Source organism: Salmonirosea aquatica, from assembly GCF_009296315.1.
Classification (GTDB): domain Bacteria; phylum Bacteroidota; class Bacteroidia; order Cytophagales; family Spirosomataceae; genus Salmonirosea; species Salmonirosea aquatica.
Genome location: NZ_WHLY01000002.1, coordinates 6,299,353 through 6,357,023, shown reverse-complemented (window position 1 = coordinate 6,357,023; position 57,671 = coordinate 6,299,353). Strand labels below are relative to the sequence as shown.

At 48.7% G+C, this 57,671-nt stretch carries 46 protein-coding genes (2 of these 46 only partly in view); 22 read left to right on the top strand and 24 right to left on the bottom strand.

What is annotated here, in order from left to right; translation table 11 throughout:
• From GBK04_RS31250 to rbp, 12 genes are all read right to left on the bottom strand, one after another.
• A protein-coding gene (locus GBK04_RS31250; protein ID WP_373331410.1) for a CehA/McbA family metallohydrolase domain-containing protein crosses the window boundary here: on the bottom strand, window positions 1-431 show its beginning. 742 nt of this gene lie to the left of the window's left edge; the window shows 431 of its 1,173 coding nt (coding positions 1-431); its start codon is at window positions 429-431; its stop codon lies off the left edge, out of view.
• Entirely contained in the window at window positions 428-1,366 is a 939-nt protein-coding gene (locus GBK04_RS31245; RefSeq protein ID WP_373331409.1) for a hypothetical protein, read from the bottom strand. The genes GBK04_RS31250 and GBK04_RS31245 overlap by 4 nt, the downstream gene beginning before the upstream one ends.
• Before the next feature lie 2 nt (window positions 1,367-1,368).
• Window positions 1,369-2,217 (bottom strand): sugar phosphate isomerase/epimerase family protein, encoded by an 849-nt coding sequence (locus tag GBK04_RS27645; RefSeq protein WP_152765409.1) that lies wholly within the window; start codon window positions 2,215-2,217, stop codon window positions 1,369-1,371.
• Window positions 2,218-2,527: 310 nt separating this feature from the next.
• Window positions 2,528-3,643, bottom strand: a complete 1,116-nt coding sequence (locus GBK04_RS27640) for a Gfo/Idh/MocA family protein (protein ID WP_152765407.1) — start codon at window positions 3,641-3,643, stop codon at window positions 2,528-2,530.
• Window positions 3,644-3,784: 141 nt separating this feature from the next.
• Window positions 3,785-4,528: a ThuA domain-containing protein gene (locus GBK04_RS27635; protein ID WP_152765404.1), complete on the bottom strand. Its 744-nt coding sequence runs from the start codon at window positions 4,526-4,528 to the stop codon at window positions 3,785-3,787.
• A gap of 80 nt (window positions 4,529-4,608) precedes the next feature.
• Window positions 4,609-8,166 carry a PVC-type heme-binding CxxCH protein gene (locus GBK04_RS27630; protein WP_152765401.1) on the bottom strand — a complete coding sequence of 1,186 codons (3,558 nt, stop codon included), beginning with the start codon at window positions 8,164-8,166 and terminating at the stop codon, window positions 4,609-4,611.
• 139 nt (window positions 8,167-8,305) lie between these two features.
• Entirely contained in the window at window positions 8,306-9,013 is a 708-nt protein-coding gene (locus tag GBK04_RS27625) for a DUF3823 domain-containing protein (RefSeq protein WP_373331408.1), read from the bottom strand.
• Between the two features lie 27 nt (window positions 9,014-9,040).
• Entirely contained in the window at window positions 9,041-10,957 is a 1,917-nt protein-coding gene (locus GBK04_RS27620; RefSeq protein WP_152765399.1) for a RagB/SusD family nutrient uptake outer membrane protein, read from the bottom strand.
• A gap of 63 nt (window positions 10,958-11,020) precedes the next feature.
• Window positions 11,021-14,230 (bottom strand): SusC/RagA family TonB-linked outer membrane protein, encoded by a 3,210-nt coding sequence (locus GBK04_RS27615; RefSeq protein ID WP_152765396.1) that lies wholly within the window; start codon window positions 14,228-14,230, stop codon window positions 11,021-11,023.
• 316 nt (window positions 14,231-14,546) lie between these two features.
• Window positions 14,547-14,948, bottom strand: coding sequence for a hypothetical protein (locus GBK04_RS27610; protein ID WP_152765393.1), 402 nt, complete (start codon window positions 14,946-14,948; stop codon window positions 14,547-14,549).
• A 173-nt stretch (window positions 14,949-15,121) separates the two neighbouring features.
• Window positions 15,122-15,694 (bottom strand): RNA polymerase sigma factor, encoded by a 573-nt coding sequence (locus tag GBK04_RS27605; protein ID WP_152765390.1) that lies wholly within the window; start codon window positions 15,692-15,694, stop codon window positions 15,122-15,124.
• A 232-nt stretch (window positions 15,695-15,926) separates the two neighbouring features.
• Complete coding sequence (rbp, locus tag GBK04_RS27600; protein ID WP_152765387.1) at window positions 15,927-16,394, bottom strand: RNA-binding regulator; 468 nt, start codon at window positions 16,392-16,394, stop codon at window positions 15,927-15,929.
• A gap of 176 nt (window positions 16,395-16,570) precedes the next feature.
• Between rbp and GBK04_RS27595 the strand changes: the two genes are divergently transcribed.
• Complete coding sequence (locus GBK04_RS27595; RefSeq protein WP_152765384.1) at window positions 16,571-19,783, top strand: WD40/YVTN/BNR-like repeat-containing protein; 3,213 nt, start codon at window positions 16,571-16,573, stop codon at window positions 19,781-19,783.
• Between the two features lie 145 nt (window positions 19,784-19,928).
• On the opposite strand, the gene GBK04_RS27590 is transcribed toward GBK04_RS27595, so the two are convergent.
• Window positions 19,929-20,441 carry a metallophosphoesterase family protein gene (locus GBK04_RS27590; protein WP_152765381.1) on the bottom strand — a complete coding sequence of 171 codons (513 nt, stop codon included), beginning with the start codon at window positions 20,439-20,441 and terminating at the stop codon, window positions 19,929-19,931.
• Between the two features lie 35 nt (window positions 20,442-20,476).
• Here GBK04_RS27590 and GBK04_RS27585 point away from each other — a divergent pair, with 35 nt between their 5' ends.
• From GBK04_RS27585 to GBK04_RS27570, 4 genes are all read left to right on the top strand, one after another.
• Window positions 20,477-21,535, top strand: a complete 1,059-nt coding sequence (locus GBK04_RS27585; RefSeq protein WP_152765378.1) for a 3-oxoacyl-ACP synthase III family protein — start codon at window positions 20,477-20,479, stop codon at window positions 21,533-21,535.
• A 278-nt stretch (window positions 21,536-21,813) separates the two neighbouring features.
• Window positions 21,814-24,657, top strand: a complete 2,844-nt coding sequence (locus GBK04_RS27580) for a TonB-dependent receptor family protein (protein WP_152765375.1) — start codon at window positions 21,814-21,816, stop codon at window positions 24,655-24,657.
• Between the two features lie 98 nt (window positions 24,658-24,755).
• Entirely contained in the window at window positions 24,756-25,505 is a 750-nt protein-coding gene (locus GBK04_RS27575) for a GLPGLI family protein (RefSeq protein ID WP_152765372.1), read from the top strand.
• A gap of 280 nt (window positions 25,506-25,785) precedes the next feature.
• Window positions 25,786-26,673, top strand: a complete 888-nt coding sequence (locus GBK04_RS27570) for an OmpA family protein (RefSeq protein WP_152765369.1) — start codon at window positions 25,786-25,788, stop codon at window positions 26,671-26,673.
• 93 nt (window positions 26,674-26,766) lie between these two features.
• On the opposite strand, the gene GBK04_RS27565 is transcribed toward GBK04_RS27570, so the two are convergent.
• Both GBK04_RS27565 and GBK04_RS27560 read right to left on the bottom strand, forming a co-directional pair.
• Window positions 26,767-27,774: a phosphotriesterase family protein gene (locus GBK04_RS27565; RefSeq protein ID WP_152765367.1), complete on the bottom strand. Its 1,008-nt coding sequence runs from the start codon at window positions 27,772-27,774 to the stop codon at window positions 26,767-26,769.
• The gene (locus GBK04_RS27560) at window positions 27,771-29,459 is read right to left on the bottom strand and encodes a fatty acid--CoA ligase (RefSeq protein ID WP_152765364.1); all 1,689 of its coding nucleotides are present in this window, start codon (window positions 29,457-29,459) and stop codon (window positions 27,771-27,773) included. The genes GBK04_RS27565 and GBK04_RS27560 overlap by 4 nt, the downstream gene beginning before the upstream one ends.
• A 128-nt stretch (window positions 29,460-29,587) precedes the next feature.
• Between GBK04_RS27560 and GBK04_RS27555 the strand changes: the two genes are divergently transcribed.
• Together GBK04_RS27555 and GBK04_RS31240 are read left to right on the top strand one after the other, a co-directional pair.
• Complete coding sequence (locus tag GBK04_RS27555) at window positions 29,588-30,562, top strand: threonine ammonia-lyase (protein WP_152765361.1); 975 nt, start codon at window positions 29,588-29,590, stop codon at window positions 30,560-30,562.
• A gap of 65 nt (window positions 30,563-30,627) precedes the next feature.
• Window positions 30,628-30,795 (top strand): hypothetical protein, encoded by a 168-nt coding sequence (locus GBK04_RS31240; protein WP_373331407.1) that lies wholly within the window; start codon window positions 30,628-30,630, stop codon window positions 30,793-30,795.
• Window positions 30,796-30,858: 63 nt separating this feature from the next.
• Here GBK04_RS31240 and GBK04_RS27550 read toward each other — a convergent pair whose 3' ends face one another.
• Window positions 30,859-31,095: a hypothetical protein gene (locus GBK04_RS27550; protein ID WP_152765359.1), complete on the bottom strand. Its 237-nt coding sequence runs from the start codon at window positions 31,093-31,095 to the stop codon at window positions 30,859-30,861.
• Between the two features lie 2,546 nt (window positions 31,096-33,641).
• Between GBK04_RS27550 and GBK04_RS27545 the strand changes: the two genes are divergently transcribed.
• Window positions 33,642-34,427, top strand: coding sequence for an alpha/beta fold hydrolase (locus GBK04_RS27545; RefSeq protein ID WP_152765356.1), 786 nt, complete (start codon window positions 33,642-33,644; stop codon window positions 34,425-34,427).
• A gap of 169 nt (window positions 34,428-34,596) precedes the next feature.
• Here GBK04_RS27545 and GBK04_RS27540 read toward each other — a convergent pair whose 3' ends face one another.
• The 7 genes from GBK04_RS27540 to GBK04_RS27510 all read right to left on the bottom strand — a co-directional run bounded on the left by GBK04_RS27540 (window position 34,597) and on the right by GBK04_RS27510 (window position 39,717).
• A complete protein-coding gene (locus GBK04_RS27540; RefSeq protein WP_152765354.1) occupies window positions 34,597-34,845 on the bottom strand; it encodes a hypothetical protein in 249 nt (82 codons plus the stop codon).
• Between the two features lie 81 nt (window positions 34,846-34,926).
• The gene (locus tag GBK04_RS27535) at window positions 34,927-35,169 is read right to left on the bottom strand and encodes a hypothetical protein (RefSeq protein WP_152765351.1); all 243 of its coding nucleotides are present in this window, start codon (window positions 35,167-35,169) and stop codon (window positions 34,927-34,929) included.
• Between the two features lie 607 nt (window positions 35,170-35,776).
• Window positions 35,777-36,790 (bottom strand): ScyD/ScyE family protein, encoded by a 1,014-nt coding sequence (locus GBK04_RS27530; RefSeq protein WP_152765348.1) that lies wholly within the window; start codon window positions 36,788-36,790, stop codon window positions 35,777-35,779.
• 58 nt (window positions 36,791-36,848) lie between these two features.
• Entirely contained in the window at window positions 36,849-37,445 is a 597-nt protein-coding gene (locus tag GBK04_RS27525; protein WP_152765347.1) for a c-type cytochrome, read from the bottom strand.
• Window positions 37,446-37,556: 111 nt separating this feature from the next.
• The gene (locus tag GBK04_RS27520; RefSeq protein ID WP_152765346.1) at window positions 37,557-38,402 is read right to left on the bottom strand and encodes a DUF6597 domain-containing transcriptional factor; all 846 of its coding nucleotides are present in this window, start codon (window positions 38,400-38,402) and stop codon (window positions 37,557-37,559) included.
• Between the two features lie 107 nt (window positions 38,403-38,509).
• Window positions 38,510-39,181 (bottom strand): hemerythrin domain-containing protein, encoded by a 672-nt coding sequence (locus GBK04_RS27515; RefSeq protein ID WP_152765345.1) that lies wholly within the window; start codon window positions 39,179-39,181, stop codon window positions 38,510-38,512.
• A 143-nt stretch (window positions 39,182-39,324) separates the two neighbouring features.
• Window positions 39,325-39,717, bottom strand: a complete 393-nt coding sequence (locus GBK04_RS27510; protein WP_152765344.1) for a RidA family protein — start codon at window positions 39,715-39,717, stop codon at window positions 39,325-39,327.
• Window positions 39,718-40,335: 618 nt separating this feature from the next.
• Here GBK04_RS27510 and GBK04_RS27505 point away from each other — a divergent pair.
• The 13 genes from GBK04_RS27505 to GBK04_RS27450 all read left to right on the top strand — a co-directional run bounded on the left by GBK04_RS27505 (window position 40,336) and on the right by GBK04_RS27450 (window position 55,236).
• Window positions 40,336-42,126, top strand: a complete 1,791-nt coding sequence (locus GBK04_RS27505) for a tetratricopeptide repeat protein (RefSeq protein WP_505952491.1) — start codon at window positions 40,336-40,338, stop codon at window positions 42,124-42,126.
• Between the two features lie 121 nt (window positions 42,127-42,247).
• Window positions 42,248-42,829 (top strand): hypothetical protein, encoded by a 582-nt coding sequence (locus GBK04_RS27500; protein ID WP_152765342.1) that lies wholly within the window; start codon window positions 42,248-42,250, stop codon window positions 42,827-42,829.
• The gene (locus GBK04_RS27495; RefSeq protein WP_152765340.1) at window positions 42,826-43,854 is read left to right on the top strand and encodes an alpha/beta fold hydrolase; all 1,029 of its coding nucleotides are present in this window, start codon (window positions 42,826-42,828) and stop codon (window positions 43,852-43,854) included. The genes GBK04_RS27500 and GBK04_RS27495 overlap by 4 nt, the downstream gene beginning before the upstream one ends.
• A gap of 62 nt (window positions 43,855-43,916) precedes the next feature.
• Window positions 43,917-44,870 carry an NAD(P)-dependent alcohol dehydrogenase gene (locus tag GBK04_RS27490; RefSeq protein WP_152765338.1) on the top strand — a complete coding sequence of 318 codons (954 nt, stop codon included), beginning with the start codon at window positions 43,917-43,919 and terminating at the stop codon, window positions 44,868-44,870.
• Between the two features lie 381 nt (window positions 44,871-45,251).
• Window positions 45,252-47,045 (top strand): helix-turn-helix domain-containing protein, encoded by a 1,794-nt coding sequence (locus GBK04_RS27485; protein WP_505952490.1) that lies wholly within the window; start codon window positions 45,252-45,254, stop codon window positions 47,043-47,045.
• Window positions 47,046-47,151: 106 nt separating this feature from the next.
• Window positions 47,152-48,141 (top strand): NAD(P)-dependent alcohol dehydrogenase, encoded by a 990-nt coding sequence (locus tag GBK04_RS27480; RefSeq protein WP_152765336.1) that lies wholly within the window; start codon window positions 47,152-47,154, stop codon window positions 48,139-48,141.
• A 33-nt stretch (window positions 48,142-48,174) separates the two neighbouring features.
• Entirely contained in the window at window positions 48,175-48,861 is a 687-nt protein-coding gene (locus GBK04_RS27475) for a DUF4386 domain-containing protein (protein WP_152765335.1), read from the top strand.
• 1 nt (window position 48,862) lies between these two features.
• On the top strand, window positions 48,863-50,296 hold the full coding sequence (locus GBK04_RS27470) for an amidohydrolase family protein (protein WP_152765333.1): 1,434 nt from the start codon (window positions 48,863-48,865) through the stop codon (window positions 50,294-50,296).
• A 21-nt stretch (window positions 50,297-50,317) separates the two neighbouring features.
• Window positions 50,318-51,364, top strand: a complete 1,047-nt coding sequence (locus GBK04_RS27465) for a serine hydrolase domain-containing protein (RefSeq protein ID WP_152765331.1) — start codon at window positions 50,318-50,320, stop codon at window positions 51,362-51,364.
• A gap of 154 nt (window positions 51,365-51,518) precedes the next feature.
• On the top strand, window positions 51,519-52,628 hold the full coding sequence (locus GBK04_RS27460; RefSeq protein WP_373331405.1) for a serine hydrolase domain-containing protein: 1,110 nt from the start codon (window positions 51,519-51,521) through the stop codon (window positions 52,626-52,628).
• A complete protein-coding gene (locus tag GBK04_RS31235; protein WP_373331404.1) occupies window positions 52,625-53,110 on the top strand; it encodes a hypothetical protein in 486 nt (161 codons plus the stop codon). The genes GBK04_RS27460 and GBK04_RS31235 overlap by 4 nt, the downstream gene beginning before the upstream one ends.
• A 67-nt stretch (window positions 53,111-53,177) precedes the next feature.
• Complete coding sequence (locus tag GBK04_RS27455; RefSeq protein WP_152765329.1) at window positions 53,178-53,630, top strand: hypothetical protein; 453 nt, start codon at window positions 53,178-53,180, stop codon at window positions 53,628-53,630.
• Between the two features lie 418 nt (window positions 53,631-54,048).
• Window positions 54,049-55,236 carry a PQQ-dependent sugar dehydrogenase gene (locus tag GBK04_RS27450; protein ID WP_152765327.1) on the top strand — a complete coding sequence of 396 codons (1,188 nt, stop codon included), beginning with the start codon at window positions 54,049-54,051 and terminating at the stop codon, window positions 55,234-55,236.
• Between the two features lie 174 nt (window positions 55,237-55,410).
• Here the strand turns inward: GBK04_RS27450 and GBK04_RS27445 are convergent, their stop codons facing one another.
• Window positions 55,411-55,983 (bottom strand): hypothetical protein, encoded by a 573-nt coding sequence (locus GBK04_RS27445; RefSeq protein ID WP_152765325.1) that lies wholly within the window; start codon window positions 55,981-55,983, stop codon window positions 55,411-55,413.
• Between the two features lie 536 nt (window positions 55,984-56,519).
• On the opposite strand from GBK04_RS27445, the gene GBK04_RS27440 reads away from it, so the two are divergent.
• Window positions 56,520-57,671 carry the 5' portion of a sensor histidine kinase gene (locus GBK04_RS27440; RefSeq protein ID WP_152765323.1) on the top strand. It continues 486 nt past the right edge of the window, so the window shows 1,152 of its 1,638 coding nt (coding positions 1-1,152); the start codon lies at window positions 56,520-56,522; the stop codon falls past the right edge of the window.

The window sequence follows — 57,671 nt, the reverse complement described above, 5'->3', positions numbered from 1 at the left end:
TGATTTTCTACAAAAGGCTGATCTTTTTCCCGGGACATGAGCCAGTAAACGGGTTTTGGGAAAATATTCATCCAGTGTCCACCGAAGAAGTTATTGGGTTCTTCGCCTGGCAGCAACAGAAAATTCCCACCCGACAGCCTAGCGCATTCTTCAAAAAGCGTCTTCTGTTCCGGCCAGCGCTTAGCTTCCGGCCCGCGCGGACTACCGGGGCCGTGAAATTCGCCAAGGTGGACGATATTGACACCCGTGTCGCGGAAGGCTTTCACAAAGCCCGGCATATCTGGCATCGGCTTGCGGGTCAGTACGTCGTCTACGTGTTCTTGGTGAAAATGGCTAGCCAGGGTGTAGTACCCTGGCAGGGGTACGTACTGGTCGCTGTGGGTGAAGGCTTTTACTTTTTCCAACACCTTGCCATCACGCTCGGTACTCAACAGGCAAAAGAAATTGAAGCGTTGCTGCGTGTTGGGGGAGCATTGAACCAGGGTACCCAGCGACGGTCGCCCAGGGGATCGTGGCGGAGTCCGATGCCGTAGCCGGGAATCAGTCCGCGGTAATTGGCTCCATGCCAAATAAATTCCAGGTTATAGGCGTTGTCGAGTGGATAAAAAAACTGGTGGGGAGCCGGGAAAATGGCCAGACTGCCTTCCTGGCCCTGACCGATGATGGTCCGGTACTTTACGGCTCTATTCTGGGCGGTATCTGAGCTTTTCACGTCGGCATCACGCATAAAATTTTCGGTATCCGACCAGTACAGTTTTTCCCAGGGTGATGTTTTGCTTACCAGTCCGGCATCATACAGTACCGCCGTGGAATCTACGGTCGTGCTCATCACCGCCGCTACATTCATCAGCGGACTTCCGTTGTAAAGTATCAGATTGTAGCTACCGCTGAACGGACCAGCCGAAGCACCGGACACGATGATTTCGGTTTGGCCCCCCGCCGTCACGACTTTTACGTCCTTTTTATCCATTGCCACCACAAAACTTTCATGGGGTAGGTAGGCCGTTTTGTCGAAAAATATGTTCCAGCCGTTCTGTGAAATCAAATCTCTTTTACCGACAGTCAGAATAACGGCCGGATCCAGGTCACGCGCTATGGTTTTGAGGTTGTTTTTGTCCCCAACTTGTAAGGTACTGATGAGGGGCTGGGCTTTCCGCACATCTACGGCTACCTTGCCAATCTCGCCTTCTCCGGTCGGCCACTCCACTTCCAAAAGGGTACCCTTAACTACCGCCGATACCCCGCTTTTTCTATCAAATTTTGACAGGTCAACGGGAGTTTGGGCTTGTACAAAGGCACAGAGGCACAGCATAGCAAAGGCACAAAGCAGGAAGCGCATTCGGACTTGGGGAACAAATTTTCTCATATCTACAAAAACATTTTTTTATAAAAAGCCAGCCCTTCACTGGCCAGTTCATCGGCACTATTGGCCAAAGGGCGCCAGATGCAGGCCGCACGGGCCAGTTCCTTGGATGGTTGTCCGAAGGTTTCGATAACCATCGCTCCCTCGTAACCGATTTCGTTAAGGGCATCGCGGATACCTTCCCATTCGAGGTGGGCGGTGCCGGGGGTACCCCGGTCGCTTTCGTTGCCCTGTACGTGGCAGAGTAGGTCTTTGCCAATTTTCCGGATCGCGTCCGGGATGTCTTTTTCTTCAATGTTGGCATGAAAGGTATCCAGCACGATCTGCAGACTGGGGGTACCTACCTCTTGCACCAGCGAAAGCGCCTGCTCCACGGTATTGACCATGTCGGTTTCGAAGCGGTTGAGGGGTTCCAGTCCCAGCACCACACCCTGGTCGGCAGCAATTTTGCTTACCTCGGCCAGGGTTTCCACGCACCAGGCGCGCTCCTGCTTTTTCTGTTCGTCCGAAACAAGCCGGGTTTTTCCCACGGCCGAATACAACGGCCCCCCAAATAGGGGACTGCCCACCTTGGCGGCGATTTTGATACAATCCACAATATATTCTTTACCCAGTTGGCGGTAGTGTGGCTCGGTGCTGGAAATATCCCGTTCCGTACCGAAAGCCCCGCTGATGGTAATTTTCAAGTCCAGGTCATGGGCCACGGATTTAATTTCAGGCCAGTCAATAATACTCCTATCTTCCACGGCGATTTCAATGATATCGTAGCCCATGGTTTTGACTTTGGTCAGTAAATCAATATTCTGAGTCGAAAAGGGCGAGGCCCAGATGAAGGTTGAAGCGCCGAATAACATAATGATGATTGATGAATTATGAATGATGACAGGGCGCCTCGAGACGGCTGGCGCTCTAGTGCTGAATAACTTCTAACGAAGCATACAGGAATTCTTTGAAATAGTAGCCTTCAAATTGGCTTTTCTCGTTAAAGGGATGCTTTTGATAGTTTTCAGAAGTTCAATGTAGTCTTTTGAAAAAAATCATAAATGGATACAGGACTTAAAAGAACCGCCACGAGCGGATTTCTCCCGTGGCGGTTGAATTAGATGAAGAGTAGAAAAGGAATGAAAATCATTCACCACTCATCCTTCATCATATCTAAGAAACCTACTCAAACGAAGGTACCTGAATCCGTTCCCCGCCTTTCATGGCTGATTCGTGGGCGCAGATGCCCGCGCAGGTGTAGTTGGCGGCCAGGGCGGCGTCTACGGCCGAATCGCGGCCTTCGACGATGGCGGCGACGAACTCCTGCACCAGGTGCGGATGCGAACCGCCGTGGCCGGCCCCCTGCAGAAATGACACATGGTTGGGGTCGTCGATCACCTTGCGTTTGGTGAAATGCTTGATGGGCTCGATCAGGAGTTCGTCGGTGTCGGGTACGTCAATGCGTTCGGCGTCCTCGCCGCCCGTGAAAATCACGTGACTTTCGTCTTCCAACTGTTCCCATTCGAACGACATCTTGGTACCGTACACATCGTAGCTTTCACGGTATTGCCGTACCACATCGAACAACGAACGCGTTGCCTCAGCAATAACGTCCGAATCTTTCAGGGTGAACGTAGCCGTTTCGACGGCGAAGGGCGAATTGTATCGGCTCGCCAGATCATCCGACAGGCGGCCCGATCCGTGGCAGACGACGGTTTCGGCGATGGTATTGTTGATGCGCAAGAGAGGCGATATGGCGTGGGTACCGTTCAGCATCGGGGGGTACCCCTTCCAGTATTCGTCCCAACCGGGCATGCTCATGTCCTGAATATGCGAGCCGCGCACAAACTGAATCCGGCCCAGTTCGCCAGATTCGGCTTTTTTGAGGCCGTACAGGAATTCACGGGTATAAAGGGCCGTTTCCATCATCATATACACTTTGCCCGATTTGCGCTTGGCCTCCACGATGGCGGCGCAGTCTTCCTTGGTCATGGCCATCGGAATGGTGCAGGCGGTGTGTTTGTTGGCATTCAATGAAGCCAGCGTCATGCGGGCGTGATCGGGTACGGGCGTCACGATGTGAATGGCGTCCACGTCCTCACGACCCGGGATATCTTCGAAATGTTCGAATACCAAATTAGGATCAAGGTTGAATTTGGCGGTCAGTTCGTCGCGGACATGCTTGCGGCGGGTACAGATACCCACGGCTTTGATGTTGGGGTGTGCCTGGTAGATGGGAATGAATTCTTTCCCAAAACCCATTCCGACGATAACGACTGTGATTTGTTGGTTGCTCATTAGGGGATAACGTTTTACTTTTTTATGGATAATTTTTTTGGGTCAAACGGTCAATGGTTAAAAGGTCAAGGGTATAATTGGTCTTCTGGAACTGCCTTTTTACAAAAATAAAATCCCATTAACCCTTCACCCTTTGTTTTTTTACCTAATTCTTTTTTTTGCTGCCCACTTGACGGAATTCCGCAGGATGGTCTGATAGGCATCCAGGGTGTGGGAGGCCGCATCATGACCAAGGGCGATACCGACGACGCGGCCTTTGGGGTACTTCACTGTAAAAATACTGGGAAACACTTCGGGACCAGTAGAGGCTTTGGAAGTAGCTAGCACCTCGATAGGTGTTCCGGCAGGATCGATCTTGTAGTAGTACAGTTCGTCGTCAAGATGGAACGTGGCGGGTACCCCTTTCATGATCGGGCTGTTTTTGGCCGTCACCGTGACATCAAAAGGCCCGTACTTGTTATGGCCCCGGGATCCGCCCCCGACGAGTTTCTGATTGTATTCCGGCCAGTCCTTCCAGTTGTACCACAAGGCCGGATGCGCCAGCACCAGTCCTTTCCCGGCATCCACGAGTCCGAAGATGGCTTTCCGGGTGGCCTCGTCCTGAATGGGCTGGTTATTGGCAAGGTACAGGACATCGATACCCGGCAGTTTGGAAAGAATCGTGGTCGGATCGTCGGTGTATTCCACCGTTGCCAGGCCATCCCTTTCCAGGGTCTGGGAGTCTTCCTGCTTGTACCAACGGTTGAAATCGTGGGAAGAACCCCCGCCCACCATCAGGACTTTAATGGGCTTTTTTCCCGAAGAAGTACTTTTTTTCGAGCAGGCCATGCCCAATAGCAGAAGGAACGGGAGGACCAGGCTGAGTCTAAAAATTGATTTGGTCATAGAAAGGTAGGAGTTATGTATTTTGAATTAGGGTAGGTGGGCTGATCAGGAATCAAACATCCAAAATCAAATAACCAGGATTATTTAGTTACCCGCAGGATTCCATTCATACCCCGCCAGTGACCGGGGAAGGTACATACGAACGGATAATCGCCGGGGGTGCTGGGTACCGTGAATTCCAGCGTCACGGTTTCGCCGGGATTGACCAGTTTGGTATGGTGCAGCACCTCGGGTACCTTGGGAACGTACTGCATCTCGGCGGCCTTGGGGTTGGAAAGCATTTCATCGGCGGCATTGCCCACCTTTTGCAGGCTACCTATTTTGATAATCAGGAGGTTGTGTTGCATTCCGTCGGGGTTCTCCAGGTTGATAATTACTTTCTCACCCGCTTTAGCGGTTAACAATGCCTTGTCAAATTGCAACATCTCGGGTACTACCTTCAGCTCGATCACCCGGGCGTTGGATGAGGTAGTGGCCGTTGAGGTTTTGGTGTTGACTGCATTGGCCGCGTTCATATCCGTGGTGCTTGGACTTTGCAGCTCCAGGGTAGCTTTCTGAAAATTGCCCTGAAACCCAAAGCGCCCTTCGTACGGACCAATCTTCTCGGTACCTTCGCCATCCTCACCCGTGCGGAAGGTGTTGGGTAGGGTCTCCATAAACAGCATGTGCGTGTTACCTTCCGCCGCTACTTTTCCATCAATCTCGATCGTGATCTTTCCACCTCGGGTGAGGCTTGCCATCAGGTCAAACTTATCAGGAAGCGGCTCACTGGTTATTACCCGTGTATTCGTGCCATGTTGGTTCACATCCATCACTACTCTTCCATTCTGGATATACAGCGCATAGCCCGCTTTGCTGCTGCCCTGTCCGGCGATAAAGCCTTGCAGCGGCTTGTCTTCAGCTTTGGTCACGCTGGCGCGGAGTATTATCTCCTTGCCTTTCACTTCGGGACCGAACAGCATGGCGTTCCGGCGACCCAACGTATATACTTCCTTGGCTAGCATACCCACGACCTGTTCACTAAGCTCCGACTTGCGGTTGTTTTTCTCAGCGGCAGCCAGGTACCCCTTCTGGTGAGTAATCGCTGCGGCCATCAGGGATTTCGACAGCCAGCGGTCTTTGGCAAATTCATCATCCAGGGAAGCCAGGAAAAGGGTCTCGCCGATCTTGTCCGAAGCAGGTACTTCCACCAGCTCTACCAGGGTAGCCAGGCGGGTGTTCAGGCTTGGGTCTTTCAGCATTTGGGTTAAGGAGCCAAAACTTTGCTCCGTTTTGGGGAGTACCTGGGCGGCCGCTTTGCGGACTCCGGCGGCAGGGTGGGAGAGGGCCTTTTGCGCGGCAGCCAGCGCCTCGGCGTTGGATCCGTCCAGTAAGCCTAGCCCATTCAAGGTCCACAGGGCATGTACCGCCGGGCTGTTCAGGCCGATTTCGTCCACCTTGGGATTGGCGATGATTTTGTAGAGCGCCGGGGCTACCGACTTATCCTGTAATTCTACCAACAATCGCTGGGCGGTCATACGCCAGAACATATTGTCGTTTTCCAGGGCTGCTACTAAGCCAGGAACATCTTTCTTCGACAACTTCATAGTGGGCTTGCCAGCCGCGTTTTTGTAAATGACGCGATAAATGCGGCCGTGGTTCGTGTCACGAAGTGGGCTGATGAAGGCGTTGCCTTGGCCGTGAGGCTGTTCGGTAAAGGGCAGTACGAATTCAGAGGGGGCCTGGCGGGGCACGAATACGTTGTGCTGGATGATGAAATTGTACCAGTCGGCTATCCAGACTGCTCCATCGGGACCTACCTGAGCCTGTACCGGACCGTACCATTCGTCCGAGCTGGCCGTCAGGTTCCAGCCATCATTTTCCTTGAATCCTGCGCCGTCCGGTTCAATGATGGCATTGTGCACCAGACGCATGGTGGGTTCGTTTACAAAAGCGATCCGGTTCCAGTATTTTTTTGGATAATCGCGGGCAGTATAGAAATGGTGACCGGCCGCCGCAGTAAAACCTCCTACCACATCCACCTGCCTGATGTTTGGTGTCATGGTGTGGGCATCGTAGTGGCCATCGATTTTCTGTACGGAATTTACCGGCTCCTTGTCGCCCGGAACGGCGCGAATCAGGTAGTTTTCGGGCATTGAATAAAAAGCACTATGAGTATTATTAGCGGTGGAAAGGAAAATGTTGTTGTCTTCCGTTACGCCCAACCCCCAGGTGTTATTGCTGCTTTTACCCAGGTAGCCAAATTCTTTTCCATCGGGCCGGAAGCGGAACAAACCCATCGGAAAGCGGATTTCTTTTCCGTTTACAGTTCCGTTAAAACCGGAGTACCCTACCGATCCCCAGATCCTGTTGTCGAAGCCATAAATCAGATTGGAAGGCCCAGAATGGGTGTCGCCTTTGCCCCATCCGTGACTCAGTACCTCGGTTATGTCGGCTTTGTCGTCGCCATTGGTATCCTTCATGAATACAATATCGGGTGCCATGGTCACGATAATACCGTCGTTGGCAAATATCATACTGGTGGGGATATTGAGTCCGTCGGCAAAGACCGTGAATTTATCGGCTTTGCCGTCGCCGTTGGTATCCTCGCAGATCTTGATGCGGTCGTTGGCCTGCCCGTCCGTTTCCTTGAAGGTGTTGGGGTAATCTACCGATTCCACCACCCAGAGCCTGCCGCGCTCGTCCCAGGCCATCGCGATGGGGTTAATCACATCGGGCTCCATAGCGAATAATTCCACTTTGAATTCGGGAAGTACCTGGGTGAGTTTCTCAGATTCAGTGGGAGAAAGTGCCTCCTGCATTTTGGGCACGAGGTGGCGCTTGGTATACTGGGCGATGGTGTCGGCATTATAAATATCCACATCGGGAATATTCAGGGCCGCAATCTGGCTCTGAACCTGATCGCCCAAAGCCCAAAGTACCCCGTTACGCACCAGATTCAGAAACCCAATGTTGGACCAGGTGCGGTCCTCATGGCCGTAGGCTGTATAGAATACCCGCCCTTTGCCCTGATTTCTCACCCAGGTGTAGGGGTAATGCTGGCCGTCCTCAACCCGCTCGGTCAGGACGGTCATGTCAGGGTTCAGGTTTTTAAGTACGTAGGTTTCATCCCAGGTGGTGAAAGGAGTAATGCCTTTCATGACGGGATGATCGGGTTTTACGATCACACTTTGAAAATCGCCGGTTTTGTGCGAGGCAAACTGTCCGCCGATGGTCTTGAGGTACCATTCGGAGTTGAGGAAACAGCCCGAGGCCGAATGTAAAGGTACCAAGCCTTTGCCGCCCTCGACGAATCCCTTCAACGCAGCTTCCTGTGCGGGAGAAATCACGTCATGATTGGCGTAAATGATCAGGGCGTCGTACTTGGCGAGATTTTCGGGATTCAGATCGTTGAGATCTACAGTATAGGACGTATTGATGCCGCTCTCAAAAAGTTTGATCGCCAGCCAGGGGGCATATTTGCCCGAGTCGTGGTGCTTGCTGGTGTTGCCCAGGAAAAGTACCTCGGCGCGGCGCCCTTCGGATTTGGACGATTTCGAGGTACTGCTGCCCGAAGTACTCATCTTATTCTGCGCACAACCCAGCACCAGTAAACCGGCCAGGGCGACGGCGAAGTACTTTTTTACTATTCCTTTCATGTAAATGTATTTTGGACTAAAACGTACTTGTTGACAAAGCGGATTATTAAAGTAGGCTACTCTTGTAAAAGCAATAGGCTGTAGGCAACAGGCTTTCCAAACCCATTGCTTATAGCCTACAACCTATTGCTTGTTTGAATTATAACTGAATTTTTTCGACTTTGGAGAAAACCATGTCTTCAACGTCTTTAACCTTTACCCCCACGCGGGCGAAAACAAAGTCCTGTGCCGGACTGATGGTCGGCACGTCTACCGAGAGGCTAAAATTGGTTTTACCCGTAACATCGTCTCCTTCCTTGTTCGTAATGGCGACATTGTTGGCGCGGGAGACGAACTGGGTCCGGCTGATGAGCAGCGATACACGCTCCACATCTTTGGCATCAGCTCCAGTGATGATTTTCTCAATGTCGAAGGTAGAGCTCACCTTGTTCACCTCTTTGGAAAACTTGGCGTTACGGATCATGTAGTAAGGCATCACCTCGATATCTACCTCTTGGTTACCATTGAGGGAAACGAAGGTGGTGTCCTTGGCAGTCGCATCTTTTACGAGCGTTTTCCAGGGACCATCGTTGTTGGTAAATACCAGTTTGTAATTCCCATCGAAGAGTAGTGCCGAGTAGGAACCATCCTGGTCGATGGGCGCGTCGATGGGGGCCAACTTACCAAAGCCGGGTTGCCACAGTTGCAGTCGTACCTGGCCGTATTCCACCCCCACGGGTTCACCCTTATAGACAATTTGGCCCGTAAGCTGGGTTTTGGGTTCAGCGTAGTTGTCCTTTTCGCAGGAGGCGGAGATGACTCCGAGAGCCAACACCGCCAAAATCAACTTATATCTTCTGATATTCATGGTACAGTTTGGTTTGAAAGTGAAGGACTATTGGTTGGGATTACGAATCAATTTTGGGTTGTTGTTGATAGCATCGTCAGGGATATTGAAATAGTACATTCCCAAGCCCCAGCGACTGGAACCCGTTATACGGCTGAGTTTTCTCTCTTGAAAAATCCATTTGCCATCGTTGGGGGTACCTGGTGCATAAATCTTGTAGGGCCAAAGCGACCAGGGCTGTGTACGGCGCTTGGTCGCTTTGCCGATATCAGATGTCAGTTCACTTATGGAGGCAATTGGGTTGCCATCGAAAATGTCCTGCCCAAGCCGCCACCTCTTGATGTCATAGAATTCCAATCCTTCGTAGGCAAACTCGACCCGACGCTCGTGGACAATACGGTCAAAGGTAATCTGGCCGGTTGTAAGTGGAGTAACAAGTCCCGCACGCTCCCGCACCTGATTCATGTACATAGCAGCATCGGCATTGTTGCCCAATTCAAACGAAGCTTCAGCGGCATTGAGTAAGACTTCGGCGTAACGATAGCGGATGAACCACACCTCACTTTGAGTACCACGACGGCCTGATCCTACGATGGGGTCTTGGTACTTGCGAATGTAGAAGCCCGTCTGGGCCGTAAACTCAAAACCGTCGATCGGGCCATCGAAACCTACCACCTGGCGGGGCACGGTTGTGCCAGGGAGGGTCTTTTGTGCGCCCCGGTCGTCACCGCTAATGATCGTACCGTCAGGAATTTTGACCCCCGCGAAAATATCGACTGTCCGGCCTTTGAACTGAGAACCTGGTAGCATCACCGTACCGGCCAGTCGTGCATCGCGGCCTGCAAAAATATCCAGTTGGTTGTTGTAAACGGTGGGTGTACCAGACCCTGACGAAGTTCCCGTAGGAATGGGAGCAAAGGTATTGTCAAGTTTCTCAAACGACTGTACCAAATTCAGGGAAGGATTGATACGTCCGCCCTCTTCTTCTTCGGCTCCAAAGCGAGGCTGATTGGAAATCGTGAAACCCAGGGTTTTGTATTTTAACTGGAAATCTTCCACAAAAATCACTTCTGGGTTATTTGCTTTGTCGTAAAACAGACTGGCAAAATTCTCGGACAAATCAGGCTTCTTCTTGTAGAGGGCATACGCGCCGGCCGTACCGCTGATGATTTCCTTGGCCGCCCGTAAAGCTATGGTATAGTAGCCAGCTGCCTTAGAAGCCTCAATGCCTACCTCCCCGCCGGAAAGTGATACCGCTGGGGTTTTCGCACCATACTTGGCAAGCGAACCAGCGTAAAGAGCAGCCCGAGATTCCATCGCCAGGGCCGCACCGCGGGTAGCGCGGGATTTCTCAACCGCCGAAGCAGGTAGTTTGCCCTTGATCTCCTCGGCCTCCTTGATGACGAAGTCATAAATCTCGGACTCTTTGGCGCGGGGATACCGTAGATAGGTTGGATCGCCACTAAAATCGTACGTCAGAGTTTCCAGAATCAGGGGTACCCCACCGAAACGTTTTACTAATTCGAAATAAAATGAAGCGCGTAGAAAACGACCTTCCGCCAGAAAACGGTCTTTTGAAGCTTGAGTGATCTTATCGGCGGCCGTAACCTTTTCAATGAATTGATTGATATCCCGGATATAACCATAGTTCCAGAAATTATTATAATTTCCAAGGTCTACGGCAATGGTTAGGGGGACACCACTATTTTGGAAGGAGCCATACGAACCGGCATTGGACCAATAAGCCTCATTGAGGCCGGAGATGGACGCCCAGTTCTTTGTGGTGGCTATTTCTTCGTACCGGTTGTAGAGGTCGCCCAATACCGACAGGATTACGTCGTCGTTGGCATATACCTGGTCTTCCGTCAACAGAGCGGTGGGTGGTCGGTTCAGGAACTTCTCATCGTTACAGCTCCAGCTCACGGCGAGAAGAACCGTCATGATTATATAGGTTGTCTTTTTCATGTTGATTTGATTATTCGGTTTTATTGGGTTTCAAACTTTCAACCGTCTACTATCCACGGTCCATTAAATAGAAAGGTTGACTCCCACGTTGATGTATTTGTTCTGTGGATACTGCAGCCCATTGTCGTCGGCTATCTCGGGGTCGGTACCGAACTTCTTCACGTTGTCGATCGAGAACAGGTTATAGCCATTGATGTAGAACCGGGCCCGGGACATCTTCAATTTGTCCAATACGGCCTTGGGCAGCGAATAGCTCAACTCAATCGTACGAGCGCGCAGGTATTTGACATTGTGCAGCCAAAAGTCCGAATCCGGGCCGTAGTTGCTGTGACCGCCATCGTTATAGCGCAGGGCCGGGTAGGTGCCGGGAATCCAGGCGCTATTCCTATCGAAGGGATCTGTACGTCGCCAGCTGTCAAGAAAGAGCGCGTTCAGTGCACCGTCGTTTTGGTAAGCCCAACGCTGTTCCCATTTTTGATTCCATGAATACAATCCACCGCCGGAGAAGTCGGCGTTGAAGGTGAATTGCTTCCAGGTCACAGCAAAATTCAGGCCGACGTTGATATTGGGAGCCCCCGACGTTTTGTACCCAATAGGACGCTGATCGAGTCCATTGATGACATTATCCCCATTGATATCCTTATAAATCAGGTCGCCGGGCAGTAGGGTACGGTTGCCCTGGCCGTCGATGTTGACGGGGTACTCCGCAATTTCCTGTTGGGTTTGGAATTGTCCCACCGTTTCGTAACCCCAGAAAATGTCCTTATACCGTTGTTCGCCGGAATTACGGTAACGATCCCAGGAATTATTGAAAATCGGTTTGTAAGAATTCTCGAAGCGGCTGCGTGAAAAGGAGAAGTTACCCCCGATCTGATAGCCAAAATCACCGGCTTTATTGTTGTAGACCAAAGCGGCTTCCCAGCCCCGTTGCCGGTCGCTGTTTACGTTCTCGTCGGGTAAGGCGTATCCTAGTTCATTGGGTACCTGCACATCGTACTTACGTCCACGCAAACCAGTCCGTAGGCGATCGAAGTAATCGAACGATCCCGTAACCTTTGTACCGAAGAGCGAAAAATCAGCTCCTATGTCAAATATCTTGCTTTTGAACCAGGTGATGTTGTCAATGATTTGACCCTTATTACGGGAGGTCACGATGGAAGAGCCGCTCAAGATCGCATTTCCCTGATTGTAGTTATAGCCCGGTAGGTAATCATAGGGGCCGATGCCGATATCATCATCACCTAAAACGCCGTATGAGGCCCGTATTTTCAAGTCATCGAGGTAAGAGCGTTCTCCAATCATATTTTTAATGAACTGCTCATCGGAGATTCTCCAGCCTACTGAGGCCGACGGGAAGAAACCAACGCGACGATCAGGTGCAAATTTCCAGGAAGCATCGCGGCGGAAAGAGCCTTCAAAGTAGTAGCGATTGGCGTAGTTGTAGGTAGCACGTCCAACGTAGCCGATCCGGGCAATCTGATTGTCGACGTCGGTAAAATCCACCACGTTGGCGAAGTAAATTAGGGGTAGTACATTAGTGGAAGGTACCGAACGAATCCATTGGTTCTGATCGCGCTCTTCCTGACGCTCAGCCACAAAGGTACCCCCGACGGTGTGCTGTCCGAAGGTGTTGTTATAGGTCAACTGTCCCTGATACACATTGCGAATAACCTTACGGTTCCTTCGCTCGCGCCAGGGGTTGCTACTGCCACCTGTTGGATTATATGCATCATTGATGGCATCGTAAGTATAGGCGACATAGGTGTATTCGTGCCCATCCAGCTTCTGATCATCGATGTAATACGAGTACATGCCCCGCGCCTGTAGGCCTTTGATGCCGGGGATTTGGTACTCAGCGTACATATTGGACTGTAAAATGCGGTGGATGTCCGTCGCGTAGCCACCCAGCTTCTTGTTGTTATAGGCCCAGTTGGTTTCGTTGTGCTTGATGTCGTTCAGATAGGCCGGATTGTCATTGGCGTAGGGGCGCTCAAACGGACGATTCCGCAGGATCGCAAAGCGCGGCAGCCAGTAGTCGTCACCACCGGGGATACCAGGATTGTCCTGTACTTTAATCTGCCCACTGATTTGTATGCCCACTTTCAAATTATTTGTGATGTTGGCATCCACGTTACTTTGCAGGTTGCTCCGTTCAAAAGTAAATTCACGGCCCAGGTTCGAAAACTGCTTAAGGCGGGTACCCGAAACGTAGTACTTGATCTTATCTGATCCTCCTGTCATATTCAGGTTGACGGATGTCAATGGAGCGTTGGGCTGTACGATAAAATCCTTCCAGTTGAAGGTTTGGTAGCCGGGCTCGGTACCCTGCTTGTATTTATCGAGTTCAGCCGGAGTTAGCGAAGTCGTGCCGCTTTGGTTGATCTGCGCTTCAGCACGACCCAGCTGCCATTGGTAGGAGTCATTTACGACTTCAGGAAATCGTGACCAGTTCTGCCATCCCGTGTAGGCATCCAGACTCACCGTATTTTTACCTGCTTTACCTCGCTTGGTAGTTACCACCACAACTCCATTTGCCGCCCGTACCCCATAAATCGCTGCAGAGGCATCTTTCAGAACAGCCAAGCTCTCAATGTCATTGGGAGCCAGGTTATTGAATTGCGTGGCATCTTGTTGAATTCCGTCGATGACATACAGGGGATTGCCCATGTTCCGGATTTGGACTGCTGCCCCAGCGCCGGGACGACCATCGGGCATCCGGAAGGTTACGCCGGGTATTTTACCCGCCAGTCCCGAACTGACTGTAGAGCCTCCATGCACCCGATCGAGATCTTTACTTGTCACAATAGCGATAGCCCCGGTCAGTGATTCTTTCTTTTGGGTACCGTAACCTACTACCACCACTTCTTCCAGGGCTTTGGTATCTACCGCCAACGTAACACTTAATGTAGTCTGGCCAGCCGATACCTCCACTTCTTTTGAAAGGAAACCCACAAAGGAGAATACCAGGGTAGCCGGACCGTCTCCCACGTTGATTGTGAATTTGCCTGCTGCATCGGTGTTGGCTCCGGTTTGGGTACCTTTCAGTACCACGCTGACCCCGGGTAGGGGGGCTCCCGATTCTTCCGTTACGGTTCCTGTAAGGGTACGATCTGCTTCATTTAGCTTAATCATAAGTCCCGATACCGGCTTGGGGTCTGCCGGCGCGGCGTTGGCCCACGACAGGCCCGCCAGACAGCAGGCCAGTGAGCTCAGTCTCACTGCCTTGCGCGCGAGCGCTGGGAGTAAGCCCTCAATTCGTCGAATTTTTCTCATAGTATAAGGAATTGGTTATTAGTGTTAATAGGTTACAGGGGTGGCTTGTCCAGCATTTTCATTACTCGGTAAGCCGGAGCAGCTGTCTGCACATGCAGTCGGAAAGTCGACAAAAGCCTGTTGACTGACCTGCCTGAACATGTTTTTCGGGATTGGATTGCTATTTTTCATCTCATAGGTAAGAAAGTTTAAAGGTTAGTAAGACTTTTATTCAATGATAAACATCACTTTTACTAGACAATTTCATATTCTTTATTAAGTGTGAGGGTTTGTTATTTTTCCTGATTATCCTGTGCTGACTGTCTCGTTCCAGATGTTACCTGCCAATGACAAGTTGCGGATCCGGTATATGATATCTAGTATAGTACCAGTAGCCCAAGATACTGATCATCAGGAGCAGAGTGAGCCAGACCAAAAACAGGTTCAGGCGCGAGAGGAACAATTTCCCTTTTTTCTCTCGTTTATGCTCTTCAACTACATATTGCTCGACTGCTCCCCACATCTTAGTGCTCTGATCCGGACTAGGGCGGTGCCTACCCGTATCTTCGGCCAGTAGTATCACGTACCCTTTTGCGTCTTCGACCATTTGCTTCTTTTCCGGATAGTCCAGCAAGTATTGATTCCAGTGGGCATCACGGGCAACGTCAGGGTGCAAAACCCAGGCTATGAAATCATCATCCTGGATTAATTCAGTAAGTGAATAAGGGTAGGGTTTCATTACCGGATAGAGCGACGCAGAGCCATTCGTTCAAATACTAAGAGGCGGATAATTTTAAATTAACCCCTTTAAATGGAATTATTTTATAAAATAATTCAAAAAATGCTTGGCAATGAGAAGTGGTAGAGTGGGGAACTGACTTTCTGCACAGGTACCTGCTGGGCGCTTGGATTTCAACCTAACAGTTCGAGCGGGCGATTATGCCGCAAAGTGCAAAGGGCCTTGTAGATGAAGTTACGTACCGATTTCTCACTGATTCCCATGAGGCGGGCGGTTTCGGCAATGGTGAATTCTTCAAAATAACGGAGGGTGATTACCTCGGCCTGACGGCTAGGGAGTTGGGCTACCGAACTATGCAGCCAACCGGCCAATCGTTGCGTAGTTTCACGTTGAATGTGCTCAGCTTCAGAACTGAGGGATACGGAGAATACTCCCAAACCCGAGGCCTGAGATAATTCCTGCATGATCGGGAGGCTGGCGCGACTACGTTGGATCCTCCGGCGCAGGGACCTGAACAGATAAAATTTTACGGACACGATGTCAGGAGTCAGGGTATTGCGCAGGCGCCACACATCAATGAAAACGTCCTGTACCGCATCTTCAACCAGGTCCGCAGAGCAGGATAATGTACAGCCATAGTGGTAGAGTGTTGCATGGTATCGGTCGAAAAAGGACCTAAAACCTTGCTCGCTTCCTTTTCGGATCAGATGCCACAATTCGTGATCGGACTCGGTTTCGCTATCCATTGTATTGGTAGAAATTCACAAATTCACTCCGGACAAAGTTATCATATAAAGATAATAAAATGCTGCTTAAATGCCATTTGTTTAGTAAACTATTGGGGCCTAAGATAATAGTATTGTGTCTGGGTAAAGAAAGCACGGTCAGAAAGACATGGCAAAATCAAGTGAATCGATACAAAAAAAGCCTTGCGGGAGAGTTACTTCTTCTCCCGCAAGGCTTTTCAGTAGATAACTATTATTTATTCGAAGTCGTCGCGGTCATTTCCCCGGAAGCCCCCTCGCCGATCCGAATCCCGGTCCGGGCGATCCCACTTCTTATCACCTGGTCGGTCGTTTGAGCGGTTGAAAGGACGGCTGCTTTGATCGCGGCGCTGGAAGTCCCCTCCCCCCCACCGGACCGATAGCCTCCCGCCCCGCCGCCACCGCCAGGGCGGTTTCCTCCCGGACGTGGACCCGTCCGTTCAGTCTTTTGCGATTCATTGACTACCAACTCCCGGCCCATTATCTCCTGGCCATTCAGATTTGAGATGGCATCTTTGGCCTGGGCAACATCCGGCATTTCCACAAAACCGAAACCTTTACTTTGGCGCGTCATTTTATCAATGATGATCTTCGCGGAAGACACCTCCCCGTATTTTTCGAAGATTTCGCGCAATTCTGCTTCCTTCATTTTAAAGGGAAGGCTCCCTACGTAAATGTCCATTGTTTCAATTGGTTTGTTTTTTTTCTAAAAGTACACTTTTTGGGTAAATTCAAATACACAATAATGATTATTTTACCATTAAAGCCATGCCAACACCAAAAATGAATCTGCCCTTCTGGGAATAACCTTAGCTTTGTTCTTTCTAGAATCACCTTTAGCAAATAATGTAATTCTATATGAAGTATTTACTACTATGGGTTACTCTGCTGTCGATCCAAACGCAATCCTGGGCACAGAAGAAAAACCGAAATTACAAATCTCAGTCCAGTGTGGTTGCCAATGCTGATTCGTTGGATATCAGCAGTAAGCTTAAGGCTTTGAAATGGCGGAACATCGGCCCCTTTCGGGGAGGGCGTTCCGTTACTTCGGCAGGGGTAGTGGCTGATCCGCTTGCCTACTACATGGGTACTACGGGAGGAGGCCTATGGAAAACTAATGATGCGGGGGTTTCATGGGCCAATATTTCGGACCCATATTTCAAGACCGGCTCCGTTGGGGCGGTGGCTGTTTCGGAATCTGACCCCAATGTGTTGTACGTCGGTATGGGAGAGCATGCCCCGCGTGGGGTAATGACCTCTTACGGTGATGGGGTGTACAAATCGACGGACGCCGGTAAAACCTGGACAAAAACGGGCTTGGATAAAACCAGGCATATCGCCATGATCCGTATCCATCCCCAAAATCCTGAGGTAGTATATGTGGCGGCTCAAGGCGCTCTTCACGGGCCGTCGGAAGAACGTGGCGTTTACAAATCGGAGGATGGCGGGCACTCCTGGAAAAGGGTACTTTATGTGGATGAAAATTCGGGCTGCGCCGATTTGAGTATGGATATGACCAATCCCCGAATCCTATACGCCGCCCTCTGGGATCACCGCCGCCTTCCCTGGCAAATGGACAGCGGTGGAAAAGGCAGTGGACTATACAAATCTACCGACGCGGGATCGACTTGGATTAAACTTGAAAAGGGCCTTCCTAAAGAGATGGGTAAGATGGGCATATCGGTTTCCCGGGCCAACCCCGAGCGGGTGTTTGCGGTGATCGAATCCGACACTGAGAAAGAAAAGGGTGGTGTGTTTCGATCTGACGATGCGGGTAAGAGTTGGGAGCGGGTCAGTAAGGACCACCGTACGGTCCAGCGTGCCTGGTATTATACCGAAATTTTTGCTGATCCGGGGGATGAAAATACGGTTTATGTACTGAATTCGCCCGCTCTGAAATCAATTGATGGCGGAAAAACATTCAGTAGTGTTTTCTCCAAAACCCATGGCGACCACCATGATCTTTGGATCAATCCAAACAATACTAGGAACCTGGTCCTTTCCAACGACGGAGGCGCGGCGGTGAGTTTCAACGGCGGTGAAACTTTCTCGTCCCAGGATGGGATGCCTACGGCCCAGTTTTACCGATTGAGTGTCGACAATTTGTTCCCGTACCGTATTTATGCCGGACAGCAGGACAATTCTTCGGTAATGATCACGAGCCGCAATACCGCCGGAGGCAGTATTACCGTCCGCGAATGGGAGCCATCGGCGGGCGGGGAAAGTGCGTTTCTGGCCTTTGATCCCGATTCTCCCCGCTACGTCATGGGGGGGAGTTATCAGGGGACAATTGAACTACTTGACCTTGAAAATAAAGAGGGTAAAGGAGTAATGGTATCGCCCGTTCAGTACCAGTCGGTCCCGGCTAAAGAAATGAAATACCGGTTCAACTGGAATGCCCCCATCATTTATTCCCAGCGCGAAAAAGCATTCTACCACGCCGGAAACAGGGTGTTCAAGACGACCGATTTGGGGAAGACCTGGACCACAATTTCGCCTGATCTTACCCGTGCCGATACTACTAAACTGGGTTTGGGGGGAGCGCCCTACACCAATGAAGGAGCGGGAGGCGAAAACTACGCTACCATTTCCTATCTTATGGAGTCACCCCAGGAAGCTGGTGTGTTCTGGGCGGGAAGCGACGATGGACTGGTACACATCACCCGGGACAACGGCCAGACCTGGACCAATGTGACCCCGAAAGGCCTTGAGGAAACCCTGATCAATTGTATCGAAGTATCGCCCCACGACAAAGCAACTGCATATCTGGCCACGACGCGCTACAAGTTCAATGACTTCACCCCGGGAATCTACAAAACGACGGACTACGGGAAAACATGGACAAAAATCAATCAGGGCATTCCCGAAGGTGCCTACACCCGCGTGGTGCGGGAAGACGATCAGCGGAAGGATTTGCTGTATGCCGGAACCGAAACGGGTTTGTATATCTCATACAATGGGGGTAAAGTATGGTACCCCTTCCAACTGAACCTTCCCGTAACACCTATCACTGACTTGAAACTACATCAGAACGATTTGATTGCCGCCACGATGGGGCGCTCGATTTGGATACTGGATGATCTTGCACCACTGCGGCAGTACAGGGAAGCTATGGGGGAGGATAGTTTATGGCTTTATACGCCTGAGGACGCATATCGGGTGTCGGGTCGGAGTACCCTGGATAAAGTGAAGGATGAAGAGGACAGCCCCGGGACAATAGAAAGTAGCCTGGTGGGAGAAAATCCGGCCACAGGCGTTGTGATTTACTACCAGCTCCCCCTTCAACCCGATACGAGTAGTGCCCTTAAATTGGAAATTCTGGATGCACAAGGTAAACTTATCCGTGAGTTTAGCAGTAAAAAAGATGAGACTTTTGAGAAGTATCCGGGTGGCCCCTCGGCCGACGACCTTTTGCTCACAAAGGGGGGGATGAACCGTTTTGTATGGGATATGCGCGCCAAAACTCTTCCGGGGGTACCTAAGGTATTCATTGAAGGAAGTTACGACGGCCATAAGGTAGCTCCCGGACGCTTTACGGCCCGACTGACTTATACGGGCCAAGTCAAATCCGCCACCTTCAACATCCTGCCTGACCCACGCATCAAGGCCACCGATGCAGAGTACCAAGAGCAGCAACGGGTTCTTACTTCTGTGGAAGACAAGGTGAAGGAAATCCATAAATCAGTATTGGACATGCGGAAAGCCCGCAAGCAAGTTTCTGACCTGGCCGATTTACTAAAGGAAAAATCGGCACTCAAATCAGTGGCTGATTCTGCCAAAATATTGGTTAAGTCGTTGAAAGGCTGGGAGGAAAAACTTGTGCAAAACAAGTCGGAATCGAACGATGATGTAATTAATTTTCTGAACATGCTCAGTGCCGACTACATTTTCGTGCGCGGTGAGCTGGATTCCAATGTACCGGGTATCACCAACGGGCAAACTCAGCGATTGGCAGAATTAGATGCCCAGTGGGCAACCCTGGATGCTGAGAAGCAGGTCTTGCTGGGTAAAATCGCCGCATTCAACATCCTTTGCCGGGAAAAAGGAATTGAAAAGATTACCCTACCTTGATCAATTTTGAATGGGAGAATAATGGATTTTTACTGACAAGATCGAGTACTTAGGCCGCATTCATTTTAGATGGGTAGTAAATCTTCGATATTCATATAAAGCCAAAATTCAATTACCCCCTTCCTGTATACCAATATTCACTCATTCACAATTGAATCGCTCCGCGGAGCCCTAGCTCTACTACCTCCATGGCTTTGATTTTTCCGCTGTCCAGGGAGAAACGGAGCAGTGTTCGCATTTTATGAAAGCCTTCTTTACCTGCCGCACCGGGGTTCAGGTAGAGCATATTGTTTAGGGCCGGATCACGCAGAACGCGCAGAATGTGAGAATGTCCACACACGAAAATATCGGGCGTCTCGGTGCGCAACTCTGGCCGAACCGTGGGATTGTAACGGGGAGGAGCCCCGCCAATGTGTGTCATCCAGACGTGGAAGCCTTCCAATTCAAAGTGCAAATTCTCCTTGGAACGCAGCTGCACTGGCTTGCCGTCGATATTGCCATACACCACCCGCAGAGGCTTATAAGCTTCGAGGCGATTCAGGATATCCACATGGCCCACATCTCCGGCATGCCAGATTTCGTCACAGTTTTTAAAATGAAGGAAAACTGCTTCATCGAGGTGGGAGTGAGTATCCGAGATAAGTCCGATTCTTTTCATAGTACAATAGTATCAACAATCAACTGAAAAAACGCATGCCTCTGCATACCAAAATAGCCGGAATTGGGTACTATGTACCCGAAAAAGTAGTTACCAATGATGATCTGGCCCAAGTCATGGAGACTTCGGATGCCTGGATTCAGGAGCGTACAGGTATTCGTGAACGGCGATATGCCAAGAAACACGAGGAAACCACGACTACAATGGCGGCCCGCGCCGCCGAAATCGCCATTGAGCGAGCCGGAATCCAAAAAAACGAAGTAGATTTCATCATCTTCGCCACGCTAAGTCCCGACTACTACTTTCCGGGCTGTGGGGTTTTGCTACAACGTGAATTGGGCATTACCAAAACCGAAATCGGGGCTTTGGACATCCGTAATCAGTGCACGGGGTTTGTATATGGCCTTTCGGTAGCTGACCAGTTTGTCAAGACCGGCATGTATAAAAATATCCTGCTGGTAGGAGCCGAAATGCACTCGATGGGCATGGAGTTTGACACGCGAGGACGGAACGTAACGGTGATTTTTGGCGATGGGGCGGGGGCGGTAATCCTGCAACCGACCGAAGCGGAGGGGCAAGGCATTCTTACCACGCATTTGCATTCCGATGGCACCCACGCCGAACAACTCGCGGTACTCAGTCCCGGCAGCCATGGCGGTCATCATCTAGCCGAAGCGAAGTTTGATTATCCGGATTCTGAATATGGCGACATTTTCGTGTATCCCGAATTGCTAGAGAACAAAAGCTTCTACCCCGCCATGGATGGGCAGTTGGTATTTAAAAATGCCATTGTAAAATTCCCGGAAGTAATAGGGGAGGCGCTTCAAAAGACGGGCTTATCGTCCACAGACATTGATTTACTGGTACCCCATCAGGCCAATTTACGGATAAGTCAGTTTGTCCAATCCCGTTTGGGGCTTCGTAACGATCAGGTTTGGAATAATATACAGAAATACGGAAACACTACCGCTGCGTCCATTCCCATCGCCCTTTGTGAGGCCTGGGAGGCCGGCAAGGTGAAGGAAGGAGATTTGGTCTGCTTGGCGGCCTTTGGAAGCGGATTCACCTGGGGCTCCGCTTTAATCCGCTGGTAGGGTTTTAGTTTTTCCCCCAAGTGGGTACTTTCAAAGGGTACCCACTTTTTTTGTGTTTTGTGTATACATTATTGTATACTTTATATAAATTAAAATTATATATTTACGAACCATAAAATATGTTAAAAAGAAGTTTTAAGTTTATTGACTAAATATTTAGTTTAAATTTGGGGAAATTTAATTTGAAGCCTTTGCAACCATTTATGACTTTTTCAGACCTTTAGCTTTAATGCACCTACCAGTCCATCTCACCGCTTATACAACCAACCATCAAGCCCTTGAAAAAAGCCCTACTTCCGCTCCTCCTTGCCTTGTTTTGTCTGACTGCACAAGCCCAAACCTCCGGGCGGTTTTCCATTAAGGGAACTGTGGTCGATTCATCGGGTACCACACTGCCTGGTGCCACCATCATGCTCCTGCTTCCCAAAGATTCTTCGCTGGTCAACTTTGGCCGTACCGATGAGCAGGGGGTACTTGAATTCAAGAATATCAAGCGTATTCCGCACCTTTTGAAAATTTCGTACGTAGGGTACCTTCCCTATGAACAGTTGATTACGCCCACCGACGACGCCGTATTCGATGCCGGGAAAATTCAACTGAAAAACCTGAACCAGGATTTGTTCGAGGTGGTAATCAAAACGGCCCGCGCCCCGCTCAGTATCCGGGGCGATACGGTGGAGTACAACGCCAGTTCGTTCAAGGTACCCCCTGGCTCTACGGTAGAGGATTTACTGCGCAAATTACCCGGCATGCAGGTCGAGCAGGATGGTACGATCCGGGCGCAGGGCCAGGAAGTACAGCGGGTGACGGTAGACGGAAAGCGATTTTTTGGTGGCGATGTGAAAATGGCCACTAAAAACCTGCCCGCCGAGGCTATTTCCAAGGTGCAGGTGTTCGATGGCAAATCGGAGCAGGCACGGCTGACGGGTGTAGATGACGGAAAAAAAGAAAAAAACCTGAACCTCGAGCTGAAAGACAGCCATAAGAAAGGGGGCTTCGGCAAGGCCACGGTCGGAGCGGGTACCAAGGAGCGCGTGGAGGCCAAAGTGAGCTACAACCGCTTCAACGACAAGCAGCAGTTCGCAATCGTGGGTCTGGGCAACAACACCAACCAAACGGGCCTTACCTGGGATGATTACCAGGATTTCCGGGGCAGCCAGTCGTTCAACTGGGGTGACGATGGGGACTTTGGCTTCAACAACAACGACCGCTTTATTTCTTTCGGCGATGATGAGAGCCTTACTATATCACCGGGTGGAGGTCAATCGAACCAGGGGTTTACCAAAAACTGGGTCGGTGGGGTGAACTACAACTACGACAACAAGAAAACCCTGTTCAGTTCCAATTATTTTTTCAATCAAACCGATCGGGTGCAGGATGCATTCAACCAAAGGGAAAGTATCCTGAGTGCCAACTCTTTTCGGAACGAGGATCGGAACTCGACGGGCAACCTGAGCGCCAACCACCGGGGCGGTATTCGGCTGGAACAGAAGATCGATTCGTTAAACACGCTCGTGGTGGTAAGCAACGCCCGCTTCGGAAACGGCAATTCGAGTTATATTTCCGAACAGCGGTTTTACCGCAACAACCCGGTTTGGAGTTCCTCGTTGCCAAACCTCGCGACGCGCGCCGACATTGCCAACGCCAATCGGTTTAATTCATTTTCAATGGGCAATACGGCCCTGTACCGCCATAAATTCAAGAAAAAAGGAAGGAATATGGCAGCCAGTGTGGGCTATAACATCAATAATTCCGACGGCGAGTCAAGCCAGCGCTCCCGGAACGAATTCTACACGGACGGCCAGGATCCCCGTATTGTGAATGTCAACCAGAATAACGAAACCAATAGCGTCAGGACGCAGCTGAAGGGGAGCCTGCTGTACCTCGAACCCATTGCCAAAAAATTCACCTGGGAAACCTTCTATAATTTCAGCCTGCGGCAGGACGAAGTGGATCGCGACGTATTCGATGTCAACGAGGATAACAGTACCTTCGTAGCCAACGAGCAATTGACCCGCGCCTATTCCAACCGGTTTATTTACAATCGTTTGGGTACCAGTTTCAGGTACGCTAACAAAGGCCTGAATATCATGCTGGGCGTGGCAGGGTTGCAATTTGACCTACAGGGAGAATTTAGCCAGGGACAGAGCAACTCAACCCGCTCGAGCATCGACCGGCAGTTTACTCGCCTAACGCCTAACGCCAGCCTTCGCTACGATCTGAAGAACAACCGGTACCTTAACGTCAGCTACAGCATGAATGTGAACGAACCTTCCATTACGGACCTGCAGCCGATCGTGGATAATAGCAATCCGCTGTACATCCGCGAAGGTAACCCCAACCTGGTACCCCAGTCGTATCACCGGGTAAGCACCGGCTACCAGTACTTCAACCCAGGTAGCTTTGTGCAGTTTTTTGGCAACATCTATTACACATACAATGTGGATCAGATCGTTTATAGCCAGGAGATCGACGAAAATCTGGTCACACGTTCCCGGCCTACCAACGTAACGGGTGGCTCGAATCTGGGATCTTATCTGAACTACGGTTTCCCATTGAAGAAAACCAAAAGTACCCTGAATCTGAACACGTCACTGAATTTCAGCAAAAACCTGATTTTTATCAACGATATTCTGAACGAAACCAACTCCAACCGCTATAATTTCGGCACGCGGCTCAGCCTGACGCCCAGCGACAAGTTCACGTTTTATGGCAATGCCGACTGGAGCATCACGAATACCCGCTTCTCGGTAAATTCCCAGCAGGATCAGAAAATCATTAATAGTAGCTACAGCGCCGAAATGAATGTGAAATTTCCCATGGATATCTTTTTTTCGAGCCGGTTTAATGTGAACACCTACAAAAATGATCAGTTTGGCTTCAATCAGGTGCAACCTATCCTGAACCTTTCATTATATAAAGTCATGTTGAAAAGTAAAAAGGGAGAAGTACGGCTGTCTGCTTACGATGTTTTCAACCAAAATCAGGGGATCAGCCAATATGCTTCGCAGAATTTCGTGACCACCTCGCAGGTAAGTACCTTGGCCCGGTATTTCATGCTGAGTTTTACGTACAATATGCGCGGTGTAACGGCTAGCGTACGGAAGAATGGGTACTACTGATGACTAGGAAATTCCGGTCTTTTGGGCATGGAGTTTTCCTTACATCGCTGCCTCAGATAAGTTCATTAATATTTATCACCTTGCACCACTCAAATCAAATGAAACAAATACGCCTTATTTTCTTCTTTGCTGTTTTCGCCCTTCCTACCCTGGCTCAGGAAATGGAAGGTGTTGTCACCTACGAAAAGGTGTACCACTGGGCCAGCATTTACTCCCGAATGGACTTCATGAGTCAGGAGGAAAAAGACCGGATCAAACTGACCTGGGGAAACGACGATGAAGATAAAACCAAAATGAAACTGGTTTTTACGCCCAGCCGGAGTAAATATACCTACGACAGCGACCAAGCCACCAGTGACGATGGCCGGTACAGTTGGCGGCAACGCGATTATATTATTTATCGTGACTATGAGACCGAAAAGAAAACCGAAATCATCGAGATGTTGGGTAAAACTTACGTGATTGAGGATTCGCTTCAGACGCCGAAATGGAAAGTAATGAATAAGATCAAGGACATAAACGGCCACGTGTGCATGCTGGCGGTGGCGGAAGATACCATCAAAAAGCAGAAAGTCGAAGCGTGGTTTGCTCATGATCTGCCGGTTTCGATCGGGCCGGAAAAGTACTTCGGTTTGCCGGGCTTGATTATGGAGCTGGATATCAATGAAGGGGATGTAGTGGTAACGGCGACAAAAGTGGAAATGAAGCCGGTAGGAGAGGAAGTTAATTTGCCGAAAAAAATAAAAGGTAAGAAGCTGACCAACAAGGAATACGATGACTTACTCTGGACGCATATTCGGGACAGTATGGTAGCGCATCGGAACCCTTATTGGTCCATGCCGTATTAAAATCAGCGGAAGCTAAATAGTTAAAGATCGTTAAAAAGGCAGTGCTTGAAGCACTGCCTTTTTTTATTATCACCTTACCATCAACTAAATAAATACAATTTTGGAGTAGTATTGGCATACTATTTTAGAGTATTATTGAAAATATTCTTCTTTTTAGAGATAGAACACTAATTTTGCGGTCGAATTCCATACAAAGGATTGTTTGTCAATCAGTTGTTAGGTAAAGCTGTGTTTTAGTAATCTTTAACCATAACTTAATACTCATAAACTCACTAGTCCCATGCAAAAGACAATTGTTGCCATTGCCCTTCTTTTAACGTTAGGTTCTTGCGCGAGCAAGAAAAAAATGCTGGCCGTTCAGACCGAACGGGATCAGATTCAACTCCAACTCGACAAAGCAAGAACCGACCTGAGCGATTGCGATGGTAAAGTAGCTAAACTAAATACTGACCTCAGAACCGCTCAAACGGACCTGGAAGCGAGGAATTCCAAGCTTAAGGAGCTTCAGGATCAACTGGATTTTATGAAGAAAAATAACAATGCACTTCTGGATCGTATGTCTGACCTTTCCGTGATTAGCAAGGAAGGGGCCGAAAGCATCAAGAAATCCATGGATGTCATGAACAACCAGGGTAACTACATCCGTGATCTTAACAGCAGCATTCAGCGCAAGGACTCACTGAATATGGCTTTGGTCATGAATCTTAAGCGTTCATTGCAGGACGTTAGCGACGAGGATGTACAAATCGAAGTGAAGAAAGGCGTTGTGTATGTATCGCTGTCTGACAAAATGCTGTTCAATACGGGTAAGTACGACCTGACTCCCCGGGCTCAGGAAGTACTTGGTAAAGTAGCTAAGATACTCAACGACTACAAGCAAATCGATATTCTGGTGGAAGGCCATACGGATAACGTACCCTTCCGCAGTGGTAATCTGGAAGACAACTGGGATCTTAGCGTAAAGCGTGCTACCTCGGTGGTACGTACCCTGCAAGAAAAATATGGTGTGGACGCCAGCCGCATGATTGCCGGTGGTCGGGGTGAGTTTATGCCCAAAAGTGATAACACGACCAAAGAAAGCCGTAGCATGAACCGTCGGACGGAGATCATCATTACTCCTAAGCTTGACCAGTTCTTTAATCTGTACATGCCACAGGCAGGTAAATAATCGGTAGAGGATTCTAATTTATCGAACTACAAACAAGGCGGGCGGCTCGTATATGTACGAGCCGCCCGCCTTGTTTGTAGGGTACCCTTCGTTTCATAGTCGCCAAATTATAATCCCGAAAGCTTTAGCAGGATTCTTTACCAGCAGCTGATCAATATCATGTCGGGTCAAACCCCGCTTGCTAAGTAAGGGTATCAGTGTGTCGAAAAGTTGGGTATAGCCCACAAATTTGGCCATTGGATCATCGGCTTCGGGACGGTACCAACCGGCATCATGCGAAATCAACAGACGGTTAAGCTGACGGTCTGATTTCATTTGGGCAATCCAAGCGGCGTAAGGCTCCGTATCGCCCCAACCGATTCCGTCCAGGCTAACCCAGGCTCCCTGCCGTGCTGCCGTGGTATATAGATTTTTATCAGTTTCATTTTGGGCATGTACCCACACAAAAGCACGGGGTGATACGCCCATCTTTCCGAGTAGTTCAATTTCCTGAAAGGCAGGTAGTGCAGGACCCGTGTGTGAACAGATGGTAAGTCCGGTAGCCAGGTGGGTGATGGCTGCCGCCCGCACCAATTTTTGGTGTAGTTCGGAAAGATTTCCGCTGTTTACGCCGATTTTTATAAACCCCGGACGAACATTGGTACCTTCGATTCCCTCTTCGAATTCCCGGATCCAGCGCGCGGCAAGCTGCTCATCGGTTTCGGTGAAAGCCCATTTGGGAAGATACTTGTTGTCTGCGGCTCCGTAATAGCCCGTGTTCGTAAGAATGTTCAATCCGCTTTTCAAGGAGATTTCGCGCAGGAGTTCTACGTCCCGGCCCAGGAAGCTAGGTGTACAGTCGACAAAGGAACGTACGCCCTTTTGTTTGATGGCCTCAAGGTAGGGCATTACTGACTCAAGAACCCTTTTTCGATCCCAGGCGGTGGGGGTGATTTTATCCGCGCCGATGAAATCAACCAGAATGTGTTCATGGATAAGCGTCATGCCCAGTTGGGAGACTGGAATCGCACCCAGTACGGTTTGAATGCTTCTTGCTTTCGGCTTCGTTCCTCCCAATAAGGGGAGAGCCACCGCCGAGTAGAGAAATATTCGTCGTTTCATGCCTGATTTCCCAAAAGCAAATCTTTCATTTCACTCCGTATTTTTTTCTTATCAAGTTTTCCGACGCTCGTTTTCGGGATTTCCGGCACCAGGACCACCCGGTCGGGTACATACCATTTGTTGATGGTACCTTGTTCACACTGTTCAAGCAGAATTTTACGAATATTTTCTCCGGTTTGTATTTCGGCATACTCCGGTTTCAACACTACCAGCGCATAGGGACGTTCGCCCCAGCGGTCGTCGGGTAGGCCCACCACGGCCACTTCGGCTACTCCTTCGATCTGGGAAAAAATGTTTTCGATGTCCAGCGAAGACACCCATTCGCCACCCGTCTTGATCACATCCTTCACCCGGTCCGAAATAGTCACGTAATAGTCGGGGCCGATTGAGGCCACATCGCCCGTGTGCAGCCAGCCGCCCTGCCACAGCTTTTCGGAGTTTTCGGGATCTTTAAGGTACCCCTGCGTCATCCAGGAGCCACGTGCCACGATCTCTCCTATGGCATGCCCATCGTTCGGCAGGAAATTACCTGCATCGTCCATCAGGCGCATCTCTACAAAAGGAGCCATGCGGCCCGCCTTAGTTCGAAGGTTCAGTTGTTTCTCCTGATCCCAGGTCAATTGTTCGTCATTCAGGTGGACAACGGACATGATGGGGGCAGTTTCAGACATACCGTACCCCTGCGATACATTGATGCCCAAATCCAGAGCGGCTTTGGCCAGGCCGCGGGTGAGGGCCGAGCCACCGATGATAACCTTCCAATTTGACAAATCCACCTGCTGGGCTACGGGACTGTTGACCAACATGGCCAGAATCGTGGGTACACAGTGCGAAAGCGTTACCTTTTCTTTGATCAGTAATTTCAGTAACATCTCGGGTTCATAGCGGCCAGGGTACACCTGCTTATTGTTCAGCATGGTAGCCACCAGTGGGAATCCCCAGGCGTGAACGTGGAAAAGCGGGGTGATGGGCATGTACACATCCCGATGGGAAAAGGGCAGGGCTTCATAACCACAGAAAAAAGTCATCAGGCCCATGGTATGCAGGAAAAGTTGCCGATGCGAAAAATAGACCCCTTTGGGATTGCCGGTGGTACCTGTGGTGTAAAACAAAGTTGCCCATGTATTTTCGTCAAAGTCCGAGAAATCATAGGTGTCGTTCGCCGCACCGAGCAGGGCTTCGTACTCGCCCAGTGTACCAAAAGAGGTAGGTGTCAGCTCGGCAGGTACCTCGGCGTACACCTTGTCGCTCATGACTACAAACTTGCGGGTGGTTGTGATTTGGTCATGGATGGTTTCCAGAATGGCAAGGAAATCTTCGTGTACCAGAATGATGTCATCCTCGGCGTGGTTGATCGTATACAGGATTTGGGCGGGCGACAGACGCACATTGATCGTGTGTAGTATGGCTCCCACCATGGGTACCCCAAAAAAGCATTCGAGGTAGCGGTGACTGTCCCAATCCATGACTGCCACAGTGTCGCCCGGCTGGATGCCCAACGTACTCAGGACATTTCCCAACCGCCGGATACGCCTGTTTAGCTCAAAATAGTCCATGCGGAATAAATCGCGATAAATGATTTCACGCTGAGGATTATAGCGCAGGCTTTGGGCCAACAGGCTTTTGATAAGCAGGGGAGCTTCGTGGGCGGAGGGCGTACGGGGGATCAGTTTGGTGTTTGCCATGGCAGAACGAATTAGAAATATGAGAAATGAAAATTTGGGTTTAGTTTGCAGAGCTTGCATTAAAAGTAACGAAAGCTTTCAATTACGTATACTATTTCTTCTTGAATAAGTAATAATCCCTATCACTCATGGCCCTTTCTCCTACAAATCAAGACCCCTTATACCCCACAGAGAGACTCATTGAAGCGGCCCACGCGCGCATTCGACCCTACATCCACCGCACACCCATTCTAACCTGTCAGACCCTGGATAAGCTGGCTGGTGCAGAAATCTATTTCAAATGCGAGAATTTCCAGAAAATCGGCGCTTTCAAAGCCCGTGGCGGGGTGAATGCGGTACTTAGCCTGACACCCGCCGACCAGGCTCAGGGTATTGCCACGCATTCCTCCGGCAACCACGCCCAGGCTATTGCCTACGCGGCTTCGGTGGTAGGCACAAAAGCTTATATCGTTATGCCTGACAACTCACCCGAGGTGAAAGTAAATGCCGTACGCGGGTACGGGGCGGAGGTGACGTTCTGTACCAATACGCCGGAAGAACGGGAACTTACCTTGCAGGACGTCGTGGCCCGGACCGGGGCGGTGTTTGTGCACCCCTTTAACGATTACGCGGTGATCGCCGGACAAGCTACTGCCGCAAAAGAACTTGTGGAGGATGCGGGAGTACCTTTACAAACGATTCTGGCACCTGTAGGTGGGGGAGGGTTGCTGAGTGGTACTGCCCTGGCGGCGCACTATTTTTCACCCCAAACCCAGGTGATTGCCGGCGAGCCCGAAGGCGCGGCGGATGCGGTGCTTTCCTTTAGAACCAGGCAAATTGAAAAGGCTCCCTATGTCAAAACCATTGCCGATGGATTGCTTACCTACCTGGGGGACAAGACACTACCCGTTATCCTGGACCACGTCACCGACATCCTGACTGTAACCGACGAGGAGATCATTGCTGCCATGCGATTGATTTGGGAACGCATGAAAATCGTCATCGAACCTTCCTGCGCGGTACCCTTTGCGGCTTTATTGAAGCACAAAGAACGTTTTTCCGGGCAAAAGGTAGGGATTATCCTTACAGGAGGAAATGTGGATTTGGGAAAACTGCCGTTTTGAGAAGCTCCTTACTATTAGGATGCTAAATTTTGGGTTCTATTCGTACTGAAATCAATTTGGCAACAATGCAGTACCAATTGGTTGCCGGAACCCTTTTACCTGGGGCTAGGGTACCTTCGATACTCTTGGAGCTGTCGGATAATATCCTATTGCATCCTGAACACCCGGATTTTGAGAAGATTAAGGTTATGCGTCAGCAGGTACCTTCGCTGGATGCGCGTCTGGGTCGGTAAAAAGACCAACCAAAGGGCACATTGCAAAAATGCTAGGGTACCCCTTGGCCGGATGGACGGGCCTTACATCAGTTTGAGATCCGGACATTGCATCAGAACCTGATCAAGGTCCTTCTGACGCTTGGCTGGGCTATCGTAGTACCAGGTGCGGACGATCTGGTCGTTGCCCCCATAAAAATACAACACCCAAAGGTTAGGCTTTCTGGGAAAGGGCGGGCTAAGCTTGATAGTTGCTACCCTGGATGGTTCTACGGCCGGATTGGCGATTCCGGTTCTGTACTTACTCTTCAATACATTCATGGCGGTATGGTTTAGATGAAATAATGGGTGGGGTTGCTGTACAGCTACCTATAAGAGAACGTAAAAGGATAGTTGTAATTACCTAAATCGTCAGATTGGTGACTTTTGTAGATCAAGTCCGGTTGAGAGACGATGAAACCGATGTGCTTGAAAACACCCGAGTATGCGTGATTTTCGAATCACCAGGGTATGACTGCCCATCCTGCAAAACGGCCCGCTACTTTGTTGTAGCGGGCCGTTGGACAAGTACGTAGAAACTTTGGTATACGGGTTTAGTGGTCAAACTAAGCCAACCTTTATTAAGGAGTAGTTCAGCCACTTCCCTTGACGGGGAAACGGTAATCAGTTGAATTTACTTGTAACTAAAAGATTTTTATTTTTGGAATTAATTTCAAAATTCCTTGTAAATCATCTTTTCGTTTCCGCTCTGTGGTATAAAACCAGGAGCCGAGCACCTTGTCTTTCTGGTGCTCATCCAGGCCGTAGAAGCGAAGAATCCATAAGCTCTTATTTAATGAACTGGGTGGACTTAGCTTGATTTTCAATATTTTAGAACGGAGAATAGGGCGATTACTGAAATCGCCGTTATACTTACTGCGAATCATAATACAAAGGTTAGAGGGGACGTGTCTACTTCGTAGATAAAGATTACATAAATATATAAAACTTATATTTTGAATAATAGTTTTAAATAAAAAAAAGCCCACTACAATGAAGTAGCGGGCCGTTTGATTAATGGTGTGGTTAGGTATGTCGATTCCCTTTGTAATGGTGGCTTTTACACCAGGCTGTAGATGTGTGCCGTATTCGAGAACTTAGTACGAGCCATCTGCCATGTTTCAAGGCCATAAAGGTACCTGGTACGGACCACCTGCGTTCCTCCTCTGGAAATATAGCATCCAGAGCCCAGGCATGTTTGGAAAAGAAGGACGAAGTTTAACATAGACAAGTTGAACAATTTGAAACCGCGGTTTGTCGAGTACAGGTCGGAAATTCCTTTTTAATTGGCCACCTGATCCTGCTTTTGGTATAAGTACAAAAAGGTTAGTTGTACTTGTTACAATCGTCCAATGGGGTACTTTTATAGACTAATCGGGCCTGAAAGCAGACGAATAGTAATCCTGAGGTTGTAAGAAGTCTTAAAGAGGAAGAGGCGTAACCAGAAAAGTGAATAGCCAGTAGCTGCCCTACCAGAAAACCCAAAGTAGTGGACCTTTTCTATTACTATGGGTATGTATCTTGATTCACCAAACCTCTTAGCAAGTGAGAATAGGGAAGTAATTCTTACCGAAGAGGTAAAAGTCTTCCAAAGACATGATTTTGGTGACATAAAATTATGCGCCTACGGGTTTCTCTACCCCAGTCGATCCTTACTAATTATAAGTTCCATTGGGATACTAACCTTCGGTCTAACGAACAGAACCGGATCTGAGCTATGTATTGATGGTTTTTGTCTAGGTACACCGCGCTTTTGCTATCGAATAATTGATTGTGATATGCAACCTGCAATGAGACAGGCTAAATTGAAAAATTCTTTTCAAAAGACGGCGAAGTTGAAGTTTTTTAAAACTTTCTAAAAAGTTGGCATTGAAATTGCGGGGCCTTGTTGCAGTAAATATTTATCTCGCCAATTTATTCATGACAAATAACGAAACCATTCTCACATTTCTGATTGATAGGACTAATTGGAATGATGAGGAATCCGTAGATTACTGTTTTGAACTCGCTTTCAAACTAGATTTATTCCACATGGTGGATAACATACTGGATCGGATAAATGCGGCTAAAACCGAGGAAAATATCCATAGCGAAGCCTCCTGGTAGGATGTTAGTACTAAAAATAAAAAAAAATCTGGTTGCTTGGCCAAACAAAGCGCGTGCATTTCCCGACAATCCGGTCGAGTGACTTTATGAGCGAGTATACATTCTCTTCTATATTCCTTACCCTTATCATACTCCCCGCTAAGGTACTCACGCGAGTACCTTTTTGCGTTTTTTAACCCTCCCGAAAACTTTTATTTCCAGAATATTATGCAATTGGCGGAGTTATAAATCCATTCTGCATGTAGAAATTTATATCATTCGCTTAGTTAATGTGGTAACAATCGTTAGTCAAGTTACTTAAATATTTTAATCAGATTGAGATGTTGATTGAGTAGTAGAGATGTGGGGCATTTTTCAAATCAAATAGTTGAATATAAGGAGCATGACGATCCGGGCAAATAGTATAGCCTGGTAGTGTCTTTTCCATTCATTTTATTATCAAATAATATAAAATGAGTCCTTTATATTTTGTATTATTGTTATATTGATCTTAATAGTGTAAATGGAAATAAGAAGCTGATTGATAAGAATTTATATGCCCGATATCCAGTTGTGCATAGTATTCCGTTGGGAGGCTGTGTACCAGAAATCGTTTGAAGCTTTTGACTGCTCTCCAAGCAAAATGGGCTGCACTATCAGTTGGCTAGGCCGTCAATGGCAAATGAAAAAAGGATCAGTAAAAACACACTAGTAGGTAACCATTTAATCAGAGAAGCACATCCTTGGCAACGAAGTACGCTCCTAAAAGGGCAACTACTCGCGGGAAAACCGTTCAAATCAACAACATTGAGATGTACTACGAGGAGTATGGAGAGGGAAAGCCACTGGTTCTTTTGCATGGGTTCGGTGGTTGTGGAAAGAACTGGAATCCCTTTACCGCCCAGCTCTCAGAGCGCCATCGACTGATCGTCGTGGATTTGCGTGGACATGGTTACTCCACCAATCCAGAGAACAAGTTTACACATCGGGATGCGGCCAGTGACGTTTTCCTTTTACTGGAAAAGTTGGGGATAGCTCGCTTCTCGGCTATGGGGATGAGTTCGGGCGGGATGACGCTACTGCACATGGCAACAAGCCAACCCAAGCGCATCGACTCGATGGTGTTAATTAGTGCAACTTCCTATTTCCCCGATCAGGCAAGGGCCCTTATGCGCAGAGCTGCGTTTGGCACCATTCCACAACAAGTGCAAGAAATGTATCGGGAGTGCGCAAAACGCGGTGATGAACAGATTCGTCAGCTCATTTCACAGTTCAATGCATTGCACGAAAACTACGAAGATATGAATTTCAATGCACAAAGTCTATCGACCATAACAGCGCGTACGCTCCTTGTGCATGGTGATCGCGACAACTTTTTTCCGGTTGAAATTCCTGTGAGTATCTACCGTTCTCTACCAGATGCTGCTTTATGGATTATTCCTGGCGGCGACCACGTTCCTATTTATGATTCCACGATTCCATTCACTTCAATAGCCCTGCGGTTCCTTGATGGGCCAGGCAATAAGTAATCATCAACGGTCTAACAAGACTTAATTGTGTATAGTCTTCCTTAGGAGGACCGTGAATCTCGATGCTGTTTTCCCACAGCCCTGAACAAAACCCAGTAAAAAGGCCCCTATCCTAAAATAAGGGCCTTTTCTAATGATGTGGTTATGGTGCTTACCTCCCGGGGGAAGTTCAGCCAATTGGAATATGGGGGTAATTTTTGCTGATGCTGTCCAAATCTTCCTTCAGACTGCGCTCGGTGTCGTAGAACCAAGCCCGCACGGGCTTCTCATGCCCCAGCCGGTCCATACTATAAAAGTAGAGCACCGCCAAATTGGAGTCGGTCAGATGGGTGGACACTGGCTCGATCCGGATGATTTTCGAATCGTTGACGGGGGGATTCGGGTTGGCGAAGGTGAATTTGCTCGATATATGTCCCATGTGTTCAAGATTTTGCCACGCGGTTGCGGTGGTGATTGATTATCAATTGCGTACAGCATTGCACTACTGCGGTTTACGGGCTTATCCCTGGTATACCTCGATGTGGGGATTGTTCTTTACCACTTCTGCCAGGTCAGCCCTTCTTTTTTGATCGGTGGTATAGAACCACGACCTAAGTACCTTGCCTTCCACTCCGTAGAACCGTAGACTCCATAGGCGCTCATTGCGGGGGCTGGCCGGACTTAGCTTGATTTTCCGAACGCTCGACTGGATCAGGTGCCGATTATCGTAATCGGTGCGGTGTTGACTAATAAGGACAAGCATAGGATGGGGTTGTTTAAACCAGTGAAACCACAATGGTTAGTAAGGTTATATATAAAACCATTCCACCGCTAGCAGTAATCCCCAAGCCCTGCCCCAAACATCGCTACACCACCTGGACCGGGATACAGGGAATAAGATATGGTTACACTTTACCCCAGTTTTGTGGCTATGCGTAGGAAATCTGTCCACTTTACTCTTTCCGGCAATCTATAGTCTTACTTGACTCAAGCAATTGGAATGTGGGGATAGTGACGCCTTATATTGGCCAACTCTTGCTTATGGAAGTATAGAATCACACCCTTATGATCTTGTCCCATAGGGCAAGGGCTTTATCTGCCTCCGGAGCATTCTTCAGTAATTCAATTTCAGTAACAGCACCCTATTCTGCTCATGATGGGTTAATGGAGGTGGCAGGGCGTGTTAGTGAAATGGAGTCGGGTTGTTCTTCACAGGCCATGGCACTGACTAGCAGTGTCCAGACTACGATAAGCGAATTGGGTAGGCTCACTAGTTATTGCTGTTAGTAGATAAGGCGTACTGCCTTACCAAAAACTTTTGGCACACTACTCAGGGCTCAGTACCGATCGGACGAAAAAGATGAAACTAATTAATAGCTGATTTTCAACAATGTACCGTCACCTAGGCTGGTCAAATAAGCGGTGTGGTTGTCCACTATTTTCAGATCGGTGGGCAAGTTCAGCTTGTCGAGCAATACCTCGCTGGAGGTACCTTTGGCCCGTAGCAATCGGCCCGTTTGGGGCGTAAAACCTGTAGGGCCAAAAATCGAATGTTCCAGGACAAGGTAGTTTCCATTGCCATCGTTCTCCACATCGACCAAGCTATTGAAAGCCTGCTGAAATACACTGAGATTGCCCGCCAGATCCATCCGGTACAGCAAGGCTTTACCCGCTGGAAACGGAAAGCCCAGGAGTGTACTGATGGCAAATTGCTTTCCATCGTAGGTGATGCCCGTAGGCACTGATTCGATAACGGGTGGCCCCGGTGGGGGACCGGTGGGGTTTGGATTCGGGATGCCCGGCACTTCGGCAACGATGCTCAACTGACCAGCCGACGAACGGCGAACGATGGCATTGGCCGCGGCATCGGCGAAGTAGAGCGCCCCATCCGGTCCGAGGACCATATTGTACAGGTGCGATTCACCGGTATCGTTTTTCAAGGTTTGATTGATCACAAATTGATGGATGGGTTCGGGCGTCAGGCTGGCGGCCGAAACCGCCGGATCGCCCGTTTTGTGCGTAGCCAGATTCAACTGGTATAACCCTTTCGCATTCAGCACATAGAGGATACCATTCGCAATAAGCAAATGGTCCGTAGCGTCCAGTTCATTGTCGGGACGTTTGAAGGAGTACAGACCGGTAATCAGGGGATGGACCTGGCCATCGGGCGTAATTTCGGAAACCCGGCCGTCGTTTTCACCGGTACCCTGCTCGCTGACGAAGATGCGGCCGTTAGCATCGGTTTCGACGCCAATCGGGGCCACTAAACCGGTAGCGAATATAGCGGTGGCCGGTGTGATGATAGGCAGGTCACGGTGGTCCTGGCAACTGCTGCCTAATCCTGCAATCAATAGTACGCCCAGCGTGAGTTTTCGGTTAGCCATATATATGATTTTATTATGTAGAAATTGAAGTGGTAGATGGTGGAAAGTATGGTAAATCTTACGGGGTTGGGGGTATAGGTCCCGGTACGTTATTCGCGACGGGTTTAAGCGATTTCAGATAAGTGAACACCGCCTTGATATCCTCGTCCGTCATGTGGGTGTAGTTAGGCCAGGGCATTGGCGGCAACAACGGCCGGTTCTTATCCAGACCTTTGGCTTTCCCCTGCCGCATGGCTTTGGTAAACTGAGTCAGTGACCAACTGCCAATGCCCGTTGCATCGGGGGTAAGATTAGCGGCGAACGACACCCCCCAGGGACCCACAAAGGCCGTATTCTGACCGTTGAACAGGACCCACTGTCCAGATTTGGCTATATTTTTGTCGTAGTCGCCCAAGGGTATAGTGCTGTTGTACCCCGACAGTAAGCGGTCTGTGTCCGGTGCCGGGCCTTGCGGTGTCATCTTTTTCGGCGAGTGGCAATCGCCACAACCCATTAGGGTTACCAGGTATTCGCCCCGCCTGAGTAAAGGATCATCGGCCGTTTTTTTGTGAACAGCGGCTCTCATGTGTTCCATTTTGGGTGCATTGTGCGGATTGGTAAAGGCATATACCAGCCCTGTAACGGCCAAAGCCGCTGCATAAACAAATTGCTGCATGGATGTTAGAAATTTTTGGGTAAAAAGAAAATTGGAGTCTAGATAGGCTAGATCCGAAAAAATAAATAAAGACAACGTGATGCTACCTACCCGCCTGGCTCCGGGCGGTTGCTAGGCTTGAAGTCGAAGTGGTTGCTTATTCGGTCGACGGAAAAACTGCTCCGAATCGTGGTACACCAGCGTCGGTACGTTATTCGAAAACTCCTTGAAGTCCCGGATAAAGTGCGCCTGATCCGAGTAGCCGAAGTTATACGACACATCCAGCCAGTTGGGTGCGTCGGTCGTTTGCTGAAACGACTCATAGGCATTTCGGAAACGAATTATACGCTGGTACAGCTTGGGCGTCGTGCCGTAGTTATCTTTAAAACTACGCTCCAGTTGCCGTTTGCTCACAAATAGGTGCTCGCTCAGTGCTTCAATTGATACATTTCCTTTCGCCTGCCGAATCAGGCGAGTAGCCTCGTACAGATAATGACGCTCCGTATTCAGGTTCTTGAACCGAGCCAGCAGAAACGATTCGGCGGCAACAATAACCGCTTGAATATCCGGGACGCCATGCACATGCTCAATTAGGCCGTTGGTTTCCTTTCCTAAAAACGTTTCCAGATCGGTGAATTGATTGAACAGCGACCCTACCGGCACGTTGAATAACTGGAGCAGGCTTTCGGGCTTAAGCCGAATACCGAACTTGCGGCCGGTACCTACCGCTTTCCAACGCACAGTGTCCCGATAAAGACCCACGAAAAACGCCTGAGGCAATTTCTGCCAATTGTCGTCAAACAGGGCGTAGGCGTGGTTATCGTCCAGGTGGAGAATCAGTTCCAGTGCCCCGAAGGGCATGCAGCGCTGAACAGCCGATTCCTGCTGTCCCTGCGTTTTAAAATCATGCAGCCAGTAACATTCCACGAAGGATTGGAGGGCGGGTGATGGACTAAACTCCTGGTAGGTCGTGCTCATGCTGATCGGTATGGTTTTCTCGTTAAAAAAAATAATGCCGTAGACAAGACAAAAGTACAGGTACTGAACGAGTTGTCATTGAAAAAAAGCGACATATTTTCAAACGTTTACTCTGTTTCCAGCGCAGCCTGCACCCTCGCCAGCCGCTCGAGCGGTAGCTCATCATTGGCAATCCCCAGAAATGTGTCAAAGACGGGGGCGGGCGCTTCTTTTTTAACACCTGAGAGCCATTCAATCACCTCTTTATCGTTTATTGAGCGCATCATCCATCGGCTTTCAGCCAGTAAGGTAGGCAACGGAATGGACTGAAGAATCCGGGCTTCCATCTGACGGATCTTTGCATCGGTATAGTGCGTCCATAGCAGGTACATCAGCACGTTTTCTTCTTTGTTCATATGGTAAAGATTAAAGGCAATGAACTCGTTGAAAGCGTACCCAAGGCGCTGTCCGATGGTTTCGCGCGGGGCGGCTGCATCCGTTGCCCGCCAGTCCCTGATTTGGTCCAATAAGGTCTGCGTCAGCTGATGATCGATGTCATGGTCTTTCTCAAGTTCATCGATCAACGGGGCGTTGTGTGGACGGATGTGAGGCAGAATAAACTGATCTTCATTCTCCGCGTGTTCGTCGAAGAAGTGCAGGACCTGCTCTAGTTGATCGACGGTTGCCCTAGCTTCGGATTGGGTGAAGTCGGTTTGTTGGATACAGAGGGCCGTATCGTACAACATACCCCGCAGGCCTTTGTGAATTTGGTTAAACACGTTATAGCGTTGTTCTGACATGATTTTTTTGTGTTTGGAAGTAAGGTGTATCAAGGTTTTGTGTTTTAATCCGGGCTGTGTCGGTCAGGGTACCTTTTCAAAGCCCCTGAGCGAACACCGGATACAGTCTATCGTTTTGATCTTTTGGCAGGACATGGCCGGATTTATTTGACCGCTGTGGCTTCAATCTCGACCAAAAGCTGCGGAAACGCCAGGGCTTTGACCTCCGTGAGCGTACTGGCTGGTGCGCAGCCCACGGCTCTCAGCCGGCCCATGACCTGACCGTAAGCGGCAAAAAACTGCTCAATGGATGTCGTGTAGAAATTAAGACGGACGACGTTGGCCAGCGAGTAATTCGCTTGCTGCAATACAGTTTCCAGATTGTCAAAACTGAGGTTGATTTGACCGCTCATGTCGGTTTCAACGGGTTGACCGGTAGCGTCCATAGCGGCTTGACCCGCACAGTACAAGGTGTGGGTTGACTGAGGAATTTCGATGGCCTGAGCGTACCCCAGCTGGTCTTGCCACTGCCAGGGATTGATGATTGACTTTTGCATAGTTACTAGTGTTTGTTTTAAATACCTATGCAAAAGTAGAGCAGCCTATTCACTCAGTATTGAACAAATGCGACAATTGAATCTGATGTTTCGAACAGCTTGCGCATCATGTGCCCACGCCAGGCTTTGTGTTCATGCGAACAGGCATGGCGGGTAGATGTCTGATTGTACCGTGGCCATATTAATTTTGTGGACATTGCCCTTCGGAATTATTCGTCCGAATGTGATATAGCGTGTAAAGCGCAGGCAGAAGTACCAGCAGAAAAGTGTACATGCCCCTTGGTCGTATTCTTCAGAAGGTGATTGATACTTGATTAAAAAACGCCATTCGTATTCGACTGCTTATACTTTTACCAACCTACCCAATGTCCAAAAAAGGGTAACCCATCGGGCTTGGCGGGAGCACAGGGGTACCCCAGGCGGCTACGAATAGGAGGTGGCACTATCAATCCGAACTTCTTTCTGCCAACTCATTATTTCTCGAAGATCCATTTACTCATTACAGTCCTAAGTCGACGTCCCTCTGCAATTTTGGCTTTTCAATTTGCGGTTCCGGGCTGGAATTTATACATTTAAGCGTATCAGTAAGTCCTGCCCCTCCAAAAGAATAATTGTTCAGTGGTCCTATCCATTCAAAAATCGATAGCGATTTTGCCGTTTGTCAACATGAGTACCAACGGCGATAACGAATTCTTTTGCGACGGGATTACCGAAGAAATCATCAATGCGCTGACCAAGATTGATGGTCTTAGAGTTACTTCCAGAACTTCTTCCTTTCATTTCAAAGGGAAGAACATTCCAATCCCTGAAATTGGGGAGAAGCTTAGAGTTTCCACGTTGCTTGAAGGAAGTGTTAGGGTGGCTGGAAACTCCATGCGAATTACCGCACAGCTAATCGATGCATCAAAAGACTTTCATTTCTGGTCCGAAGCCTGGGACAGAGAACTGGACAACATTTTTGAGGTTCAGGATGAGATCAGTTTGCTGATTGCTGAGCGGTTGCGCGAGCATTTCGGGCACTTCGAAATTCAGGAACACCTTGTGCAGCCAAACACCAAAAGTGTAGACGCCTACAAACTTTTCCTCAAAGGGCGGCAGACTTTCAATAAGTGGAATCCTGAAGATGTAAAACAATCGATGGCCTTCTACCAACAAGCCTTGATTATTGAGCCGAACCATGCCGAGGCGCTGGTTGGGTTGGCCGGTGCATATAGTTTTCTGTCCACCATTGCGATCATTCCTTATGAGGAAGGTTGGGGCAAATGCGCGGAGCTGACGCAGAAGGCTTTGTGCATTAACGATAAACTACCCGACGCCTATTATCAACTCGCCAACTTGGCATTCTATACTAAGTGTAGGTATCGCGAAGCGTTTGAGCATGCCACCAAAGCGGTTAGTTTGAACCCAAACCATGCGGAATCGAAGCGGTTATTGGCGTTTCTCTATATCCTGGCAGGAATGAATTCTGAAGCCCGAAAACACTTCAATGATACATTGAGTATTGACCCGCTTTCACAGGAAACACAGTTCTACAGTGCTTACATCGAGTACATGTCAGAGAATTATACCGCATCTATGAAGCAGATGGATGCATCTTTGGAGGTGAATCCGATGAACATGCCTGCCCATTCCGTGAAGGTCTTTTGTTTGCTCAAATTAGGGCGATATGATGAAGCCATCAATTATTTTAATGCGCTGCCTTCTGAGATCGTGGTGACTAGTGAAATAATAGGTTCAAAAGCCTTGGGCTATGCGTTGAAGCATGATACGACGAATGCAGAGAAATTTGCTGAATTATTGATTGACCTAGCAAACAATGAGGATGGTTTTACCGCAGATTCGTATCGGTTTTTGCTGGCAGGCTCAACGGCTAGGAATGATGATGCATTTGCCTGGGTAGAGGGTGCAATGAAATTAGGTTCACCGCTTTTGTTGTTGCGGTATTCCGATCCATTGGTCAACCCGATAAAAAACGATCCACGCTATATCCAGTTTCATCACAAGCTCTTTCCTGAAGATCTTTTTGGCGTTAAGAACAAAGCAGGCAAAAAGAAAGCCCTGTTTAATGAAGCAGAGTTGGCAGATTACAAAGCCAGGTTGCTGCAACTCATAGAGACCGAGAAATCGTATCTCAACCCAAAACTTTCGTTGCGTCTGTTAGCGGATCAATTGGGCATTCACGCCAATCAACTTTCTTGGTTGTTGAATGACAGTTTCGGAAAGAACTTCAACGAGTTTATCAATTATTACCGCGTGGAGGAATTCAAGCAATTGGCCAAACTACCAGAGAATGCCAAACTCACTATCATGGCCATTGCGTACGACTGCGGTTTCAACTCGAAAACCGTCTTCAATACCTATTTCAAGAAAAAGACAGGGCTTACGCCCAGGGAGTTTCTAAAAAACTGATTCTCACCCCATATCCTTTCGCGTAAGTTGTTCGGAATCGTAATCCGGAACACGTTCCGAGTAATCACGAACGTTTGTTGCGGTCATACTCCCTTGCTTTGTAGCAGAAAATCAAACAAGTATGAACATGTTACGATTAACAACCCTGATTTTACTGCTTTGTTCTCTTTTAGTTTCTGCTCAGGAGAGGAACGATACGAAAATTACATTAGAAGAAAGACTTGCTATCAAAGTCGAATACTTTGGAGAGTTGGTTCTGCATCCAGGGCTGAGTTTTGGCTCGGATTACACCGTTGCACGAAACAGGTGGGTTAGGGTGCATTGGAACACCGACCTTGGTGGTTACTGGCACCGCTGGAACAACACCTCTGTTTTTCTGAAGACGTCTATCGGCTCACGGCTGGCAATGGGCGCATTTTTCGCTGACCTAAACTTGGGTGTCGGATATCTGCATTTATGGGCGGCAGGTGTCGTATATCAACGAGCGGAAAATGGTAGGGTGGAAAAAGCTACAAATTTGGGTCATGCTCATTTCATGCCCAACGCATCATTTCTATTGGGCTGGGACGGTACACGCCAAGGGAAGCAGCTCTGGATGGTTCACCTGGGTCCGGAAGTTTATTTGCAATATCCATACAACCATGTTTTTCTCCCGCACGTAGCGGTCAAAGTCGGTTTTACTTACAAATTCAAACAACAATGAAGAATCTAATCATATCTACATCGATCATATTGTCAATCGTACTTGTCGCTTGTGAAAAAGAGAATTTCTTTGAAGGAGATCACTTTTTTGTGAGAAGCGCGGGTGCTGAAATGCCTGTTTATGTAAAGGGTAATATCCAGTCGGGAATCTTTATTTTATTCCTTCATGGAGGCCCTGGCGGGAACGCTTCCCTTCCTTCCTTCATGCCGGTATCAAAAGAACTCGAAAAGGATTATGCTTTTGCTTATTGGGATCAGAGGGGCTCTGGTCTTTCAATGGGAAACCCTGATGCGAGCTCATTTACTGTTGAGCAATTTGTGGATGACCTGGACCTCGTGGTGGAAACGATAAAGCTCAGATACCACAACCCTCGATTAATATTTTATGGCATCAGTTGGGGCGGAGCCCTTGGAAGTGCTTATCTAAGTACCCTAAACTACCAGGAAAAGGTTGCCGGGTTCATCTGTATGGACAGTGGTCATAACCTGATGGTAGGCCTTCCCAAGTCTGTGGAATTTGTAAAAGAATATGCACAGAAGCAAATCGATCAGGGCATCGATGCTGCCTATTGGACAGAGGCTCGCGATTGGTGCGCAACGGTTCCAGATATGACCAAAAAGGAAAATTACTTTAAGTATGACAGTTACCTGACCAACACCAATGCTTACCGCAAAGATCCAAACCAAGAGGTGCAAGGGCCTGAGGTAGGCGCCCTAGGCACGATGCATTCATATCTGTCTCTTGCCGTCTTTTTTAATGGCCAATACCTGGTGCCTCGATTCAATATTTTAGAGCTGAACTTGAGCGCAGACATGCTCAGGATCAAGACACCCACCCTAGTGATCTGGGGCAGGAATGATGGGGTAAATACCATTGAAATGGGATATGATGCCTTCAACAGCATTGGCGGTCCGGATTTTCAGGAAAAGGAGTTGGTCATTCTGGAAAACAGTGCCCACGAAGGTTATATCGAAGAGCAGGAATTGTTCATCCGTACCTTCCGAAGGTTTGTGAATAACCTATGAATTATGAATTATCCATCTTAATTAAAGTCCATCAATTTTTAACGAATTAAAATCAAAACAAAATGAAGGCAGCAGTTTATACATTGTACGGAAACCCGGAAGTGGTACAAGTAAAGGATGTGCCGAAACCAACTCCAAAACACAATGAACTGGTAATAAAAGTGAATGCCACTACCGTAACCGCAGGGGATTGGAGGATGCGTGCAGGTAATCCTTTTCCTATTAAACTGTACAATGGATTGTTTAAGCTCAAAAGAACCGTTCTGGGGCATGAGTTCTCCGGTGTGGTAGATAGCCTGGGAAAGAATGTCGCTAAATTTAAAAAAGGAGACACTCTTTTTGGGTATACTGGTGCAAACGCTGGTGCCCATGCTGAGTATGTTTTAGTGCCGGCAAATGGGGTTGTTGCCCACAAACCCGGCAATATTGAGGACCAAGATGCGGCGGCCTTGCCCGTGGGTGCCTTAACCTCTTTGTACTTTCTCCGAAAGGCTGATATTAAACAAGGACAAAATGTGCTGGTTTACGGAGCCTCCGGGAGTGTGGGAACTTATGCGGTTCAACTGGCGAAATTCTTTGGAGCCACTGTGACCGCTGTTTGTAGCCAGGCCAACGCAGAGCTGGTTCGCTCCCTGGGAGCAGACCAGGCGATCGATTATGGAAAACAGGATTTTGCAAAAGGTCCAGAGAAGTTTGATGTCATTTTTGATGCCGTTGGAAAAACCAGCTATGCTAAAAGCAAGAAGGTTTTAAAACCAAAAGGATTTTATCTTACGGTGGGTATGGGCGTTTCATTCATGCTTCAATCGGCTATGAATGTCTTTACCAGAAAGCACCAACTCATTTCGGGAGTGGCCAAATTAACCAAAGAAGAACTTCAGTTTCTCACAAGCCTGTTGGAAGTCGGAACAATTAAGCCTGTAATTGATCGGGTATATCCCCTATCCGAAATTCGAAAAGCCCACCAACATGCTGAGACAGGTCATAAAAAAGGAAACATAGTGATATTGAACTAACTTATACAACCTTTCCTAGCAACCTATTTTACTTCCAACCATAAACAAATGGTACGAATATCTTCCAAGTAGTATTGCCTTTGGAATATTACTTTTCATTGTATTCCTCATCAGCTGTTCCAAAGACTTAATCTATTTCCCAAAATCAGTTCAAGAAGAGGCAGAAAAAAACCTTGATAATAGTGTCCATATATAAAAGGTGGCGTCGACGATCCGAACTTCTTTTTGCCAACTCCTTATTTCCCGCAGATCTACTTATTCATTACAGTCCTAAGCCGACGTCCAGCTGCAATTTTGGCTTTTCAATTTGCGGTTCCGGGCTGGAATTTATACATTTAAGCGTATCAGTAAGTCCTACCCCTCCAAAAGAATAAATTTTCAGTGATCCTATCTATTCAAAAATCGATAGCGATTTTGCCGTTTGTCAACATGAGTACCAACGGCGATAACGAATTCTTTTGCGACGGAATTACCGAAGAGATAATCAACGCGCTGGCCAGAATCGACCAGTTGAAGGTCACCTCCCGGACGTCCAGTTTTCACTTCAAGGGTCAAAACAACAATATCAGCGAGATCGGCAAAAAGCTGAATGTGTCCACCATCCTGGAAGGGAGTGTGCGGCTGGCGGGAGACACGATGCGGATTACCGCCCAGCTTATCAATGTGGAGGACGACTTCCATTTCTGGTCCGAAACCTGGGACCGCAAGCGGGAAAATATTTTTGAGATTCAGGATGAAATAAGTCTGCTCATTGCCGACAAGCTGCGGGAGCATTTCGGACACCTCGACTACGCGGATCATCTGGCCGAGGTACCTACCACCAACCTCGCAGCGTATGAGTACCTTCTCAAAGGCAAGTACACGTTTAACAAGTGGAACCCCGAGGATGCCAACACCGCCATCAGGTACTTTGAAGAGGCACTGACGATAGACCCTGACCTCATCGAGGCCCATACCGGCCTGGCGGATGGATACAGCTTCCTGGCCGTGGCCGGCTTTGCCCCCCGCGCGGAAGCCTGGAACAAAGCCATCGGACACTTGGAGCGTGCGAAGGCCATTGACCCAAATAACGCTCCTCTCAACTACCTGCTGGCCAACCAGGCCTTTTTTACCGAAGCCAGCTTTGCCGGGGCTATGGACTACGCCCAGAAATCCATCGCCAGCCGCCCTACCTACTCGGAGGCCCAGCAGTTCATGTCGTTTCTGTATATGCTACGCGGAGACCTGAAAAAAGCCCGGGAGCATTTGCTGTACGCCAAATCCATCGACCCGCTGAACGTGGAGACGAAATTCTACGAAGCTTATTTCCAGTATCGATCCAAAGACTACGCACTGGCCCAGAAAACCCTCAATGAACTCCTGGACGTCAATGCCAAAAATCTGCCCGCGCTGATCACCCTGGCCTATGTTCTACTCAAAAAAGGTGCTTTTGGGGAAGTAGAGGTACTTCTGTCGGGCATTCCCCCGGAGATGATCATGCCCGATGAGAAGCTGGGACTCACCTGTCTGAAACTGGCAATTAAAGGCGACCATGTGAACCTAAAACAGCCCCTCGCCGACCTGGAAATGAATGCGACGGAGGATACCTCCTTTCAGGCTCATGCCTATTTGTTCAAAGTATACTGTGTGCTGGGCCGACACGATGAGGCCTTCCAACTGCTGGAAAAACTTTTCCAGCACCACTCCTCTATTTTACTGCTTTCCTTTGGCGATCCGCTCGCCGAAGCCATTCAGACCGACGCCAGGTACCCGGCATACCATCAGCGGATATACCCCCTTCAAAACGATACCTCCAAAACCAGAAAAGCCAGTACTTCGACGATGGACGAAGAGACCACCACGGCTTTTCTGGACCGACTGCATAACTTCATCGAGCAACAGAGTCCCTACCTGAATCCCTCCCTCAGCCTGCGGTCGTTGGCGGAGCTGATTGAAATTCATCCCAATCAGCTGTCGTGGCTACTCAACGAGAAGGTTGGCAAGAACTTCAATGAGTTTATCAACCAACTGCGGGTCGAGTACTTTAAGAAGCTAGTCGTCGATCCGGCGAATTCCCATATATCATTGATTGGATTGGCCTACGAAAGTGGGTTCAATTCCAAGACGGTTTTCAATACCGCTTTCAAGAAAACCATGGGCATGACGCCCAAAGAATACCTGAAAAGTCAGTCCTGACCGGACTTTTTGGTACTGATTTATAATTGCGGACCTTTAGGTGTACTTCCGAACAAACGGGTCCGAAGACTTCATTTAGTTTGTCATGAATCAAAAACAGTTCGTCATGAATTCAAACAAAATGAACGCCATCGTCGCGACCGGATACGGGTCAACGGATGTGTTTCAGTTCAAAACCGTAGCGATGCCTCAACCGAAACCAGACGAGGTAATGGTGAAAGTGATCGCCACCACTGCTACCACCGCCGATGCGATGATGCGTACCGGCAAGCCCTATTTCGCCCGCCTGTTCCTTGGCCTGACCAAACCCAAAAATCCGATTCCGGGAACCGGGTTTGCCGGCTACATAGAGCAGGTTGGCGAAGGTGTCAGGGATTTTCGGGTCGGGGATGCGGTGTTTGGCCTAACTACCCTGGGATTCGGGGCCAACGCGGAATTTCTTACCATCCGCGAAACGGGCGTCATTCTGCCCAAGCCGGCCAACCTGGATTTTGCGGAGGCCGCCAGCTACGGGGATGGTCATCTGACTTCATTCAATTTTTTAAAGCAGGTAGCGAAGGTATCGGCCGGACATAGGGTACTGATCAATGGTGCCTCGGGAAGTCTTGGTACTTCGGCCATTCAACTTGCGAAGTACTTTGGGGCAGAGGTAACTGCGGTATGTAGTGGCAAAAATGCCGGATTGGTCAAATCACTCGGAGCGGATGTGGTCATTGACTACACGAAGGCCGACTTCACCCAATCCGACCAAACGTTTGATTTTATCTTCGATACAATCGGCAGAAGTTCATTCAGGAAATGTAAGCCTATACTGAAAAAGAATGGCGTATACCTTTCTCCGGTAATGAAATTATCCCTCCTCGTCCAGATGATGCTCACGAAGCTTTCCGGCGGAAAGAAGGCAAAGTTTGAAGCCACCGGGCTGAATCCCGATCCGGTTTTGCGAACGCTCCTAAGTCAAGTACTTTGCATCCACCAGGCCGGGAAACTTAAAACCATCATTGACCGGCAGTTTCCCCTGGCCAAACTGGCCGATGCCCATGCCTACATTGACTCGGGCCACAAGGTGGGTAACGTAGTCATTTTGAACGCCTGAGTTTTTTAAATCACCAGAATAAATACAAGCAACATGACCCTTCTCACTAGAAAATATGCACTCATTTCCGGCCTGTGGCTAATCGCCATGGCCGTGGCCGCCGGCTATGCCTATGGCTACGTGTACAACTCCCTGGTAGTCGCGGACAACCCAGCCGCAACCCTTGAAAATATCCGGTCTTCCCTGGATCTATTCATGAGCGGTATCATCGGCTGGATCGTCATCTTCCTGCTCGATATCCTTGTCGCCTGGGGGTTATACCATTTTCTCAAAGAAGTCCATCCGGGTATTTCGCTCGCCACCGCTCTGGTTCGGGTCGTATACGCTTTAATTTTGGGAGCAGCCATTTTGCATCTCTTTACAGTGGTGAACATGGTGGAAAGTACCCCGTCGGCCACGCAGTTGATGGACGAACCGAAAGCTTTCGAATCCTTATGGTCACAGGGGTTGATTCTCTTCGGAGTTCACTTATTCGGTCTGGGAATCCTGACTCTGCGGGCCAGGCCCGTCCCAAACCTGTTGGGCTATTTGCTGCTCTTTGCCGGCCTGTGCTACACGGGACTTCATCTGGCCAAAGTACTGGCACCGGTGTACCTGGACCAGATCGTGAAGATCGAAATGGTCCTCAGTCTGCCGATGGCCCTGGCCGAAATCGGACTCGCTTTCTGGCTGATCCTGAAAGGTGGCAAAATGGATGTAGTACCCTCAAAACATAGCTAGTATGAAGATTCTAAAAAAAGTACTTCTGGGAATTGGAGTTCTCTTGCTGATTCTGGTTTTTGTCGTGGTAGGTATCATTCTCATTGACCGTAGCCAAACGAGCTACCTGAATGTGGATAACAACCCGGCGTTTGCCGCAAACACCTACCTGATCAAACATGCCAACGTCGTTCCCATGACGGCCGATACCGTACTCAGGGATCAGACGGTACTGATTAAGGAGGGGATGATCGCCGGGATTGCCGACGAAATTACAGATGCTAACGCCACTGTGATTGATGCAAAAGGAAGGTACCTGTCGCCGGGCCTCATCGACATGCACGTGCACGTGTGGGACAAGTATGAGCTGGGGCTGTACCTGGCCAATGGGGTGACGACCGTGCGAAACCTGTGGGGCCAGCCGATGCACCTCCGCATGAAGGAAGCGATAAACAGAGGAGAAGTTGTCGGGCCGATATTTTTTACGTCCGGCCCCAAGCTCACCGGTCCGGAGTACGTTGGCGATGATAATCTCCAATTGTTCTCGCCCGGGGAAGCCAGTGCCAAAGTCGCGGAATACAAGGAGCGGGGCTACGATTTTATCAAAACCTACAACGGCCTGACCCCGGAGCTGTACGATGCGATACTGGCCAAAGGGAAAGAGCTGGAATTCGACATTGTCGCGCACCCCAGTGACAAAGTACCGTACAGCTACCATTTCAGACCCGAAATCATCACCATCGAGCACGCCGAGGATATCGTGCAGCAACCTTTGGAGTACCAGCTGGACACGGCCAAACTAGATGAAGTAGTAGACCTGTACGCCTCGCACCCGAATACAGCCCTATGCCCAACCCTGGTGGTGTACTACAACATCTACCGACTCCTGACCGAAGAAAACGTGCTGAACTCCGAGGCGCTGAACTACATGAATCCCCTGATTCGGGAAGTGGACAGCCGGGCCCAGTACGATCGCTGGGCTGGCACCAAAGCCAACGACTCCACCATTGTGGACAGAATCCGGGATCAGCACAAATTCCATCTGTACGTAATTAAAAAGCTGCACGAGCGGCAGGTACCCCTCGTGGCCGGTACTGATGCGGGCATCGGAGTAACACCGGCGGGCTACTCCCTGCACCAGGAGCTGGATTTCTACACCCAGGCCGGTATGAGCAACTACGAAGCCCTGCAAACCGCCACGATCAATCCGTCCAGAACACACGATTTCCTCGGTAGTCAAGGGAGTATTGAAGTTGGAAAAGTGGCCAATTTGATTCTGACCGAAGGCAATCCCCTGGAAGATTTGGAAGTACTTAGAAACCCCAAAATAGTCCTGGTAAGGGGGCGGCAGCTCAAACGGAAAACGCTCGGTGCGTTTACGCAAAAAGCCCGGAACCGAAGCAACCTTCTGGCCTCAGCGCTGCGGTACGCTGAATACCTCATGATCGAAAAATAAGTACCATATAATGAACACAAAATGAAACAGAGAAAGAGTGTACTCAGAATAGTATTGCTGATTGGAACGGTCGTATCCCTGTATTTTGTACCGTGGATTTTATTGAGCGCGTGGGTAACGCCCCTTCCAGATACCGTGCAGGCGCAGGTTGAGGAGGCTATTGGGTACGGCTTTGATGGGATGATTGTATACGTGGATCAAAAAGGGAAAGAACCCGGCTTTTACGCCGCCGGCTGGCATGACCGAAAAAAGAAAAAACCCGCAAACCCACACGCCCTGTTCAAGATTGCCAGTATCAGCAAGCTGTATGTGGCTGTTGTCACGACAAAACTCGTGAAAGCCGGACGCTTGTCTTTGGATAAAAGACTCGCTGAGTACTTGCCTGAACTTGCGGGACGAATTGAAAATGCGGATAAAATCACTTTGAAAATGATGGTGCAGCACCGGTCGGGCATTCCCAATTTTACCGACACCCCTAGCTATTGGGTAGCCCCGCCGACAGCCAATCAAGAAAACCTCGCACTGGTACTGGATAAGCCGGCTGACTTTGAGCCCGATGAGAAGTATAGTTATTCAAACACGAATTACTTGTTGATCGGCGAAATCCTGGATAAAACGTTGGGATATAGCCATCACCAGTATATCCGGGAGAAAATTTTGCGCCCCCTTCACCTGAATAATACGTTCAGTCTGCTGGGTGAAGCAAAAGTAGAAAGCGTGATGAGCGGGTATTACGTGGGGTACGACGAGGATATGAAGTATAATGATTTCATAAACCCGGCCGGCTCCATGGTCGCCACGGCAGAAGATGTGGGTACCTTCCTGCGGGCCCTGAACGATGGGTCCGTGTTTGAGCCGGGAGAACAGGAAATCTATTCCTCCATTTACGTATACGAACATATGGGTCTGATTCCCGGCTATCAGAGTATAGCCAGGTACCACAAGGACATCGACACCGTGGTGATCCAGTTCAACAACACCACCAACTTTGCTGGCTATGAATGGAGTCTGGCTGAAATTTTCTACAACCGTATTGTGAAAATAGTGAAGCGGACGAAAAGTTTGTAAGGTGGGAAGGGCGTAAGGATGTCCCCGAAAATCAAAAAAAAATCGTTAGTCATCCGCTTTGTAGCCTGTACGTACCGATATTCCATCCAATCAAACCTCCATCATTGTGCGGGGTCTTCCGAGGAGAGACTACGTACTGAAACAACTCTAACATATGAAGCCACTCGTAACTAGTTTAATCTTTCAATCTTTCATCTTGGTTTTCATTGGTTCTTGTTCCTTCCGGCCCCAAGGTTCCATAAGATCAATACTCCACAATGTTAATGCAGATTGTATTATCCAAAAAGAATCAGTTGAAAGAAAAGGTAAGCTGGAAAGTGGAATTCGTGGGCAAGTGAAGTTTTTGGAAGAGAAGGAAAATTTTAGCTCAATATCGGATAAAATGGCTGAATACAAAATTCCGGCATTATCTCTTGCGATACTAAATGAAGGTAAGATTATATGGACAGACGTTTATCAAAATGCTAATTTCCCTGAGGAACAAAAACTGGACTGCGCGAGTATTTTCCAGGCAGCATCATTGTCGAAACCAGTCACGTTTCTCGCGACTATACGTATGCAGGCGGCCGGTGATATAGACCTGGATGAAAATATTCAAAACTACCTGAAAGATTTCAAACTTCCCCAGGGAAAACAAACAGCAGAGAATCCGGTCACGTTTCGTAATATCTTCTCTCATACTTCAGGAATTACTTCTGGTGGATACCAAGGATACACCAAAATTCTCGCCTTACCCTCGGATCTGGATATTGTACGAGGAAGCGCCGGAGTCAATACCCCGGCGATTGAAGTCGTCACACTGCCTAATGAAACACTGGCTTACTCCGGAGGGGGCTACACCCTGGCCGAACTGGCTCTTCAGGACCTATATAAGGATGAGTTATCGAACATCATGAAAAAATGGATTCTTGAACCTGCCGGAATGGAACACTCTGAGTTCACACAACCATTACCCGACTCCAAATCCGATCTGGTAGCCAAAGGGCACACGCAATCGGGTGAGGTAGTGGCTGGTGGTGGATGGAACAACTATCCAGAGCAAGCCGCTGCCGGGCTTTGGAGCAACGCTACTGATATGGCTAAATTCTTGATTAAAATTTATAATGCCTATCAAGGCAAAAGCTCGATATTCTCACAGTCGGATATCAAATCAATACTAAGTCATGAACGCGACGGAAGCGTTTACGGATTTATAGTAAACCATGCTGGTGATGATATAGCTATCACCCACTACGGGGGAATGCAGGTTACCGTACAGGGATGACCATAAGTCTTACGAGTGGCAATGGCCTGGTCTATTTGATTAATTCAGACAATGGTGGAGCACTGGGGAATGAACTGATTTTATCTGCCTCACAGGTATATTACTGGCAGCATTTTAAGCAAACAAATGTTCGGCGTAAACAAGTTAACGCTGACGTTTTAAAAGGCTTGACCGGTGAATACAAGTGGAACAATCAAATAGATCTTTCAGTCACATTTGATGAAAATAGCAAACAATTTTCACTTTATTTCCCCAATGGCGATGAATATAAGCTTGCGGCTATTGTTGGGGATGAACTTGATTTTATTCACTCGAACACTGGCGTGAAAGTTTCATTCTCCATGAAAGATGACTTATCCACTTTCAACCTCTATGGGCAAACTGGGGTTAAATTAAAATCCAAAACAGATGCTGATAAAAATCAAGCGCAATTAAGACAAGCGTTCATTAAAACTGTTGGCAACAATCCTAAGAAAAAATAAATTAAATTATTACAATAATACACAATTTATATACGTACTCAAAAATCATAAATAAATATAGAATACTATGACAACACATGATGCGTCTAAACTTTTTAAAAGTTTATCAACCGAAACAACGAACAAATCTGAACTTAAAGTGTATGAAAAATTTATTCATATCCTGAATGAATTAAATAATAGAGAGTTTACGGAAGCTGAAATTCAATCCATAGAAACGGAACTTGATAGCCTGAATTTAAAAGCATATTCAAAGAACAGAAAAAAATACTTTACAAATGCATTAAGTGAGTTTGAAAAGTATTTAAAGGATACCTTTTCGTTGATTTCGAAAGGATATTATGTCAATGTAGGAATTAGTTTAGGAATGACGTTCGGAATTATTATTGGTATTACTTTATTTTCAAGTTTTGATCGATCTTTGGGTATATCACTAGGCATATCTGTCGGAATGTTAATTGGCCTAACTATCGGTCGAAGTATGGAATCACAAGCTAATGCGGCGGGCAAGGTATTATAACTTACTTTTTGTCAAGCTTTTATTATTGCCATAATTATTAATAGTACTACTCTATTTGATAACTTCTATGTGTCTTGCATGCATAGACAATAACTTCTCTGGCCTAGAAAAAAACAGATGCTAGCAAGTAATAAACTCCATTAAAACAGGCGTTCATTAAAACCGTTAGCAAACACTGAAAGCCCGTAGTAATCAATGTCTTATAAGTCAAAGAGTAAGTTAATTTAGTCCGATAGCGCATTTAACTGGTCTATGGACCCAAACATCCAGTCCATGATTCCACCATCAGACCAATCTATCCAATAAAACAACACCTGTGGGCATTACTCATTTTCTTGGGCACGGGTATCGGGGCGGGCTTGTCATCAGCCACGCTACCGCCCCCCTGCTACTGATACATCCATTAAACAAACGACCTATGAACATCAAATTATTTAAAATCTTATTCTCAGTTCTCTCATTGGGCTGCCTGACTGGCTGCAAGAATAATGTTATAAAAGTTCCGGATTCGCCCTACCCCATAAGTACTGATTCTTTCTCGGTTGAAACCATCGCCGAAGGATTCACCATACCCTACGGAATTGCCGTAGTTGACGATAATGAGTACTTTGTCTCGGATAGGATCGGGAAAATGTTTCACTTCAAAGCGGGTACCCTCACCGAAATAAGCGGCATGCCGGAAGTGGTAACCTTCAATAACTCCGGAATACCCGCCATTCTGCACGGAGGACTGATGGATATTAGCCTTCACCCGAACTACTCGACCAACGCCTGGCTCTACATTTCCTACCTGGCCACCGATGGCTTTGCGAAGGTGTCCCGGCTAAAATTACAGAACAATGCCGTTAAGCAGATTGAGACCGTTTTTACATCGCGACATCAAAATTATACGGGGAACGGCATGCGGATTGTATGGGAAGACGATCGTCATTTTTTTCTGAATATTGGAAATTCCGACCTATCGACCCGAGCGAATCCCGTTATGTATGCGCAAGACCTGCATCACGATGCCGGAAAGATTCACCGCTTGATGGACGACGGGAGTATCCCCCCTGACAATCCCCTTTTCGAAGGAATTATATCCCCCACAACCATCTGGAGCTATGGGCACCGGGACGTACAGGGCCTGTACTTTGAGAAAAGTACCCATACCCTTTTTGGGGTGGAGCATGGTCCCAAAGGCGGGGATGAGTTTAATAGTATAGCAAAGGGAAAGAATTATGGCTGGCCCCTTTTTACGTATGGAATCAATTATGACGGTGCCGTAGTTTCTACTGTTTCTGAGGACTCTGCTGCCACATTTACGGTACTTCCTCAGCACTATTGGACTGTTCCAACACATGATGGAGGGCAAGCCATAGCCCCGGCCTGTTTGCTCAAAGTCAAGCAGAGTACGATTCCCGGTTGGAACGGTCATTTTCTACTGGGTTCATTGGCGTATAGAAGGTTGATGCTTTACAATCGTGCTACGGGTGAAACAGTGGGTCTGAACATTGAAGGCAGGGTGAGGACAATCAAGCAATTGCCCGGCGGAGATTTGATCGCATTGATTGAACGTACCGACCTTCGTAAAACAAATGGCAGAATCATCAGAATAAGTAGCTAACTGACCGAGTGATGAGCGAACAGATCTGCAAGCATCCCGGAAGTACCAGGCGGGTGTAAACCAGGACACCCACGAGGTATACCTTTCATTTCAGGGAATAGCCGTACCGGAATAGTTCACTCATCACCAGGTGTTATTGAAGGGTACCTTTGGCAGGGATTCCTGCCCGGTTGCTCAATACCAGTTGAAGCCCACGCCCAGCGAAATGGCGGTGCTGCTGCGCTCGATGTTGTTTTCCAGGTAGGTGTTGCCGTACTGCACGCGGGTCTGTATATCGAAAGCGTAGTTTTTGCGCTGAACGATTTCGTACCCGGCTCCCACCGAAAGGGCGTACCCCAGGTTGATTTTTCCGTGGCTCTGCTCGTTGAAGTCGCACAGGTCGGGAAGGTCCACCCCCAGGCCTGCCCCGCCACTGACCCAGAACCGCTCACCAAGCCAGTGCTGAATGGTGGGAATCACGGCCTCGAAACTCCGATCGCGGCCTTCCGTCTGGTAGATAGAGCCCGGCATCTGGAGCAGCAGGGCGGTTCTTTTCGAAATCATCAGGCCCAGTTTGAGGTTGGGAAGGCTGATTCCGCTCGAGGTATAGTCCAGAGTTGCTCCCGGTCCCCGATCTTCCACGCCGAATACATTTAGTCCGGCACCCACGCCAATGATAAAACCTTTGCGCTCTACCCCTGGGTAGTTCTGGGCGAATCCAGTGGGAGAGCTTACTACGAATGCGATGAGTACTACTAGCTTTTTCATTTTGAACATGGTTTAAAAGTTGAATTGAAGGCTCAAAACTACGGCTGTCCCACAGGCCTGGCGCCCGCAATTATGATTGCGAACCACTTAGATGAAATTCCGTACTACCTGTGATATTCGGAACATCGGGGAATGATACAGTTCTGCCATGCCACCCATCGGACTTTACCGCGACGTCACTTCCTGGCTAGGAGCCACCTGATGACTACGTGCCGAACTGGCTGAGAGCTTTACCAAGGGCCTCCACCTAATAGGCCTAGGCTATCCTGCGCGCCAGCAAGCAATAGAAATGCTAATCCTTATAGATCTTAAAAAGATTCCCCAGAAAGGCTCGTTGCATTCCTGTGTCGGGCATTCTGTCGATGATGTTGAAACTTAATACCCGCCACAAAGAAATTGGAAGACCGGAGTGCTGAAAATGGTAGGGAACCAGGACGTATTCACAGTAAGGTGGTACAGATTCACAGCGGAGATAAAAAGATAAAGAGATGGTTGGCACCTTTGTCGAAAACTAACATAGAAAAACTAACATAGATATGAAAAAGGCGGTCCTATTTTTACTCCTGCTGCTCACAACGGCCCAGGCCGTTCGAGCCCAGATCGATTGGGGGGCTTATTCCCAAAGCTTTCCCGACGGGGCTCTGGATGACCCTGCCACGGTGGCCATCATTGCGGCAGTTCCCAAGCCTAACGACTCGTTTTGGATCATTACGGCCAATCCGACCGAAGCGTATTACAAATTTTCCGACGATCCTTCGTCACAGCAGGTACCTATGGAGCACATCATAGCCCGTAATTCGTTCGACAGCGCCCCTGTGCATTTTTTCCTGCACGGGGTGAATCCCCAAAACGCATCAGGATACCAGTTCCGCGTGAGGGAATATCCCGATGCCCGGGTTCTGGTACCCTGGAAAAATGCAGATCGGTTTACGGACTCCAGCCTTGTTAAAAGCTCGGGTCTGCCCGCAATGACTTACTTGGGTGGGTACAAGGCCCCGCTGGGTCATACCATCATCGTCGAAGTCCGCCAAACCAACCCACAGCGGATCATTGGGGTTTCAGTGATCCGCTGGGTTTCGATCAAACCAAACATCACCAATGTCTATACGTCGGACAATCTGGATGCCTTTCTGAAAAAACTACAGCATCCATGGGCCAGCCAAAGCGATCCGGCCCATGAAAGCAGACCGTCCGGGCTGTTAAAGCTGCCTGCTCCCCACAACAACCTTATCTTGTATTTGGGTGCGGATATTATTGATAAAGAGCAGCTACAGTACGAATTGCGAAAAAACGGCCGCGTGATGATTCCCTGGAAGAATAACGATTTTGAAAATAGCTTCATTTGGCTTAAAGACAATGAGCCCGGCGTATATCAGTTGCACATCCGCTACGCGGTGCAGCCGCAACATGTGACGGACTATGATTTTGAGGTCGAACCCGCCTGGTATCAGTCTTTAAGTTTCAAAATCATGCTGGGTATATTCTTGGCCGCATGTTTCGGTGCCGTTTATTTCATGCTGCTTTTTATCCGGCAAAAACAGAAAGCCAGCCGGGAACTGGCCAAAAAGACAAGGCTGCAGCTGGAACTGAAAACGATCTACGCTCAGTTGAATCCTCACTTTGTCTTTAACGCCTTGAGTTCGATTCAGGGACTGATCAATCAACAGGATATCCAGGGGGCCAACCGC

Excerpts from the sequence above, each read along its gene's own strand:
- GBK04_RS31245 (WP_373331409.1), bottom strand. The coding sequence starts at position 1,366 with ATGAGAAAATTTGTTCCCCAAGTCCGAATGCGCTTCCTGCTTTGTGCC.
- GBK04_RS27645 (WP_152765409.1), bottom strand. The coding sequence starts at position 2,217 with ATGTTATTCGGCGCTTCAACCTTCATCTGGGCCTCGCCCTTTTCGACT.
- GBK04_RS27640 (WP_152765407.1), bottom strand. The coding sequence starts at position 3,643 with ATGAGCAACCAACAAATCACAGTCGTTATCGTCGGAATGGGTTTTGGG.
- GBK04_RS27635 (WP_152765404.1), bottom strand. The coding sequence starts at position 4,528 with ATGACCAAATCAATTTTTAGACTCAGCCTGGTCCTCCCGTTCCTTCTG.
- GBK04_RS27630 (WP_152765401.1), bottom strand. The coding sequence starts at position 8,166 with ATGAAAGGAATAGTAAAAAAGTACTTCGCCGTCGCCCTGGCCGGTTTA.
- GBK04_RS27625 (WP_373331408.1), bottom strand. The coding sequence starts at position 9,013 with ATGAATATCAGAAGATATAAGTTGATTTTGGCGGTGTTGGCTCTCGGA.
- GBK04_RS27620 (WP_152765399.1), bottom strand. The coding sequence starts at position 10,957 with ATGAAAAAGACAACCTATATAATCATGACGGTTCTTCTCGCCGTGAGC.
- GBK04_RS27615 (WP_152765396.1), bottom strand. The coding sequence starts at position 14,230 with ATGAGAAAAATTCGACGAATTGAGGGCTTACTCCCAGCGCTCGCGCGC.
- GBK04_RS27610 (WP_152765393.1), bottom strand. The coding sequence starts at position 14,948 with ATGAAACCCTACCCTTATTCACTTACTGAATTAATCCAGGATGATGAT.
- GBK04_RS27605 (WP_152765390.1), bottom strand. The coding sequence starts at position 15,694 with ATGGATAGCGAAACCGAGTCCGATCACGAATTGTGGCATCTGATCCGA.
- rbp (WP_152765387.1), bottom strand. The coding sequence starts at position 16,394 with ATGGACATTTACGTAGGGAGCCTTCCCTTTAAAATGAAGGAAGCAGAA.
- GBK04_RS27595 (WP_152765384.1), top strand. The coding sequence starts at position 16,571 with ATGAAGTATTTACTACTATGGGTTACTCTGCTGTCGATCCAAACGCAA.
- GBK04_RS27590 (WP_152765381.1), bottom strand. The coding sequence starts at position 20,441 with ATGAAAAGAATCGGACTTATCTCGGATACTCACTCCCACCTCGATGAA.
- GBK04_RS27585 (WP_152765378.1), top strand. The coding sequence starts at position 20,477 with ATGCCTCTGCATACCAAAATAGCCGGAATTGGGTACTATGTACCCGAA.
- GBK04_RS27575 (WP_152765372.1), top strand. The coding sequence starts at position 24,756 with ATGAAACAAATACGCCTTATTTTCTTCTTTGCTGTTTTCGCCCTTCCT.
- GBK04_RS27570 (WP_152765369.1), top strand. The coding sequence starts at position 25,786 with ATGCAAAAGACAATTGTTGCCATTGCCCTTCTTTTAACGTTAGGTTCT.
- GBK04_RS27565 (WP_152765367.1), bottom strand. The coding sequence starts at position 27,774 with ATGAAACGACGAATATTTCTCTACTCGGCGGTGGCTCTCCCCTTATTG.
- GBK04_RS27560 (WP_152765364.1), bottom strand. The coding sequence starts at position 29,459 with ATGGCAAACACCAAACTGATCCCCCGTACGCCCTCCGCCCACGAAGCT.
- GBK04_RS27555 (WP_152765361.1), top strand. The coding sequence starts at position 29,588 with ATGGCCCTTTCTCCTACAAATCAAGACCCCTTATACCCCACAGAGAGA.
- GBK04_RS31240 (WP_373331407.1), top strand. The coding sequence starts at position 30,628 with ATGCAGTACCAATTGGTTGCCGGAACCCTTTTACCTGGGGCTAGGGTA.
- GBK04_RS27550 (WP_152765359.1), bottom strand. The coding sequence starts at position 31,095 with ATGAATGTATTGAAGAGTAAGTACAGAACCGGAATCGCCAATCCGGCC.
- GBK04_RS27540 (WP_152765354.1), bottom strand. The coding sequence starts at position 34,845 with ATGGGACATATATCGAGCAAATTCACCTTCGCCAACCCGAATCCCCCC.
- GBK04_RS27535 (WP_152765351.1), bottom strand. The coding sequence starts at position 35,169 with ATGCTTGTCCTTATTAGTCAACACCGCACCGATTACGATAATCGGCAC.
- GBK04_RS27530 (WP_152765348.1), bottom strand. The coding sequence starts at position 36,790 with ATGGCTAACCGAAAACTCACGCTGGGCGTACTATTGATTGCAGGATTA.
- GBK04_RS27525 (WP_152765347.1), bottom strand. The coding sequence starts at position 37,445 with ATGCAGCAATTTGTTTATGCAGCGGCTTTGGCCGTTACAGGGCTGGTA.
- GBK04_RS27520 (WP_152765346.1), bottom strand. The coding sequence starts at position 38,402 with ATGAGCACGACCTACCAGGAGTTTAGTCCATCACCCGCCCTCCAATCC.
- GBK04_RS27515 (WP_152765345.1), bottom strand. The coding sequence starts at position 39,181 with ATGTCAGAACAACGCTATAACGTGTTTAACCAAATTCACAAAGGCCTG.
- GBK04_RS27510 (WP_152765344.1), bottom strand. The coding sequence starts at position 39,717 with ATGCAAAAGTCAATCATCAATCCCTGGCAGTGGCAAGACCAGCTGGGG.
- GBK04_RS27500 (WP_152765342.1), top strand. The coding sequence starts at position 42,248 with ATGAACATGTTACGATTAACAACCCTGATTTTACTGCTTTGTTCTCTT.
- GBK04_RS27495 (WP_152765340.1), top strand. The coding sequence starts at position 42,826 with ATGAAGAATCTAATCATATCTACATCGATCATATTGTCAATCGTACTT.
- GBK04_RS27490 (WP_152765338.1), top strand. The coding sequence starts at position 43,917 with ATGAAGGCAGCAGTTTATACATTGTACGGAAACCCGGAAGTGGTACAA.
- GBK04_RS27480 (WP_152765336.1), top strand. The coding sequence starts at position 47,152 with ATGAATTCAAACAAAATGAACGCCATCGTCGCGACCGGATACGGGTCA.
- GBK04_RS27475 (WP_152765335.1), top strand. The coding sequence starts at position 48,175 with ATGACCCTTCTCACTAGAAAATATGCACTCATTTCCGGCCTGTGGCTA.
- GBK04_RS27470 (WP_152765333.1), top strand. The coding sequence starts at position 48,863 with ATGAAGATTCTAAAAAAAGTACTTCTGGGAATTGGAGTTCTCTTGCTG.
- GBK04_RS27465 (WP_152765331.1), top strand. The coding sequence starts at position 50,318 with ATGAAACAGAGAAAGAGTGTACTCAGAATAGTATTGCTGATTGGAACG.
- GBK04_RS27460 (WP_373331405.1), top strand. The coding sequence starts at position 51,519 with ATGAAGCCACTCGTAACTAGTTTAATCTTTCAATCTTTCATCTTGGTT.
- GBK04_RS31235 (WP_373331404.1), top strand. The coding sequence starts at position 52,625 with ATGACCATAAGTCTTACGAGTGGCAATGGCCTGGTCTATTTGATTAAT.
- GBK04_RS27455 (WP_152765329.1), top strand. The coding sequence starts at position 53,178 with ATGACAACACATGATGCGTCTAAACTTTTTAAAAGTTTATCAACCGAA.
- GBK04_RS27450 (WP_152765327.1), top strand. The coding sequence starts at position 54,049 with ATGAACATCAAATTATTTAAAATCTTATTCTCAGTTCTCTCATTGGGC.
- GBK04_RS27445 (WP_152765325.1), bottom strand. The coding sequence starts at position 55,983 with ATGAAAAAGCTAGTAGTACTCATCGCATTCGTAGTAAGCTCTCCCACT.